The organism is Mesorhizobium sp. B3-1-6, from assembly GCF_006439555.1.
Taxonomy (GTDB): Bacteria; Pseudomonadota; Alphaproteobacteria; order Rhizobiales; family Rhizobiaceae; genus Mesorhizobium.
Genome location: NZ_VFTM01000022.1, coordinates 54,548 through 109,863, shown reverse-complemented (window position 1 = coordinate 109,863; position 55,316 = coordinate 54,548). Strand labels below are relative to the sequence as shown.

Annotated in this window: 57 protein-coding genes (2 of these 57 running past the window's edge); 26 read left to right on the top strand and 31 right to left on the bottom strand. The window is 64.7% G+C overall.

Translation table 11 applies throughout. The features are described from left to right. Positions 1–3, top strand: the final stretch of a protein-coding gene (gene ppa / locus FJ414_RS20175; RefSeq protein WP_140646100.1) for an inorganic diphosphatase. 531 nt of this gene lie to the left of the window's left edge; only the last 3 of its 534 coding nucleotides appear in the window; its start codon lies off the left edge, out of view; the stop codon is at positions 1–3. Positions 4–546: 543 nt separating this feature from the next. Here ppa and FJ414_RS20170 read toward each other — a convergent pair. The 4 genes from FJ414_RS20170 to FJ414_RS20155 are packed head-to-tail and all read right to left on the bottom strand — an operon-like array spanning position 547 to position 5,004. Further along, entirely contained in the window at positions 547–1,494 is a 948-nt protein-coding gene (locus FJ414_RS20170; RefSeq protein ID WP_140646099.1) for an ABC transporter permease, read from the bottom strand. A 3-nt stretch (positions 1,495–1,497) separates the two neighbouring features. Then, complete coding sequence (locus FJ414_RS20165; RefSeq protein WP_181181663.1) at positions 1,498–2,475, bottom strand: ABC transporter permease; 978 nt, start codon at positions 2,473–2,475, stop codon at positions 1,498–1,500. Between the two features lies 1 nt (position 2,476). Further along, positions 2,477–3,940: a sugar ABC transporter ATP-binding protein gene (locus FJ414_RS20160; protein WP_140646097.1), complete on the bottom strand. Its 1,464-nt coding sequence runs from the start codon at positions 3,938–3,940 to the stop codon at positions 2,477–2,479. 47 nt (positions 3,941–3,987) lie between these two features. Next, positions 3,988–5,004, bottom strand: coding sequence for an ABC transporter substrate-binding protein (locus FJ414_RS20155; RefSeq protein ID WP_140646096.1), 1,017 nt, complete (start codon positions 5,002–5,004; stop codon positions 3,988–3,990). A gap of 196 nt (positions 5,005–5,200) precedes the next feature. Here FJ414_RS20155 and FJ414_RS20150 point away from each other — a divergent pair, with 196 nt between their 5' ends. From FJ414_RS20150 to FJ414_RS20120, 7 genes are all read left to right on the top strand, one after another. Further along, on the top strand, positions 5,201–7,609 hold the full coding sequence (locus FJ414_RS20150) for a glucan 1,4-alpha-glucosidase (RefSeq protein WP_140646095.1): 2,409 nt from the start codon (positions 5,201–5,203) through the stop codon (positions 7,607–7,609). A gap of 55 nt (positions 7,610–7,664) precedes the next feature. Then, the gene (gene gnd, locus FJ414_RS20145; protein ID WP_140646094.1) at positions 7,665–8,672 is read left to right on the top strand and encodes a phosphogluconate dehydrogenase (NAD(+)-dependent, decarboxylating); all 1,008 of its coding nucleotides are present in this window, start codon (positions 7,665–7,667) and stop codon (positions 8,670–8,672) included. Positions 8,673–8,685: 13 nt separating this feature from the next. Then, complete coding sequence (gene zwf / locus FJ414_RS20140) at positions 8,686–10,062, top strand: glucose-6-phosphate dehydrogenase (RefSeq protein ID WP_140646093.1); 1,377 nt, start codon at positions 8,686–8,688, stop codon at positions 10,060–10,062. A 16-nt stretch (positions 10,063–10,078) separates the two neighbouring features. Next, positions 10,079–10,783, top strand: coding sequence for an ROK family protein (locus tag FJ414_RS20135; protein WP_140646092.1), 705 nt, complete (start codon positions 10,079–10,081; stop codon positions 10,781–10,783). Between the two features lie 208 nt (positions 10,784–10,991). After that, positions 10,992–11,453: a MucR family transcriptional regulator gene (locus tag FJ414_RS20130; RefSeq protein WP_140646091.1), complete on the top strand. Its 462-nt coding sequence runs from the start codon at positions 10,992–10,994 to the stop codon at positions 11,451–11,453. A 191-nt stretch (positions 11,454–11,644) separates the two neighbouring features. Then, entirely contained in the window at positions 11,645–12,745 is a 1,101-nt protein-coding gene (locus FJ414_RS20125; protein WP_140646090.1) for an aminotransferase class I/II-fold pyridoxal phosphate-dependent enzyme, read from the top strand. A gap of 158 nt (positions 12,746–12,903) precedes the next feature. Then, positions 12,904–14,142 (top strand): MFS transporter, encoded by a 1,239-nt coding sequence (locus FJ414_RS20120; protein ID WP_140646089.1) that lies wholly within the window; start codon positions 12,904–12,906, stop codon positions 14,140–14,142. A gap of 81 nt (positions 14,143–14,223) precedes the next feature. Here FJ414_RS20120 and FJ414_RS20115 read toward each other — a convergent pair whose 3' ends face one another. After that, the gene (locus tag FJ414_RS20115; protein WP_140646088.1) at positions 14,224–14,454 is read right to left on the bottom strand and encodes a hypothetical protein; all 231 of its coding nucleotides are present in this window, start codon (positions 14,452–14,454) and stop codon (positions 14,224–14,226) included. A gap of 134 nt (positions 14,455–14,588) precedes the next feature. Between FJ414_RS20115 and FJ414_RS20110 the strand changes: the two genes are divergently transcribed. Beyond that, positions 14,589–14,855: a hypothetical protein gene (locus FJ414_RS20110; RefSeq protein ID WP_140646087.1), complete on the top strand. Its 267-nt coding sequence runs from the start codon at positions 14,589–14,591 to the stop codon at positions 14,853–14,855. Between the two features lie 114 nt (positions 14,856–14,969). Here FJ414_RS20110 and FJ414_RS20105 read toward each other — a convergent pair whose 3' ends face one another. From FJ414_RS20105 to FJ414_RS20085, 5 genes are read right to left on the bottom strand one after another with little or no spacing between them, the layout of a single operon-like run. Further along, on the bottom strand, positions 14,970–16,076 hold the full coding sequence (locus tag FJ414_RS20105) for an SAM-dependent methyltransferase (RefSeq protein WP_140646086.1): 1,107 nt from the start codon (positions 16,074–16,076) through the stop codon (positions 14,970–14,972). A gap of 12 nt (positions 16,077–16,088) precedes the next feature. Further along, positions 16,089–16,667, bottom strand: coding sequence for a DUF3726 domain-containing protein (locus FJ414_RS20100; protein WP_181181662.1), 579 nt, complete (start codon positions 16,665–16,667; stop codon positions 16,089–16,091). Then, a complete protein-coding gene (locus tag FJ414_RS20095; protein WP_140646084.1) occupies positions 16,664–18,319 on the bottom strand; it encodes a hypothetical protein in 1,656 nt (551 codons plus the stop codon). Before FJ414_RS20095 ends, FJ414_RS20100 begins: the two co-directional genes overlap by 4 nt. Then, positions 18,316–19,320 carry an Ldh family oxidoreductase gene (locus tag FJ414_RS20090; protein ID WP_140646083.1) on the bottom strand — a complete coding sequence of 335 codons (1,005 nt, stop codon included), beginning with the start codon at positions 19,318–19,320 and terminating at the stop codon, positions 18,316–18,318. The genes FJ414_RS20095 and FJ414_RS20090 overlap by 4 nt, the downstream gene beginning before the upstream one ends. A gap of 15 nt (positions 19,321–19,335) precedes the next feature. Next, on the bottom strand, positions 19,336–20,244 hold the full coding sequence (locus FJ414_RS20085; RefSeq protein ID WP_140646082.1) for a LysR family transcriptional regulator: 909 nt from the start codon (positions 20,242–20,244) through the stop codon (positions 19,336–19,338). Between the two features lie 100 nt (positions 20,245–20,344). Here FJ414_RS20085 and FJ414_RS20080 point away from each other — a divergent pair, with 100 nt between their 5' ends. Beyond that, the gene (locus FJ414_RS20080) at positions 20,345–21,793 is read left to right on the top strand and encodes an aldehyde dehydrogenase family protein (RefSeq protein ID WP_140646081.1); all 1,449 of its coding nucleotides are present in this window, start codon (positions 20,345–20,347) and stop codon (positions 21,791–21,793) included. Further along, complete coding sequence (locus FJ414_RS20075) at positions 21,790–22,785, top strand: membrane dipeptidase (RefSeq protein WP_140646080.1); 996 nt, start codon at positions 21,790–21,792, stop codon at positions 22,783–22,785. The genes FJ414_RS20080 and FJ414_RS20075 overlap by 4 nt, the downstream gene beginning before the upstream one ends. 342 nt (positions 22,786–23,127) lie before the next feature. Here the strand turns inward: FJ414_RS20075 and FJ414_RS31535 are convergent, their stop codons facing one another. Beyond that, positions 23,128–23,274 (bottom strand): hypothetical protein, encoded by a 147-nt coding sequence (locus FJ414_RS31535; RefSeq protein WP_181181661.1) that lies wholly within the window; start codon positions 23,272–23,274, stop codon positions 23,128–23,130. A 41-nt stretch (positions 23,275–23,315) separates the two neighbouring features. On the opposite strand from FJ414_RS31535, the gene FJ414_RS20070 reads away from it, so the two are divergent. Together FJ414_RS20070 and FJ414_RS20065 are read left to right on the top strand one after the other, a co-directional pair. Next, positions 23,316–26,123 (top strand): N-6 DNA methylase, encoded by a 2,808-nt coding sequence (locus tag FJ414_RS20070; protein ID WP_140646079.1) that lies wholly within the window; start codon positions 23,316–23,318, stop codon positions 26,121–26,123. Between the two features lie 2 nt (positions 26,124–26,125). After that, the gene (locus tag FJ414_RS20065; protein WP_140646078.1) at positions 26,126–26,704 is read left to right on the top strand and encodes an RES family NAD+ phosphorylase; all 579 of its coding nucleotides are present in this window, start codon (positions 26,126–26,128) and stop codon (positions 26,702–26,704) included. 186 nt (positions 26,705–26,890) lie between these two features. Here FJ414_RS20065 and FJ414_RS20060 read toward each other — a convergent pair whose 3' ends face one another. From FJ414_RS20060 to hemC, 6 genes are all read right to left on the bottom strand, one after another. Next, on the bottom strand, positions 26,891–27,607 hold the full coding sequence (locus tag FJ414_RS20060) for a glutamine amidotransferase (RefSeq protein ID WP_140646077.1): 717 nt from the start codon (positions 27,605–27,607) through the stop codon (positions 26,891–26,893). 18 nt (positions 27,608–27,625) lie between these two features. Further along, complete coding sequence (locus tag FJ414_RS20055) at positions 27,626–28,105, bottom strand: TerB family tellurite resistance protein (protein ID WP_140646076.1); 480 nt, start codon at positions 28,103–28,105, stop codon at positions 27,626–27,628. 33 nt (positions 28,106–28,138) lie between these two features. Further along, positions 28,139–29,707 (bottom strand): heme biosynthesis protein HemY, encoded by a 1,569-nt coding sequence (locus FJ414_RS20050; protein ID WP_140646075.1) that lies wholly within the window; start codon positions 29,705–29,707, stop codon positions 28,139–28,141. A gap of 10 nt (positions 29,708–29,717) precedes the next feature. Then, the gene (locus tag FJ414_RS20045) at positions 29,718–31,181 is read right to left on the bottom strand and encodes a COG4223 family protein (protein ID WP_140646074.1); all 1,464 of its coding nucleotides are present in this window, start codon (positions 31,179–31,181) and stop codon (positions 29,718–29,720) included. 106 nt (positions 31,182–31,287) lie between these two features. Then, positions 31,288–32,001 carry a uroporphyrinogen-III synthase gene (locus tag FJ414_RS20040; protein ID WP_140646073.1) on the bottom strand — a complete coding sequence of 238 codons (714 nt, stop codon included), beginning with the start codon at positions 31,999–32,001 and terminating at the stop codon, positions 31,288–31,290. Between the two features lies 1 nt (position 32,002). Further along, positions 32,003–32,926, bottom strand: coding sequence for a hydroxymethylbilane synthase (hemC, locus tag FJ414_RS20035; protein ID WP_140646072.1), 924 nt, complete (start codon positions 32,924–32,926; stop codon positions 32,003–32,005). A gap of 211 nt (positions 32,927–33,137) precedes the next feature. Between hemC and tsaD the strand changes: the two genes are divergently transcribed. The 6 genes from tsaD (at position 33,138) to FJ414_RS20005 (ending at position 37,197) form a co-directional block, all read left to right on the top strand. Further along, entirely contained in the window at positions 33,138–34,226 is a 1,089-nt protein-coding gene (gene tsaD, locus FJ414_RS20030; protein ID WP_140646071.1) for a tRNA (adenosine(37)-N6)-threonylcarbamoyltransferase complex transferase subunit TsaD, read from the top strand. Continuing rightward, positions 34,223–35,239 carry an NAD(P)H-dependent glycerol-3-phosphate dehydrogenase gene (locus tag FJ414_RS20025; RefSeq protein ID WP_140646070.1) on the top strand — a complete coding sequence of 339 codons (1,017 nt, stop codon included), beginning with the start codon at positions 34,223–34,225 and terminating at the stop codon, positions 35,237–35,239. Before tsaD ends, FJ414_RS20025 begins: the two co-directional genes overlap by 4 nt. Before the next feature lie 17 nt (positions 35,240–35,256). After that, positions 35,257–35,553, top strand: a complete 297-nt coding sequence (locus FJ414_RS20020; protein ID WP_140646069.1) for a YciI-like protein — start codon at positions 35,257–35,259, stop codon at positions 35,551–35,553. A gap of 89 nt (positions 35,554–35,642) precedes the next feature. Continuing rightward, complete coding sequence (locus FJ414_RS20015; protein WP_140646068.1) at positions 35,643–36,068, top strand: EVE domain-containing protein; 426 nt, start codon at positions 35,643–35,645, stop codon at positions 36,066–36,068. Further along, positions 36,065–36,721 (top strand): methyltransferase, encoded by a 657-nt coding sequence (locus tag FJ414_RS20010; protein WP_140646067.1) that lies wholly within the window; start codon positions 36,065–36,067, stop codon positions 36,719–36,721. Before FJ414_RS20015 ends, FJ414_RS20010 begins: the two co-directional genes overlap by 4 nt. Positions 36,722–36,771: 50 nt before the next feature. Next, positions 36,772–37,197, top strand: coding sequence for a DUF1761 domain-containing protein (locus FJ414_RS20005; protein WP_140646066.1), 426 nt, complete (start codon positions 36,772–36,774; stop codon positions 37,195–37,197). A 10-nt stretch (positions 37,198–37,207) separates the two neighbouring features. On the opposite strand, the gene gcvA is transcribed toward FJ414_RS20005, so the two are convergent. Next, positions 37,208–38,128: a transcriptional regulator GcvA gene (gene gcvA, locus FJ414_RS20000; RefSeq protein ID WP_140646065.1), complete on the bottom strand. Its 921-nt coding sequence runs from the start codon at positions 38,126–38,128 to the stop codon at positions 37,208–37,210. Between the two features lie 130 nt (positions 38,129–38,258). Here gcvA and FJ414_RS19995 point away from each other — a divergent pair, with 130 nt between their 5' ends. Beyond that, positions 38,259–38,519, top strand: coding sequence for a hypothetical protein (locus tag FJ414_RS19995; RefSeq protein ID WP_140646064.1), 261 nt, complete (start codon positions 38,259–38,261; stop codon positions 38,517–38,519). A 100-nt stretch (positions 38,520–38,619) separates the two neighbouring features. On the opposite strand, the gene FJ414_RS19990 is transcribed toward FJ414_RS19995, so the two are convergent. Next, on the bottom strand, positions 38,620–39,216 hold the full coding sequence (locus tag FJ414_RS19990; protein ID WP_140646063.1) for a L,D-transpeptidase: 597 nt from the start codon (positions 39,214–39,216) through the stop codon (positions 38,620–38,622). A gap of 84 nt (positions 39,217–39,300) precedes the next feature. Between FJ414_RS19990 and FJ414_RS19985 the strand changes: the two genes are divergently transcribed. Together FJ414_RS19985 and FJ414_RS19980 are read left to right on the top strand one after the other, a co-directional pair. Continuing rightward, complete coding sequence (locus FJ414_RS19985) at positions 39,301–39,984, top strand: response regulator transcription factor (protein WP_040991447.1); 684 nt, start codon at positions 39,301–39,303, stop codon at positions 39,982–39,984. Between the two features lie 242 nt (positions 39,985–40,226). Next, positions 40,227–40,682 (top strand): cyclic nucleotide-binding domain-containing protein, encoded by a 456-nt coding sequence (locus FJ414_RS19980; RefSeq protein ID WP_140646062.1) that lies wholly within the window; start codon positions 40,227–40,229, stop codon positions 40,680–40,682. A 118-nt stretch (positions 40,683–40,800) separates the two neighbouring features. On the opposite strand, the gene xth is transcribed toward FJ414_RS19980, so the two are convergent. The 7 genes from xth to tesB all read right to left on the bottom strand — a co-directional run bounded on the left by xth (position 40,801) and on the right by tesB (position 49,052). Continuing rightward, positions 40,801–41,607 carry an exodeoxyribonuclease III gene (gene xth, locus FJ414_RS19975; protein ID WP_140646061.1) on the bottom strand — a complete coding sequence of 269 codons (807 nt, stop codon included), beginning with the start codon at positions 41,605–41,607 and terminating at the stop codon, positions 40,801–40,803. A 137-nt stretch (positions 41,608–41,744) separates the two neighbouring features. Next, positions 41,745–42,413 carry an outer membrane lipoprotein carrier protein LolA gene (locus FJ414_RS19970; RefSeq protein ID WP_140646060.1) on the bottom strand — a complete coding sequence of 223 codons (669 nt, stop codon included), beginning with the start codon at positions 42,411–42,413 and terminating at the stop codon, positions 41,745–41,747. Positions 42,414–42,791: 378 nt separating this feature from the next. After that, a complete protein-coding gene (locus tag FJ414_RS19965) occupies positions 42,792–45,467 on the bottom strand; it encodes a DNA translocase FtsK (protein ID WP_140646059.1) in 2,676 nt (891 codons plus the stop codon). Positions 45,468–45,676: 209 nt separating this feature from the next. After that, positions 45,677–45,952 (bottom strand): hypothetical protein, encoded by a 276-nt coding sequence (locus FJ414_RS19960; protein WP_140646058.1) that lies wholly within the window; start codon positions 45,950–45,952, stop codon positions 45,677–45,679. Positions 45,953–46,217: 265 nt separating this feature from the next. Then, complete coding sequence (locus FJ414_RS19955) at positions 46,218–47,507, bottom strand: ammonium transporter (RefSeq protein ID WP_281405341.1); 1,290 nt, start codon at positions 47,505–47,507, stop codon at positions 46,218–46,220. Between the two features lie 94 nt (positions 47,508–47,601). Further along, complete coding sequence (locus FJ414_RS19950) at positions 47,602–47,940, bottom strand: P-II family nitrogen regulator (protein WP_006327120.1); 339 nt, start codon at positions 47,938–47,940, stop codon at positions 47,602–47,604. A 248-nt stretch (positions 47,941–48,188) separates the two neighbouring features. Then, the gene (gene tesB, locus FJ414_RS19945; protein WP_140646056.1) at positions 48,189–49,052 is read right to left on the bottom strand and encodes an acyl-CoA thioesterase II; all 864 of its coding nucleotides are present in this window, start codon (positions 49,050–49,052) and stop codon (positions 48,189–48,191) included. A gap of 103 nt (positions 49,053–49,155) precedes the next feature. On the opposite strand from tesB, the gene FJ414_RS19940 reads away from it, so the two are divergent. After that, on the top strand, positions 49,156–50,433 hold the full coding sequence (locus FJ414_RS19940; protein WP_140646106.1) for a ubiquinone biosynthesis hydroxylase: 1,278 nt from the start codon (positions 49,156–49,158) through the stop codon (positions 50,431–50,433). Positions 50,434–50,634: 201 nt separating this feature from the next. Here FJ414_RS19940 and FJ414_RS19935 read toward each other — a convergent pair whose 3' ends face one another. The 3 genes from FJ414_RS19935 to FJ414_RS19925 all read right to left on the bottom strand — a co-directional run bounded on the left by FJ414_RS19935 (position 50,635) and on the right by FJ414_RS19925 (position 51,876). Then, positions 50,635–51,165 (bottom strand): hypothetical protein, encoded by a 531-nt coding sequence (locus FJ414_RS19935; protein ID WP_140646055.1) that lies wholly within the window; start codon positions 51,163–51,165, stop codon positions 50,635–50,637. Between the two features lie 139 nt (positions 51,166–51,304). Further along, positions 51,305–51,661 (bottom strand): YciI family protein, encoded by a 357-nt coding sequence (locus FJ414_RS19930; protein WP_140646054.1) that lies wholly within the window; start codon positions 51,659–51,661, stop codon positions 51,305–51,307. Next, positions 51,658–51,876, bottom strand: a complete 219-nt coding sequence (locus tag FJ414_RS19925; RefSeq protein ID WP_140646053.1) for a hypothetical protein — start codon at positions 51,874–51,876, stop codon at positions 51,658–51,660. Before FJ414_RS19925 ends, FJ414_RS19930 begins: the two co-directional genes overlap by 4 nt. A gap of 213 nt (positions 51,877–52,089) precedes the next feature. On the opposite strand from FJ414_RS19925, the gene FJ414_RS19920 reads away from it, so the two are divergent. Then, the gene (locus FJ414_RS19920; protein WP_140646052.1) at positions 52,090–52,515 is read left to right on the top strand and encodes an OsmC family protein; all 426 of its coding nucleotides are present in this window, start codon (positions 52,090–52,092) and stop codon (positions 52,513–52,515) included. 27 nt (positions 52,516–52,542) lie between these two features. On the opposite strand, the gene FJ414_RS19915 is transcribed toward FJ414_RS19920, so the two are convergent. Continuing rightward, a complete protein-coding gene (locus FJ414_RS19915; protein WP_140646051.1) occupies positions 52,543–53,508 on the bottom strand; it encodes an AraC family transcriptional regulator in 966 nt (321 codons plus the stop codon). 396 nt (positions 53,509–53,904) lie between these two features. Between FJ414_RS19915 and FJ414_RS19905 the strand changes: the two genes are divergently transcribed. Together FJ414_RS19905 and FJ414_RS19900 are read left to right on the top strand one after the other, a co-directional pair. Further along, positions 53,905–54,315, top strand: coding sequence for a hypothetical protein (locus tag FJ414_RS19905; protein ID WP_140646049.1), 411 nt, complete (start codon positions 53,905–53,907; stop codon positions 54,313–54,315). Next, positions 54,309–54,854, top strand: a complete 546-nt coding sequence (locus FJ414_RS19900) for a hypothetical protein (RefSeq protein WP_140646048.1) — start codon at positions 54,309–54,311, stop codon at positions 54,852–54,854. The genes FJ414_RS19905 and FJ414_RS19900 overlap by 7 nt, the downstream gene beginning before the upstream one ends. A gap of 12 nt (positions 54,855–54,866) precedes the next feature. On the opposite strand, the gene FJ414_RS19895 is transcribed toward FJ414_RS19900, so the two are convergent. Next, positions 54,867–55,316, bottom strand: partial view of a DUF480 domain-containing protein gene (locus FJ414_RS19895; protein WP_140646047.1) — the 3' portion only. Its footprint extends 183 nt past the window's final position; the window shows 450 of its 633 coding nt (coding positions 184–633); its start codon lies beyond the right edge, outside the window; the stop codon is at positions 54,867–54,869.

Sequence of the window (55,316 nt, the reverse complement as noted above, 5' to 3'; positions counted from 1 at the left end):
TAGGGCTTCAACGCAATCCCGTACGGAAGACCGTTTGCTCAGTGGCACTGCACAGGGATTTTGACCGGTCGGCTCTGTTTGCGTTGGCAGGTGGCATGCGTTGGAGATTGGCCGAAACGCCCATCGCGATCGTCATTCTAGGGCGGAGCAGGAGCGAAGCTCCGTCGCGAAGACCCTAGAATCCATGCCGTTACCTTCACCAGGGAGTACAGCGGAGCAAAATTCTGCACCGTGGCGACGCCTTGACGTCACGGAATGGATTCTATGGTCTGCGCCGCGTCGCTTCGCTCCTTGCTCCGCCATAGAATGACGAGGTTGCGGCGGCTTCAACCAATCCCCGGCGTTTGCGCTGATTTCACGGACATGAACGGAAATCTTGCGCCAAGACAAACGGCAACCTTTCAAAATCCCTGTGTCGGGGAATTAGGGCGATCCCAGGAAAAGTGAGCGGTTAGGTTCGGCGGTTTCGCCGTAGCCTTCCGTCCGGAATTGCGTCAAAACAAAGAGATAGAGCGGTTCGCCGTTTCCGTGAAACGGTGAAACGCTCTAGCGCACCGCCTTCTCGCCGCCGGCCGCCGTGATGACGCCGACGATGATCAGTCCGGTCAGGACCAGCCGCACGCCGGCGCTGACGCCGAAGGTATTGAGCATGGTGAGCAAGAGTACCAGGAACAGGCCGGCGCCCCAGACGCCCGGCACGTTGGCCTTGCCGCCGGCGACCGAGGTGCCGCCGATGACCACGACCGCGATCGAGGCCAGCAGGTATTCGTTGCCGATGTCGACATTGGCGCCGCGGAAATAACCGGCGAGCAGCGCCCCGTCGATGCCGCCCAGCGCGCCGCACAGCGTGTAGGTGAGGAAGCGGATGCGGCCGACATGGACGCCGGCGAGCCAGGCGGCGCGGATGTTCTGGCCGATCGCCAGCACGGAGCGGCCGTAGATCATGCGCTGCAGCGCAAGTGCGGCGCCGATGGTGAAGACCACCGTCAGCATCGCCAGCACCGGAATGCCCAGCACCTGCCAGTTGGTGAAGTCGGCGAAGCCCGGCGGCGGCTTGATCTGCAACCCGCGGCCATAGCTGATGTCGACGGACTGGATGATGAAGCTCGCCGACAGCGTGGCGATGATCGGCGGTATCCTCAGCGCCCAGATCAGCAGGTAGTTGATGGCGCCGATCGCGGCGCCGCAAGCAAGTGCCGCGAGCAGACCAACGACGATCATGGCATCGCTGCCGCCCATCACCTTCATCGCGACCGCGCTGGCCAGCCCGATATTGGCCGGCAGCGACAGGTCGACATTGCCGGGTCCCAGCGTGATGACGAACATCTGGCCGACGCCGACGATGACGGTGAAGACGGCAAGCGAGAGCGCCGCCGTGACCATGCCGCCGGCGCCATAGCCGCCGGTGAAGACGATGGTTGCCAGCCAGACGACCAGCGCGCCGACAAAGGACCAGATCCAGGGCTTTTCGAGCACCATACGCAGCGAGGCCATCGCTTACCTCTCCCTGCGGCTGATCAGCACCCGCGCGGCAAGCACGATGATCAGGATCGCGCCATTGGCGGCCACCTGCCAGTCGGGCGGGATGTGCATGAAGGTCAAGAGCGGTGATGCGGCCAGCGCCAGCGTCAGCGCCCCGAGCACCGCGCCGATCGGCGACACGCGCCCGCCGACGAACTCGCCGCCGCCGAGGATGACGCCGGCAATCGACAGCAGTGTGTAGCCGTTGCCGATATTGGCGTCGGCCGAGGTGGTGATGCCGATCAGCGCCATGCCGGAAAGCACGCCGAACAGGCCTGTCAGCGCGAACAGCACGACCTTGGTCTTGAGCAACGACCAGCCGGCGCGCCTCAGCGCCGCGGCGTTGCCGCCGGAACCGCGCAGGATCACGCCATAGGACGTGCGCATCAGGCCGAAATGCACGACCGCGGCGATCAGCAGCGCGGCAAGGATCGGAAACGGGATGTAGGGCGGCTTGAAGGACATGATCGAAAGCAGCCAGTCCGGCGCCTTGCCGCCCGGCTTGGGCAGGACCAGGATGGCAAGCCCCTGCCAGACGAAACTCATGCCGAGCGTGACAACGATCGACGGCAAATTGCGCAGATGGATCAGCGCGCCGAGCAAGGCATAGACGCCGATCGATCCCAGCAGAACCACGATGCCGATGAGCGGCGCATCCCTAAGCCAAGTTGCAGTCACGCAGCCGACGAAGCCGACGAACGTCCCTATGGACAGATCGAGCTCGTTGCCGGCGATGACGAACATCTGCGCGATCGTCGCCAGCGCGATCGGGATCGCCAGGTTGAGCATCAGGTTGAAGCCGAAATAGCTGATGGCGCGCGGATTGAGCCAGGCGATCGCGATCAGCACCAGCGCCAGTGACAAGGCCGGCAAGAGGCCGCGCAGCAGGCGCGCCCGGGCAGCGCTGCCGCGCGGCGAGGATTTCGGGAGCGTGCCGGGAGCGATCGCGGTCATCTCAGGCCGCATCGCCGAACGAGGACTGGATGATCTTTTCCTCCGTCAACTCGTCACGCCCAAGATTGGCGACGATGCGGCCGTTCTTGAAGACATAGACATGATCGCAATTGTCGAGCTCTTCGGTCTCGGTGGTGTACCAGAGGAAAGTGCGGCCCTTGGCGGCCTCCTCGCGCACGAGATCGTAGACTTCGAGCTTGGTGCCGATATCGACGCCGCGCATCGGGTCGTCCATCAGCACGATCTCGGCGTCGGAGCCGAGCGCGCGGGCAAACAGCGCCTTCTGCTGGTTGCCGCCCGACAGCGAGAAGATGTTGTTGTTCATGTCCGGCGTGCGGATGCCGATCTTCTTCTTCCAGAACTCGGCGAGGTCGGCCTCGCGCTGTGGCGAGATCAGCAGGCCGTTGCGCAGCCGAGCCAGCGAGCGGATGCCGATATTCTGCGCGATCGACCATTGCGAAAAGATGCCGTCCGACTGGCGGTCGCCGGCGACCAGCGCCACCGGCGCCGTCACCTCGATGCCGGCCCTGGCGCGGGAGGCGGCCGAGAATATGGCCAGGAGCAGATCCGTCTGGCCGTGCCCGGCAAGGCCGGCAAGCCCGATGATCTCGCCGGCGCGGGCGACCAGCTCCTTGCCGTCCTGCTGCCTGGCCGGGCGCGCGCGAACCCTGAGCGCGCCAGGCTCGCTCTTGCGGGCCTCGGCGGCGGCTTTGTGATGCCCTTCGGCGCCACCCATGGCGGCGACCAGCTTATCGCGATCGAAGGCATTGGCGGCATCCGCCGCGACCACCTTGCCGTCGCGCATCACCACGATGCGGTCGGCGTTCTGCAACACCTCGCCCAGCACGTGCGAGATCAGGATGCAGCTGCCGCCCTTTTCGACGAAGCGGCGCACGAATGAAAGCAATTGCCCCGCCGTATGCGCATCGAGTGAGGAGGTCGGCTCGTCGAGGATGACAAGGTGCAGCGGCTCGCGGGTCAGCGTGAAGGCGCGCGCCACCTCGACCATCTGCCGCCTGCCGATCGAAAGGTCGCCGGCAATGTCATCCGCCGAAATGCCATGGTCGGGAAAGATCTCGTCGAGCTTGGCGCGGATGAGACCGGCGGCCTTGCGCCGCCAGCCCAAACCGGCGAGCGAGGGATGGTTGATGCGGGTGTTCTCGGCAATGCTGAGATTGGGACAGAGCGACAGTTCCTGAAACACGCAGCGTATGCCGAGCTCGAGCGCTCGCGCCACCGAATAGCTCGCCTCCTGATTGCCGCGTACGGCGATCTGCCCGCCATCCGGCCGCAGCGTGCCGGCCACCATATGCATGAGCGTCGACTTGCCGGCGCCGTTATGCCCCACCAGCCCGACGCATTCGCCGGCGCCGACATGGAAGTCGACGCCGTTAAGCGCCCGGACGGCGCCGAAATGCTTTTCGGCGCCGTCCAGTCTGACGATATCTGCAATAGCCTGGAGCATCCTCAACTTTTATCCGGTTGGCGATGCGGGCGGCAACCTGCCCACCACTATTGCTTGATGTTGGCCTTGATGGCCGCGATGGCGTCTTCCTGCGTGTATTCGTGGGTGGCGACGCCGCCTTCCTTGATGTTCGGCAGCGCGGCCTCGAAATCGTCCTGGGTGAAGGCCAGATAAGGCACCAGAAGATCGTGCGGGATGTCCTTGCGGCCGTCGAGCACCTGCTGCGCCACCCAGAAGGCCAACGTCGACACGCCGGGCGCGATCGAGGCCGACCAGGTCTGGTAGCCGTCCTTTTCCTTCTGCTCCTTCCACCACTTCAGCTCGTCCTGGCGGTTGCCCATGATGATGGTCGGGCGCGGCTTGCCGGCCGCGGCGAAGGCCTGCGCGGCGCCATAGCCGTCACCGCCCTGGTCGACGATGCCGACGACATCGGGCAGCGACGGCAGGATGGTCGCCACCGCCTTCTGCGCCGTGGTCTGGTCCCAGTCGCCGGTCACCGAACCGACGATCTTGAACTCCGGATGGGCGGCGACGCCCTCGAGGATGCCGGCATGGATGGCATCGTCGATCGAGGTGCCGGCGAGACCGCGGATTTCCAGCAGATTGCCGCCCTTGGGCTGGAACTTGGCCATTTGCTCGACTTCCTGCTTGCCCATGTCCTTGAAGTCGACGACGACGCGGTAGGCGCAGGGTTCGGTGACAGTCCCGTCGAAGGAGACGACGGTGATGCCGGCATCGCAGGCCTGCTTGATGGCGCCGTTGAGCGCATCCGGCGAGGCGGCGTTGATGACGATGGCGTCATAACCCTGCAGGATCAGGTTCTGCACCTGCGCGGCTTGGGTCGGCACTTCCTTGTCGGCGGTGGTGAAGACGTCCGCCGCAGCGACGATCTTGTCGTCGACCGCCTTCTTGGTGACGATGCCGTAGCTGTCGAGCATCGCCTGGCGCCACGAATTGCCGGCATAGTTGTTGGAGAAGGCGATCTTCTTGCCGCTGGTGTCGGCAAGCGCGGTGCCCGAGGCGAGCATCGCCGCGAATGCACTCAATACGAGCAGTTTCTTCATGTCGGTTCCTCCCGAGGTTGCTGATATTGCCTGATGATCGTTACGTGCAGTCCCTGTTTTTTATCTATTGTCAGACAAATTCAGACGAACCGCAAGCTGTCAACTGCAAAGCCTTGGCGCCGTCGATCAACTTGCGGTGCGACGATTGATAAGCCGCCGCGTCATGGTCTAGGAACACGGGCAGGAGACAGATTGCATGGCAGTGACGCCGACCGTTGCTCGAGGCGCGCCCGGAATACCGGCACGCTGGACATCAAGCGCCAAAAGCGGTGTCGGCACCGCGCTTTCGGCAAAAAGCCCGCTCTGGTTCACCATCAGTCACGGCATTCTGAACGAAATCTATTATCCGCGCCTCGACAGCGCCTGCACGCGTGACCTGGGGCTGGTCGTGACTGGTCCCGGCGGCTATTTTTCCGAAGAGAAGCGCGATGCGGCCCACACCGTCGAACCTTTCGAGGACGGCGTCCCCGGCTACCGGCTGACCAACATTGCTTCCGACGGCGCTTACAAGATCGAGAAGCGCATCGTTACGGATTCGAAACGACCTGTCCTGCTGCAGGAAATGCGTTTCACCGCCCTCAAGGGCCAGGCTGCCGATTACCGCGTCTACGCGCTGCTGGCGCCGCATCTCGTCAACGCCGGCATGGGCAACACCGCCTGGATCGGCGAGCACAAGGGACAGCGCATTCTTTTCGCCACCGGACGCGGCGTCTCGCTTGCGCTCGCCTCCTCCCTGCCCTGGGGCGCCTGCTCGGCCGGCTATGTTGGCTTCTCCGACGGCTGGCAGCAGTTGCACGACAATGGCGGGCTCGATCCCTCCAGCGGGGCGGCCGAAAACGGCAATGTCGCGCTGACCGGCGAGATCGGCTTTTCGGCCGGCAAGACGGTTGCCCTGCTGGCGCTCGGCTTCGGCGCTTCGCCTGAGGAAGCCGCCGACCTTGCGCTTGCAAGCCTGCAACAGGGTTTCGAGCCGGCGGCGAAAACCTATGCCGAGAACTGGCGCAAATTCCAGGCTGGGCTGGAAAGACTCGACCGTCACGCCGCCTCCGGTCTGAACGCCTACCGCGTCAGCAGCGCGGTGCTGGCGACGCATCTCTCCCTCGCAAGGCCCGGCGCCGCGGTCGCCAGCCTGTCGATCCCCTGGGGTTTCAACAAGGGCGACGACGATCTCGGCGGCTATCACCTCGTCTGGCCGCGCGACCTGGTCGAGACGGCGGGCGGCTTCCTCGCCGCCGGCGACGGCAGGCAGGCGCTGCAGATCCTCACCTATCTGCGTTCGATCCAGCAGCCGGACGGCCATTGGCCGCAGAATTGCTGGTCCGACGGCACCGCCTATTGGCCCGGCATCCAGATGGACGAATGCGCCTTTCCGCTGCTGCTTGCCGATGCGTTGCGCCGCGCCGGCCATCTGCCGAAGTCGAGGCTCGCCGACTTCCTGACCATGATCGAGAACGCGGCCGCCTATGTCGTGCGCAACGGCCCGGTCACCGGCGAGGATCGCTGGGAAGAGGACGCCGGCTACAGCCCGTTCACGCTGGCCGTGGAAATAGCCGCATTGCTCGCAGCTGCCGACATGCTGGACGCCTCCGGTAAAAATGAGCCGGCAAACTACCTGCGCGAGATCGCCGATTGCTGGAACGACCAGATCGAGCGCTGGACCTATGTCACCGGCACCCCGGCAAGCGCCAGGGCGGGCATCGAAGGCTATTATGTCCGTATCGCCCCGCCCGACGATGGCGGCGCCGCGTCGCCGAAGGACGGCTTCGTGCCGATCAAGAACCGGCCGCCGGCCGATACCGACAGACCGGCCGAGGCCATCATCAGCCCCGATGCCCTGGCGCTGGTGCGTTTCGGGCTCAGAGCCGCTGACGATCCGCGCATCCTCAACACCGTCAAGGCGATCGACGCCGAGCTGCGCCGCGACCTGCCGCAAGGGCCGCTCTGGTACCGCTATACCGGCGACGGCTATGGCGAGCATGAGGACGGGGCACCCTTCGACGGCACCGGCCGGGGGCGGCCGTGGCCGCTGCTTGCCGGCGAGCGCGCTCATTACGAGTTGGCCGCCGGCCGCAAGGACAAGGCGGCGCAACTGCTTGAGACTTTCGAACGCTCGGCGGGCGTCGGCGGCCTTCTGCCGGAACAGGTCTGGGATCGCCCGGACATGCCGGACCGTGAATTGCGGCTGGGCGCCCCTTCCGGCAGCGCCATGCCGCTGGTCTGGGCGCATGCCGAGCACATCAAGCTTTTGCGCTCGCTGCGCGACGGCGCCGTCTTCGACCTGCCGCCGCAGGGTGTCGAGCGCTACATCAAGGGCAAGACGGTCTCGCCGATGCGAATCTGGCGCTTCAACAACAAGATCCGCTCCATTCCTGCCGGCAAGGCCCTTCGCGTCGAATTGTCGGCGCCCGGCGTCGTCCATTGGAGCAGCGACAAATGGCTGACGGTGCAGGACAGCAGGACGGCCGAAAATGCGTTCGGCATTCATCTGGTGGATTTGCCCGTTAGCCGCCTGCGGCCGGGAACCACCATCGTCTTCACTTTTTTCTGGCCCGGGGCGATGCGTTGGGAGAATGTCGACTTCAGCGTCGGCATCGACGCGTCATAAATCGACGCAACAGGGCCATAGATTTCTCCTTTCCTCAAGCAATCGGGATGAAACCATGCAGATCGGAATGATGGGACTGGGCAGGATGGGCGCCAACATGGTGCGGCGCCTGATGCGCGACGGCCATGAATGCGTCGTCTACGACATCAATTCGGCAAGCGTCGCCGGCATGGTCAAGGACGGCGCCATTGGCGCGGCCTCGCTGGAGGAATTCGTCGGCAAGCTCGCCAAGCCGCGCTGCGCCTGGCTGATGCTGCCGGCCGCGATCACCGGCAAGATCGTCGACCAGGTCGCAGCACTGATGGAGCCGGGCGACATCATCATCGACGGCGGCAATTCCTACTACCACGATGCCGTTGACCAGGCGGCGAAGCTGGCGGTGAAAGGCATCAACTTCGTCGATGTCGGCACCAGCGGCGGCGTCTGGGGCCTGGAGCGGGGTTACTGCCTGATGATCGGCGGCCCCGACGATGCGGTTAAGCATCTCGATTCGGTCTTCGCCACGCTGGCGCCAGGCGCCGATGTGGGCGCCAACCCGGCCAAGGATGCCGGCACGGCGCCCTTCGGCTATCTCCATTGCGGGCCGAGCGGCGCCGGCCACTTCGTCAAGATGGTGCATAACGGCATCGAATACGGCGTCATGGCCGCCTATGCCGAGGGCATGAACATCCTGAAGTCGGCCAATGCCGGCAAAAGGCAGCGCACCGCGGACGCCGAGACCAGCCCGCTGGAAAACCCGCAATACTACCAGTTCGACGTCGACTTGCCCGCCGTCGCCGAGGTCTGGCGGCACGGCAGCGTCATCGGCTCCTGGCTGCTCGATCTCACCGCCGGCGCGTTGAAGAGCGATCCGGCGCTCGCCCAGTTCGGCGGCCGCGTCTCCGATTCCGGCGAAGGCCGCTGGACGCTGAAGGCGGCAATCGACACCGGCGTCCCGGCGCCGGTGCTGTCCTCGGCGCTGTTCGACCGCTTCTCCTCGCAGGGCGAATCGCAATTCGCCGACAAGCTTTTGTCCGCCATGCGCTACGCCTTCGGCGGCCATATCGAAAAGCCGAAGGCGTGAGGGGAGAAACGGCATGAGCCAGGAGAGGTCCGACACGCTGGTGCTTTTCGGAGCGACCGGCGACCTTGCGCACAGGAAGATTTTCCCGGCGCTCTACCAGATGGTCGCCAAGGGGACGCTGACCGAGCCGGTGATCGGCGTCGCCTTCGAACCCTGGGAACTCCCCAAACTGGTGGACCGCGCCCGCGACGGCATCGTCACGGCGCTGGGTTCGATCGACGACAAGGTCTTCGCCAAGCTCGCCTCGCTGCTGCGCTATGTCAGCGGCGACTACCGCGACGGCGCGACCTTCGAGAAGCTGAAGACGGCGCTGGGTTCCGCGCAGCGGCCGCTGCACTACATGGCCGTCCCCCCGACCATGTTCGAAACCGTCGTGCAAGGACTGGAGCAGTCCGGCACCGCGCGCGGCGCGCGGCTGATGGTGGAAAAGCCGTTCGGCCACGATCTGCAGTCGGCGCGCTGGCTGAACCGGGTGCTGCATCTGGTGTTCGACGAACAGTCGATCTTCCGCATCGACCACTATCTCGGCAAGGAAGCGATCCAGAACCTCCTCTATTTCCGCTTCGCCAACGCCTTCCTCGAGCCGATCTGGAACCGCAACTTCGTCGAAAGCGTCCAGATCACCATGGCTGAGGATTTCGGCATCGAGGGCCGAGGCAAATTCTATGACGATGTCGGCTGCATCCGCGACGTGATCGAGAACCACCTGCTCAACATCCTGCTGCTTTTGGCCATGGAACCGCCGGTCGGCCGCTCGGCCGACGACCTGATCGACGAGAAGGTGCAGGTGCTGCGCGCCATTCGCACGCTGACTAGGGGCGATGTCGTGCGTGGCCAGTTCGACGGCTATCTGGCCGAACCGGGCGTCAGGCCCAACTCGCCGGTCGAAACCTTCGCGGCGGTGCGCTTCTTCGTCGACACATGGCGCTGGCAGGACGTGCCTTTCTTCATCCGCGCCGGCAAGAACATGCCGGTGCACGCCACCGAGGTGATCGTGCGTATGAAGCGGCCGCCGCTCGACGTCTTCGACCCGATCAAGCCGGGCGACGCCAATTATGTGCGCTTCCGCATCGACCCGCAGGTGGCGATCTCGATCGGCGCCCAGCGCAAGGTCGCCGGCGACGACATGATCGGCGAGCAGGTTGAGCTGACCGCGCTCGACGACACCAAGGGCGACATGCCGCCCTATGAGCGGCTGATCGGCGACGCCATGAACGGCAACGGCCAACTCTTCACGCGCCAGGACGCGGCCGAGCTTGCCTGGCGTATCGTCGGCCCGGTGCTTGGCGACACCACGGCGCCGGCAATCTATGCGCCCAAGACCTGGGGGCCGGCCGATGCCATGAACGGCTTCGGCCCGCCCGATGGCTGGATCAATCCGAGCAAGTAACTTCGGGGAGGACGGGATGGCGAAGACAGCAAAAACCGCCGCGGCGGGCAGCGATCCGATCGTGCTCGCCATCGATGTCGGTGGCTCGCATGTAAAAATCCTCACCAGCGCCGGCGGCGAGATGCGCCGCGTCGCGTCCGGGCCGAACCTGACCCCTGACCAGGTCGTCGCTTCGGTGAAGAAACTGGCGGAGGATCTGGACTACGACGTCATCTCGATGGGCTATCCCGGTCCCGTGCGCGACAACAAGCCCTCGCTCGACCCCTTCAATCTCGGCAAGGGCTGGAACGGCTATGATTTCACCGCCGCCTTCGGCAAGCCGGTGAAGCTCGTCAACGACGCGCTGATGCAGGCGATCGGCAGCTATGACGGCGGCCGCATGCTGTTCCTCGGCCTTGGCACGGGCCTGGGCGCCGCCATGATCATCAAGAATGTCGGGCAGCCCATGGAGCTTGCCCACCTGCCCTACAAAAAAGGCGCCAGTTTCGAGGATTATGTCGGCGAACGCGGCCTGGTAAAGCGCGGGAAGAAGAGATGGCGCAAATACGTATTCGACGTGGTCGACAGGCTTCGCGCCGCCTTGCAGCCGGACTATGTCGTGATCGGCGGCGGCAATGTCGACAAGCTCGATGAATTGCCTGAAAAATCCCGGCGCGGCGACAACACTCGCGCTTTCGCGGGTGGATTTCGACTATGGCGCGACAAGGCGCTGATCGTCTGATATTGTTACATTTCAGTATAATTGTTCAAAACACCGTGTAATGACACGACAGATCATTGCGTCGCGCAGATTTGCCGACTAGGAATTCGCGGGCCTGCGGCGCCAAGCGCCTTTCCGGATTCGCAAAACAACGCTCGCGGCGCTTTGACATTACACACCGCGAAGACCGCAGCGTTTTCGCGGCCTTGCGGCAATATGGAGGGACTACGTGGACGAGGACACCAGCACAGCCAGGGAAGTCGACCTGCTCGAGCTCACCGCTCACATCGTATCGGCTTATGTCGCGAAAAACCGCCTGCCTGCTTCGGGCCTGGGCGAACTGATCGCCAGCGTCGCCTCCTCGATCGGCGGGATAAGCCGGCCGGCGGAGCCCGCGGCGCCCCCGCCGGTTCCCGCCGTCAATCCCAGGCGCTCGGTGACGCCGGATTACATCATCTGCCTCGAGGACGGGAAGAAGTTCAAATCGCTGAAGCGCCATATCGGGGTGCATTTCGGCCTGACACCCGAAGCCTACCGCACCAAATGGGGCCTTCCCGTGGATTACCCGATGGTCGCGCCCAACTATGCGGCGTCGCGCTCGCAGCTCGCCAAGTCGATCGGCCTCGGCCGCAAGGCGGAACCGGTGCCGGCGAAGCCCGCAAAGGGCAGGAAGGCCAAGGCGACGGCCTGAAATAACGCGCCTGCACCAATGGTTTAAGCAAGCCTGCCGAGGAATCCGCCTTGGCAGGCTTCCTGCTTTTATGGCTTGGATACGGCCGGAGACCAGAGCAATTCCAGGAAAAAGCGTGAAGCGTCCGGAATTGCAAACAGGACGATCGGTTTGTCGTTTCCATGAACGATCAACCGCTGGGGGACATAGCCATGAACTACGCCAGGATGGTGATCGAGAAGGAAGCGCCGGAGGAATACGGCTACGGCCGCATCCGCTACAACCTTTCCGAAAGCTCGATCGCCGACCAGAAACTGTCCGACATCGGCCTCGCGCTGCCCGACCTCACCTTGTTCTATGGCGAGCATCGCGGCGACAAGGACTTGCGGGCGCTGATCGCCGGGCAGGACAGGGGCCTTTCTCCCGACGATGTTCTTGTGACAGCGGGTGCGGCCGGCGCGCTATTCATCATCGCCACCGCGCTGCTTTCGGCCAGCGACCATCTCGTGGTCGTGCGGCCGAACTATGCCACCAACATCGAGACACCCAAGGCGATCGGCTGCGCCATCTCCTATGTCGATCTCGATTTCGACCAGGGCTTTGCCGTCGACATCGACCGTGTGAAGGCAGAGCTGCGGCCGAACACGAAACTGATCAGCGTCACCTGCCCGCACAACCCGACCGGCACGATGATGACACGCGCCGATCTCGACGCGTTGATTACGCTCGCCGAACATCACAAGTGCCGGCTGCTGGTCGACGAGACCTATCGCGACCTCTCCTACGGCGAACGCCTGCCCGCGGCGGCCTCGCTCAGCCCAAGCGCGATCAGCGTCTGCTCGCTGTCCAAGGCGTTCGGCATTCCGGGCATCCGCATCGGCTGGCTGGTGACCCGCGATCCGGAACTGCAGGAAACCTTCCTCGCCGCCAAGGAGCAGATCGGCATCTGCGGCAGCGTCATCGACGAGGCGATCGCGCGCGCCACGCTCGAACGCCGTGACGCCTTTCTCGCCTCGCTTCTGCCCGAAATGGCCAGGCGCCGCGACATCGTCCAGGCCTGGATCGAAGGCGAACCTCTCGTCGACTGGGTGCGGCCGCAAGGTGGTGTCGTCGGCTTCCCGCGGCTCAACGTCGATGCCGGCTTCAACCTCGACAAGTTCTACACCAGGCTGCTGGAGGAGCACGGCACCTATGTCGGTCCCGGCCACTGGTTCGAGATGCCAAAACGCTTCTTCCGCCTCGGTTTCGGCTGGCCGAAGGAAGCGGAGTTGCGCGGCGGGTTGGCGGCCATCTCGGCTGCTCTAAGGCGGTAACTTCCTCGTGCAATCGGCTGAAAAGTCCAAAAGCCCTTGATCCAAACTCGATTTTGAAGCATATGCGCCGCGAACTTTATTAAGTTTCATTGGCCGGAACAGCGCCCATTCGGGAAGTGCCCCGCTGGCCAATGTTTTTCGAAACGGGGCCTACCTCCATGACCGCAGAACAAATATCGCCGGAGCAGCGCTACGCTGCTTTCCGCCACCGCCCGTTCCTCAGCTATTGGACGGCGCGCTTCCTCACCACCTTCGCCACCATGATCGTGTCGGTCGCCGTCGGCTGGCAGGTCTATGACCTGACCCGCGACCCGTTCGACCTCGGCATTGTCGGCATCGTCCAGTTCCTGCCTTCGCTGCTTCTGGTCCTGGTCACGGGCGTGGTCGCCGACCGCTTCGGCCGCCGCCTGATCATGACGCTGGCGACTCTGGTCGAGGCCGGCTGCGCCTTGGCCTTGCTGCTTCTGACATTGCGCGGCCTGACCAGCCCGCTGCCGATCTTCATCGTGCTGGTGATGTTCGGCATTGCCCGCGCCTTCTACGGCCCGGCCTCCTCCTCGCTGTTCGCCAATCTGGTGCCGCAGGAGGATTTCGCCAACGCGATCGCCTGGAACTCGTCGGCCTGGCAGACGGCGACCATCGTCGGTCCGGTCGCCGGCGGCCTGCTCTACGGCGTTTCGGCGGAAGTCGCCTACGCTACAGCCGCGGTGCTGATGCTCGCCGCGGCCGCGCTCATCTTCACCATTCCCAAGCCCGCCCAGCAGACGGCCACCGACAAGCCGACGATGCAGACGCTGTTTGCCGGCTTCGGCTATATCTGGGGCGAGAAGATCGTGCTCGGCGCGATCTCGCTCGACCTTTTCGCCGTGCTTCTGTCGGGCGCCTCGGCGCTGCTGCCGGTCTATGCGCGCGACATATTGGAGCTCGGCCCCTGGGGGCTCGGCCTGCTGCGCTCGGCGCCGGGCATCGGCGCCATCTGCGTCGCCGTCTGGCTTGCCGGCCATCCGATCCGCGACCATGCCGGCAAGATCATGCTGGGCTTCGTCGCTCTGTTCGGCGCCTTCACCGTGCTGTTCGGCGTCTCGACCATCACCTGGCTGTCGATCGTGGCGCTCGCCCTGCTCGGCGCCACCGACATGTTCAGCGTCTATATCCGCGAGACGCTGATCCAGCTCTGGACACCGGACGAGGTGCGCGGCCGCGTCAACGCCGTCAACCAGGTCTTTGTCGGCGCCTCCAACGAGGTCGGCGAATTCCGCGCCGGCACGATGGCGGCGCTGATCGGGACCGTTCCCGCGGTGGTGATCGGCGGCATCGGCGCCATCGCCGTCGCCGGCCTGTGGGCCTATCTGTTCCCGGCGCTGCGCCAGGTGCGGCATCTGAACAGCCGCAACTGACAAAGTTCTGGATCTAGGTCACTGGATCCGACACTCGGGCCAATCAGGCGCCGCCGTCGCTCAATGAGATAGGAGCAGCTTCTACTCCGAAAAGCTGACGCTAACGCCGCGCTGCCGAAAATAGGCCTGCATCAACTTGCGACCGGCGCGGTTGTTCTGCACCAACCTGGTTGGATCGAACATCGCCTGTTTTTTCCCCTCTCGCGCCAGCGCTGCCTTGAGTGCCGCGATATGGGCGTCGAGGTCGGCATTGTCCGCTCGGAGTGAGGCGTAGATGCTTTCGGTCGCCTCGGCCACGGTCAGTTCGTTCACAGGGTGTCGTCCTTTGATTGATCGGGCGGCGCATAACACAGATTCGTGGCCGCGCCGATACCATCCATTTTTGTTTCTCGCGTTTTGAGGGGATGGCTTCTATTTTGGGCAGGGCCTAACAGGAGGGTTACGTTGTGAAAATACGCACGACGACGCACAATCATCCCGGAGAACCAGGCGTCATTCTGCTGGATCAGCCATTGGCGAACATGGCCGTGGCGACCGACATTCGCGATGGCGCAACGACGCTGTTCGGAACCGTTGATCTGCAGGTGAACTATTCCGGCAAGTACGACATCAGAGTTGAATTATCACCGGACGAACTCACGCGCGTCTACCAGCTGCTCGTCAAAAATCTCCTCGGGAAAATACAGGAACTTACCGCTGAACCAGTGCCTTGAAATTCTTTAACCCCGGGGATTTCGCACAAGCACCTGATACCGAGCGGCGCGAAGTTCGGCGTGGCCTCCTTGACGTCCCACGATTGAGACCAGGCGCAAGGCCGGGGCGCACACTTATCCTTTGACGATCTCCGTCATGCAGTGGACGTAGTCCATCCGATGGCCTTCGGGGGCGCGCGCGACATCGGCTTCGTACGCGCCGTAAAGAGCGTCGACGATTGCGGAACGATCGGCCACGGGACGCGACGGGTCGAGCGCGTTGGCAAAGACGGTTTCCGACCAGGAGCGGAGCGTCGGCACATAGGCCCTGGCGAAGGTCTGCGCATTGCCATGGACCCGGAAGGCTTCGGCATAGGGGCACGGCGTCACCATGGTGAAGATGTTTTCCAGCCTCAGTCCGGCCTGCGACACCGGCGAAGCGGGATCGCGGAAGGGTGCCGCGAACTCGCCCGGCGTCTTGTAGAATTGCTGGAACGTCGCGTTGACATATTCCGTCTCGCTGATCCGCCCCGCCCGAGCCAGATCGCGCCAGTGGCGCGCGAAGCCGTCGAACATATCGACCCCGGTCGTGTGTCCGAGATAGCGCCCTTCCTCGTCGACGCAGAAATTGGCCAGCGCCAGCCTGCCGCCCGACCTGAGCTCGCGCGCCCTGGCAAGCAGGATCGTCTCCCAGTCGCGCAGCCCCTGGGCGCGAAACTGCGCGCGCTCGGCATCGGTCGCGCCGACAGCCTGGACATGGTCGGCGATCATGCAGGGCCGCTTGCTGATCCAGTGCATCGCCGTGGCGGAAAAGCCGAACGAGAGCGAATTGTCCGGCACGATCTGCCGATAGAAGCTGGTGCCGCTGCCGAAGATGTAGAGCCCGGGCGTCTCGGCCAGCGGAACCTCCGTCGAGGTGCCAAGCAGTCCCTGGCTGAGCCGGAACAGCGTCGAGAAATCATTGTGGGGCAGGTCGGTGTAGGTGATCGATATCGCCCGGTCCGGTTCCCTCTCCTGAACGGCGCCGACCAGCCGCCGCATCATGTCCATCGAGGTGCCGCCGTCGGCCGCGCCGAAATCGGCGATGGCGAATGGCTGGCCGTCGGCCAGCCGGGGCATGCCGGCGACGGCCTCGACGACGAGATCGCCGACCTTGTCGATGACGTATTTGGCGCCCACGGTGTTGGCCGAGTAATAACCCGCTCCGCGCATGGCGATCTTCTGGCCGTCGGCTGCGCTCATTTTTTTCTCCCCTTATTCGTCGTCCACCCGGCCGCCGCCGGCACCACGCACACGCGACCCTTCGCTTTCCGGCACATAGGTTCTCGCGGCGAAGGAATTGAGCGCCGCAAGCGTCCGCTCGTCGATCGCGCCGCGCCGGCCCGAGGCCGGTTGCTCGATTTCGGGGCGGCGTTCGATGACGACATCGGCGCGTGTCACCGGCCCCACGGGCCGCGCCATGCGCATGGCCGAGCGGCGCAGCATGGCGTCGAGCCAGATAGGCAGGCCGACATCGATGATCGCCAGCGGCAGCGCGCTCGCTGGAAGCGGATTGTCGAGCAGCAAAGCCGCGGTTCGGATCGGGCAAAGCGGCGTTTCGGCCGGCTTGTCCGCCTCGCCTTTCCGCCAGCGCGCCGCGCGGGCAGGGTCGGGCGCCACGAAGGACTGCGCGTTTTCGGCAAGGCTCAGCATGGCCAAGCCCCAGTTGCCGTCCTCGACGGCGATCCGGCGTGCCGCGCGGCCGATATCCTCGGCCAGTCCCCATGAAAATCCGGCGCCCCGCGCCGCCTTGGTGCTCAGCGTTTCCACCTCGTTGAGCGACAGGTCGATCACGCCGCCTCTCCTGCCGGCGCCATGGCGGCGACATCCTCGATCAGGGGCTCGCCGCTGAACAGCGCGATCCGCAGCCACCGGTCGGAGCGCGGATCGAAGCTGCGCGCGCCGAAGAAAGCGAGCTTCGCGCGCAATATGTCGACGGGCCGTAAGTCGGCGCCGATCAGATTGTCGTGGATCTCGGCATAGGGAAACCTGGCGACGATCTGGGCGCGCCGCACCGCGTGGCGCCATTCGGGCAGGCGCAGCAGGAAGTCCGCGACACTGGCCGTGGGTGGCTCCTGCGCCAGCGCGGCCGCCAGGCTGAGCGCGTCGCGCGCGGTGGCCAAAGGCTGTTCGAGCTCGGCGCCGTCCTCCTCGAAGCGTTCGCCGAGCCGGGGCTCGAGCTTCTCCGCCGAGACATACCAGAAACGCGCGTTGGCGGACGGCTCAGCGAAGTCGACCTTGGCCGCCCAGGAATAGGAGGCGAGAAGTGCCTGACGAAGCGAGGCGCAGCTCATGGTGCCGTCAATGGCATGGCCGGGCATCTCGTCGGCCTTCATCATGTCGCCGAGCTCGTCAATCAGGGCACCGTGCGGCTCGAGGATCAGCGAGACGCAGGCCTCCTGCCCCTCGAGCGAGAAATGGTCTTCGGCGAAGCGATAGAGCGCATCCCAGGGGCGGGGCTGCGCCAGAAGCCGGTCGAGGTTTTCGGCCAGCGCGTCGAGATCGGCGGCCAGCGACAAGGTCGCGGCGGCCTGGCGGTCATCGTCGCTATGCCAGCGGGCAACGCGCTGGCGCAGGTCGGCGAGCGCTTTCAAGAAAACGTCTCGTTCCGGCGCGCCGGCTTGCGGTTCGGCGCGCACCCGCGCCAGCGCGGTTTCGCGGGCCAGGAACCAGCTATGCGTCAACAACGGATGGCGCACGAGAAACGGCGCCATGCCGAGTCCCGTTGCATTGCCCACGCCGAGCGCCCGGCGCAAATCCGGCGCCAGCCTTGCCGCGCCGGCCGGATTGCAGCGATGGGCGATGTGGTCGACAAGATCGAGCGTGAAGGATCGGATCAGCCAGACCGTGAGCATTTCCGCCTTGAAGGATCCCGCAAGCTCCGGGCGCGCGGCGATCTCGTCGCGGTCAGCGATGCCGAACTTGCCATTGCCGTAAACCGCCGTGGTGCGCAGCAGATAGCCGACGCCGAGCAACTGCTCCTCGTCCGGCTGTCGTCCCTGTGCCAGTGCCGCGGCGACTTCCTCGAACAGCCGCACGCTCTTGTTGGCACGCGCCAGCACCAGTTCGCTTCTCGTGTAGCGGCCTGCCTCCTGCAGCGGCGCATTCGCTTCCAGCCGCGCGATTTCGGCGGCATCCGGCAGTCCGTCGTAAAGCACGTAGCTCGTGTCCCAGGCCTGCGCGATCACCCGGTCGGACCGCTTCTCGTCGTCGAGCGGGGTCGAGAACGCGACCAGGCTATAGGTCCTTGCCGGCGTCTCGACCGCATAGACCGCGCGCCCGAATCCCTGGTCGTCGAGATCGAACAGGTGCTTGCGCACACGCCATTTCTCCCTGGTGGCGCGGCGGATCAGCTGGCGCAGGAAGCTGAGCCGCGTCGGATGCGCGGCGCCCAGCCGCTGCAAGCGCATGACGATCTCGGGCGGGCGCAGCGCGATCGCCGTCATGCGGCGGTCCCTGCGAGCTTTTCCAAGGTGGCAAGCGTTTCCGCCGCTACCTCGATGCCCTCTTTGGTGTTCTGTTCGCGCGCGCCGAAGCGCCTTGTGCCCGGAAGCCTCGCCTCGCCGATGAAGACGCCGGCGACGGTTTCCAGATTGCCCGCGAATGCCCCGGCCGATGTCGCTTCGGGCGAGACCGCCAGGAAGAACTGGCCGGTTCCCGGCGGGCCTCCGGCCGTGCCGGAGAAGGGGCTGGCGACCAGCCCGGGATTGGCTCCCGTCAGGCACGCGGCAAAGATCTCCACCAGCAATGCAGAGCCGACGCCCTTGTAGGCGCCTGCCGGCGCCATCGTACCCTTCAACGCTTCGCCGGCATCGGTGGTCGTCTCGCCGCTTGCGTCGAAAGCCCAGCCGGGCGGGATCGGCTCGCCGGCGCGGGCCCGCTTGATGACCTCGCTCTTGGCGACGACGCTGGCGCTCTGGTCGATGACGAAGCGCGCGCCGCCGTGCCCGTCGGGAACCGCCAGCGACCAGGGGTTGGTGCCGAGGGCCGCCTTGCGGCCGCCCCAGGGCGCAATCGAGGCCGGCGCGTTGGTGAAGCCCAGACCGACCAGGCCGTCCCGGGCGATACGTTCGGTGTGATAGCCGAGCGCGCCGCAATTGTAGGAATTGCGGATAGCCAAAGCCGCCACGCCTTGCGAGCGCGCCGCCTCGATCAGCGGCGGCATGCCGGTGGCGATTGCCGCGTGCGCAAAGCCATTGCCGGCATCGACGGCGACGACCGCTGGAGCCGGCCGCGTCAGGCGCGGCTCGGCCTGCCCCAGCACCTTGCCGCAGGTCAAATGCTCGCAATAGGTCGGCAGGTACATCAGCCCATGCGACTTCAGGCCATCGCGTTCGGCTGCCGCGATGGCTGCGGCGAGCGCCTCGGCCTGCCGCTCGCTTGCGCCATGGCGCAGCAGCGCGGTGCGGGCGAGCGTCTCGATGCGGGCTTGCGTCAGGCGCGTCATCCGGTCATCCGCCAATCATGCCGCCGCATAGCCGAACTCTCCTTCGCTCGCCTGCGTCTGTAGGCGAATGCATTCGATGAACCGCAGCGACGCCGGCTGCAGGTTCCGGCCTTCCTTGGCGATCCAGCCGACGGTACGGCTCGAGCGCGGATCGGCAAGGGGAACGAAGCGCACGTCATGGCTGCTTTTCCAGCGGCAGAGCCGGGGCAGGATGGTGACGCCGAGCCCTGCCTCCACCATCGCCAAATTGGAGCTCACATTGGTCGCGGTGAGTTTCGAGCCGGCGGCAAGCGCCTCGGTCTCGGCAAGCCCTAGCGCCGTGGCCGCGCCATTGCGGATGAAGCTCTCGCCCTCGAGTTGCGACCATTTCAGCGGGCGCTTGGATTTTGCCAGCGGATGATCGTTCGGGCAGACGAAATCGAGCGGCTCGTGGAACAGCGGCTCGAAACTGAGCTGCGGCCGCCTGGTCGCGAGCACGCACAGGCCCACTTCAACCATGCCGTTTTCGACTGCGTCGACGATGGCGCTGGAATCGCTGTCGCGGACGTGGATGTCGAACCGGCTGCCCTCGGCGCGAAGCTGGGCGATGGCGCGTGGCAGCAAGGTGACGGCGACCGAAGGCACGCTGGCAACGTCGCAGCGGCCTTGCCGGTCCGCCGCATAGCTGGTCATTGCCAGGCAGGCGCGGTCGTAATGCGCGATCATGGCGCGCGCCTCGTCGAGCACGATGCGGCCGACCGGCGAAAGCGCGCCCTTGCGCTCGCTCTCGAACAATGGCGCGCCGATATCGTCTTCCAGTTGCTTCAAGGTCATCGACACGGCCGACGGGGTACGGCCGATCTGATCGGCGGCGGCGCGCACGCCGCCGGTCTCGCAGACCGCGACGAAGCTGCGCATGCCGGCCAGGCTGATGGTTCTGGTCACCGTTAAGCTTGCCTGAACATTTGTGCCAAAAATTGAGCTTGATTGAAGTTCACAGCATTGGTTAGGTCGTTGTCAACCGAATTGATGCAGGTCGAACACGATGCTGAACGGTCAGAACTTCGTTGCAGGCGAATGGCGCGACGGCGCCGACTGGGTCGAGGACGTCAATCCCTCCGACGTGACCGACATCGTCGGGCGCTTTGCCCAGGCGCGGCCGTCCGATGTCCATGACGCCGTGGCGGCGGCGCAAAGCGCGCAACGGGAATGGGCCGCGGCCGGGCTCGAAGCGAGAGCCGCCGTTCTCGACGCCATCGGACGCGAGTTGATGGCGCGCTCGAAGGAGCTTGGCGAACTGCTTTCGCGCGAGGAGGGCAAGACCCTTCCCGAGGGTGTCGGCGAGGTCTATCGCGCCGGCCAGTTCTTCACCTATTTCGCTGCTGAAGCCCTGCGCAATCTAGGTTCCTCGGCCGATTCCGTCAGGGCCGGCGTCGACGTTCTGATCGAGCGCGAACCGCTCGGCGTCGTCGCGATCGTATCGCCGTGGAATTTCCCCATCGCCACCGCGTCCTGGAAGATCGCGCCGGCGCTTGCCTTCGGCAATGCCGTGGTCTGGAAGCCGGCCAGCATCACCCCAGCCAGCGCCTGGGCGCTGACCGAGATCATCAGCCGGCAGGCAGTCCCGAAAGGCCTGTTCAATCTTGTGATGGGTTCGGGATCGACGATCGGCCGCGAGCTTGCCGCCAATGCCGACATACAAGGGTTGAGCTTCACCGGCTCCGGTGCCGTCGGTTCCGGCGTCGCGGCATTGGCCGCCGCGCGCTTCGTGAAGCTGCAGCTCGAAATGGGGTCGAAGAATCCGTTCGTGGTGATGGACGATGCCGACCTCGACCGCGCCGCCGGCCTAGCCGTGAACGGCGCCTTTGGCGGCACCGGACAAAAATGCACGGCGGCGTCCCGCCTGATCGTCCATCGGCCGATCCACGACGCCTTCGTCGACAAGCTGCTGGTGAAAACCAAGGCTCTGAAGGTCGGCCATGCGCTTGCGGCCGGCGTCCAGATGGGGCCGGTCGTCAGCGCCGAGCAGCTCTCGGCCAATCTTGACTATGTGACCCTCGGCATAAGCGAAGGAGCGGAGCTTGCAACCGGCGGCGAGGCGCTCGATCTCGCGCATCGCGGCTACTACATGGCGCCCGCCGTGTTCCTCAACGGCCGCTCGCGCATGCGCATCAACCAGGAGGAGATGTTCGCGCCGATAACCTGCGTCATTGCCGCCGACGATCTCGACGAGGCAATCCTGCTGGCCAACGACACGCCTTACGGGCTGACGGCCGGCATCGCCACGCGCTCGCTGGCGCGCGCGACGAAATTTCGCCACGCCTCGCGCTCGGGCTGCGTCATGGTCAACCTGGCTACCGCCGGCACCGACTACCACGTGCCGTTCGGCGGCGTTCGCGCTTCGAGCTACGGCCCGCGCGAGCAGGGCCGCGCCGCGGTCGAGTTCTACACGCAGATCAAGACATCCTACATCCACGCGGGCGTGGCCGAATGACCAGCGACGCGCCGCAAGTACTCATCGACGGGCTGCAATACTGCAACTGGTCGCGCGAAATTTTCAAGGAGATGCGCCGGGGCGGGCTGACCGCGGTCCACGCCACGGTCGGCTATCACGAAGGTTTTCGCGAGACCGTGCGCCATCTCGTCGATTGGCGCACTTGGCTTCGCGACAATGCAGACCTGATCCTTCTGGCGCGCGATGCCGGCGACATCGAGCGGGCGCGGGCCACGAACCGCACGGCGATCTTGCTTGGCCTGCAGAATCCGATGCCGATCGAGGACGACATCGGCCTGATCGAAATGCTCTTCGATCTCGGCATCCGCTTCATGCAGCTCACCTACAACAACCAGTCGCTGCTCGGCTGTGGCTGGATGGAGAAGGAGGATAGCGGCGTGACGCGGATGGGGCGGGAGGCCATCGCCGAGATGAACCGGCTCGGCATGATCATCGATCTGTCGCACGCGGGCGAGCGGACCGCGCTGGAAACGATCGCGCTCTCGGAGCGGCCGGTGGTCATCAGCCACGCCAATCCGCGCTGGCTGCGCGACAGCAACCGCAATGTCTCCAGGGCCGTATTGCAGGCATTGCGCGCAAAGGAGGGGCTGCTCGGCCTTTCGCTCTATCCGCTGCACCTCCCGAACGGCTCGGACACCACGCTGGAGCAGTTCGGAAAGATGGCTGCCGAAGCGGCCGGGATCATGGGGGCGGATCATCTCGGCATCGGCTCGGATCTCTGCCAGGACCAGCCCGACAGCGTCGTGCGCTGGATGCGCGAGGGCCGCTGGACCCGCGAGACCCAGGCGACCGCGAGCTTTCCGGGTCAGCCATCCTGGTTCAGATCGAACCTCGATTTTGCGAAGCTGTCGGAAGGTCTTCTCCAGGCCGGATTCGGTGAGGCCGAAACCGCGCTGGTTCTCGGCGGCGCCTGGCACCGCTTCCTCAAGGCCAGCCTGCGCGGCCGGGATTACGTCGTTCGTCGGGCATAGGAATCTTGATTTGTTCTCCCTACTCACCTATGCTAAACACTCCATGGTGTTGGCCGCCAACACCATGGAGTGTTGTTTATCATGCTTTTCACCACTGGGCAGTTGCGCTCGGCCTTTAGTCTTAGCAAGCAGCAATGGCGAAGCTATCGTGAGGCGCTGAGGCCCTTGGCTAAAGACCACGGCCGATCAGGCTGCTTTTCGGCAGCCGATTTGTTGGCGACCAGCGTGGTGCATAGGATCAATACATCGCTGTCAGTGCCATTGCCCGCGTTCGGAGTTATAGCAACGCCATTGTTTGATCTATGCGCTGCACATCCTTGGCTGCAGCTAGAACGATCGAGCCTAGCGATCGATTTCGAGTCCCGCCGAGTCGAGCTTGTAGATCATGAACGCCATATCACTGCCGCAGCCGTCGCCTTGCTCGTCGAGTTGTCGCCGCTTGTCGTTGAGCTTCGCGAACGGCTCCTCGCCGGCATTCCTGATCCACAACGTGATCTCGCCTTCCCGCCGATGATCGCTAGGTCACGCCGATGAATTTGATCGACATTATCGAACGTGAGTCCGTCAAGCTCGGCTATCGCGACGAGACCTTGCGGCGGAACTATGCGTTCAGCAACATTTGGGGTGAGGGCGATACGACCTGTTCCGTACCGCTCGCCGCGTTTACGCAGACTCCGCCTTCTTACCGCTCCGCCGCTTTTGCAGTGATCGAGGCAACGCCTGAGGCGGCGTCCGAAGTTATCCACGGATATCGCGCTTTAGGTGCTCCAGTGTTCTTGGCGATTGAGCCTGAGCAGATTTCAGCCTGGCAAGTCTACGCCAACAAACCTCCGCACAAGTTCGCCGAATTTGAGTTTGATGCGATCCCGCATTTCTTTGCTGGAAGACGCGAAAGTTGGGCACCCGACCGCATACATCGTGCCAAATCCATTGGCCATATCGAACCCAAGGCGCAGCTAGACTTCGTCGACTTGGGTCTGATGCCGGCAATCGCCGGCGAAATTCATGTAAAGCTCGACCGGCTGATCCGTGAGGCTGTCGCCGACACGCGTGAATTCAATGGCGACGATGCTATCCGCATCTTCTTCCGCGGCGTATTCCGCCTGCTCGCCGCGAAGATTCTAATGGACCGCCAGCACGTACGCGCCAAAAATTGGAACGCTGATGACGTCCGATCGGTGCTCAACGCGATGGATGACTTCTACGATCTCGGCAATGTGTCGCAGGCGTGGCCGCCATCGGCGATCGCCGCACTCGCACCAGTGTGGGCGATATTCCGCTCGGGATTTAACGTTGCCAATATTTCTGCTGATGACCTTGCCTACGTCTATGAATCTACGCTTGTCACCGATAAGGCGCGGGCGGAGTTTGGCACGCATAGCACGCCGCGGCATGTCGCCGATTATATCGTCGGCCGACTAAGGTTATGGGAATTCGGCATAACGCCTCCCCGGGTGGTCGAGCCATTTACCGGCGCGGGTGTATTTCTTGGATCCGCACTCCGCTTCATGCGCGATTCGCTGCCCGCCGATTGGCATGACAAGCGGCGCCATGATCTTCTGGTTAAGCATATCGGCGGCGCTGAGATTGACCCGTTTGCGGCCGAGGTAGCCAAGCTGTCGCTGATTCTGGCTGACTATCCCAATGCGAACGGCTGGAAGATCGATGAGGCCGATCTATTCAAAGTAGATGTGCTTCGTAAGTGTCTCGACGGCGCGCGCGTAGTGCTTTGCAACCCTCCTTTCGAAGCGTTTACCAAGGAAGAAGCGCAGGCTTATCCCGAAGCAGTCAAGATCAGCCGATCGAAGGCGGTTTATGCACTCGAGATGACGTTGCGCGCCGAACCCGACATGCTTGGGTTCGTGCTACCCAACACGGTGCTAGTCGATCGGCGATATCAGAGCCAACGCGTCGCGCTCGAACGGCTGTATCGCGAGGTCGAACTTGTGGCGCTACCCGATGGCATCTTCAATGTGTCGCAGGCAAACAGCGCACTGGTGATTGCCCGTAAGGCGTTGACCAGAAGCGATCAGATTGTCCGCTCCGCGGTGGTCTTCGACGGTGATAAGAAGGCATTTGCGGCAACGGGTCTGCCGTCGCTGGAACGGGAGCGCTCTCAACCACTGGCGGACACGCCATCTGGTAAACTGTGGGTTTATCCTTCGCAAGAGTTGTGGGACCGCTTCCACAACCTACCGAAGCTCGGATCGGTAGTAAAAGGAAGCTGGGGTCTCAGGTGGCATTCTGGACAGCGAGCACGGACCAGCGACTTGCCCGGCTTAGATCGGGAACTAGGCTATCAAGACAGCACGAGTGTTCACCAATATCTGCTCGAAAACGCCCGATGGATGGATGTACGACCCGCCCAAATACTAGCTGGTGGCAATCTGGCTTGGGACGAACCCAAAATCCTATGCAACGCGACACGCCTCAGCCGCGGCTATTGGCGGCTGGCGGCAGCGGTCGACCGCCTAGGGCGCCGCGCGACCCAACAGTTCTTGGGTCTGTGGCCGCGGACGGGCGTCAAGGTCGATCTCGATGCTCTGGCCGCAGTCATCAATGGACCGGTGATCAATGCCTTCCTGACAGAGCATTCATTCGACAAGAGGTTTCGGATCGGTAAGCTTGAGGAGGCACCGATCCCGGCCAAATTGCCATCTAAGCTGGGCGAACTGAGTAGGGCCTACGCCGCGGACGCGGCACGCGGTTCCGATCCGGAGAAGCTCGCCGACAAACTCGCGGCAATCGACGCACTGGTTCTTGATGCCTACGGCCTTGTTGGCGCGGATCGGGCGGCGCTGCTGTCGCGGATGGGCGATGATCGTCCAGTGATTGGCAGAACGTCACGCAGGCGACGAATAAAGCATGAGCGTGATGGTCATGACCATACGCTGGGCTTGTTCACATCCGAAAACATCGAACATGACGAGGGAGAGGGGCTAGGTCCGATCGTCTCACGCGCCATCGGCGAGCACAGACTGGAAGAAGCTACCGTTTCCATTCCTTTAAGTGAATGGGCAGGCGAGGTGTTTGATGCCGCAACCCTCGAAGGAAGGTTAGCGCTATCGCCAAACGAACTGGAGCGCTGGGTAGCGGAGGGAATGGTTATCGTCCTGAGAGGCAACTTGGGTGACCTTGTATATCCTTTGGAGCAGTTCACAAAGGGCAAACCGACACCAGGCATGCGCTCGGTCGTCGAGAGTGTGGGCAAACCGAATGTGGCCTGGCTTTGGTTGCGGACGCCTCGGCCAGCGACCGATGAACCGGCTCCGATAGCATTGCTGAAGGCAGGCGCTATTGATCGTGTCCTGGACTTGGCTAAGCGCGACTTCGGCTGACCATGATCGTGGGGGAAGGACTGCTCGCAAGCCAGACCAAGACTTTCGAGTTTTCGAGTTATGTCCGAATAATCCCGTCATTCTTTCAAGCGACGCCGCTCGGGTATGCGGCAGGAGTTTCACGGTTCGGCGGTACCAAGAAGAATTTTGCGGTTTTGTATGCCGCCCGTAATCTTGCGACTGCGCTCGCCGAGACGGTTGTGCGTGATCGATATGAGAGTATCGAAGACCGGCGCCTCTTCATTTCGGAACTCGCCGATCGCTCTGCGGTGCAGCTCGACACGATCCAGCCCCTGCGAGTAGTGGACTTGCGCAAGGGTGGCTGTCTCAAGCTTGGCGTGTCGACCGATATCGCCGGGGCCAAATGCTTCAATGAAGCGCAGCAGTTCGCGGATCTCGTCTATAAGGACGCGACGATCGACGGCATACTCTATGCCTCCCGGCTTGCCGGCGAGAACTGCATCGCAGTATTCGATCGCGCAATCACCTCACATCTCGCAGAGAGGTGTATCGCACCGCTTACTCAGCTGGGCCAGATTGGCACCGCGTTGAAAAAGTTAAACGTCAAATTGGTTCGATAGTCGGCCAGCAGTGGTGGGCGAAAAGGGACGAGAGACATACCCTCCAAGTTACTTCTAAGGAAAATAGTTCTCTGTTGAAGCAGAGTTTTTGTCCGTCAACTAGTCGTTGCACCCTCCCCGGCGTGCTCGCTCTTGGGCATAGTATCTTAGGATAAGGGTCCGCCATCCAGCGCAATCAGTTTTACTTTATCCCACGGCCGGCCGGCCAAAAATCAACGCCAAAAACTCGCCCAGCCAGCGCTTGAGGTGCATGTCCCAGATCAGCCTGCCGCCGAGATGGTCGCGGCCGGGCTGCGCGCCGGGCAATTCGAAGCGATGCGCGCCGCGCACCACCCAGCGCTGCATCATCACCCGAGTCAGCTCGCCGTGGAACTGTATGCCCCAGGCATTCTCGCCATAGCGGAAGGCCTGGTTGGGATAGGTCTCCGCCGTCGCCAGCAGCGTCGCTTCCTTCGGCAGCGAAAAGCCTTCGCGGTGGAACTGGTAGACCATCTCCGGCCAGTGCAGCAGTTTCTTGCCGGCGTCGGTCGCCTTCAGCGGATACCAGCCGATCTCGACCAGGCCCTCGCCATGGCCCTCGACCTTGCCGCCGAGATGGTTGGCGAGCATCTGCGCGCCGAGGCAGATGCCGAGGAACGGCCGGTTCTCCTTGAGCGGGATTTGCAGCCAGTCCGTCTCGCGGCGGACGAACTCGTCCTCGTCATTGGCGCTCATCGGCCCGCCGAACACCACAGCGCCGGCATGATCGTCCAGCGTGCAGGGCAGCCCATCGCCGAGCGGCGGCCTGCGGATGTCGAGATCGAAGCCTTCTTCCAGGAGCATGTGGCCGACGCGGCCGGGGCTCGAATTCTCCTGATGCAGCACGATCAGGATTCTTGGTCTCGGCCTCGGTCTTGATGGCATGGAAGGCGAAGGGTCCTGTTATTCGTCGCTCGATTTGCCCCGCGCGCCGGGCGCCTCGGCCGCCGCTTTTTGGCGCGCCTCGATGCGGTCATGGCGCTCGACGCCGATCAGCTCGGCGACCCGCCAGACCGTGTTGTCCTCGAGCTCGTGCAGCTCGCCGTCGGCATAGACGATTTCCCACATCAGGCCGATGAAGGCCTTGCGCGCCTCGGCGTCGAGATCGCGCTTGAGCACGCTGGTGAAGGCGTAGAGGTCGATCGCCTCATTGTCGGCGCGCTCGCCGGCCGCGGCCAGCGCGTCGAGCTCCTCGCCGCTCACCGAATAGGTCTCGGCCAGGATCTCCTTGAAGCGCTCCCATTCAACGTCCTGGCGCACGCCGTCGGCGTTCATCACATGGTAGAGCAGCGCCGAGGCCGCGACGCGCGGATCGTCGGCGCTCGGCCTGGCATGGCCGGTAGCCGGCAGATCTCTCAGGAAGGACAACACACGCTCGAACATCGACATCTTTTCCCTACCCGCCAAAGCCCGGCCTCAAAACAAACGAAACCGGCGCGGCGATTTTTCCGCTTCTTCTTCCGGCGCGACACCTGGATCGTCCGGCAAAGGCGGTAATTGCGAACCCCGTCCGGTAGTTTCAGCTTCGCTGACGGCTTCCGCAACGGCCGCGTCCCTCTCGCCGCCATTCGCCGGCACCGGCTTCTCGGCGGGCGCGTCGGCAACAATATCGATTGCCTTTTCAGCGGGTGCGGCGGGCGGCGCGGCGGTGATCGCCGGCACGGCAACATCCGCGTCGCTGTCGATCAGCTGGCCAAGCCGCTCCATCGGCGCGCGCCAGGTGAAGGCATCGAGCTTGCCGGTGACCGGCGACACCGGCGCCCAGCGCTCGGAGATGACGCCGTCCGCCACCCAGGCCGGATCGCGCGGCGCGCGCACGGCCTTCGACAGCAGTTGCCGCACCTTGCCCTGGTCGCCGGTCTCGGCTTCCTCGATATCGGCGAGCAGCAGATAGGCGCCCTCGCGGCGATCCATGCGGATCGCGGCCTCCGCCTCGCGCCGCGCGGTGGCGAAATCCTGCGCGTCGAGCGCCGCCCGCGCCACGGTCATGGACGACTCGGCGTGATTCTTCTTCAATTCCTGCAGTTTCTTCGCCCGGTTGAGGCGGTCGAGCACGGCATCGCCCGGCCTGGCATGGGTGTAGAGCTCGGCGATATCCGGATGCGGCTCGGCCTTCCACGCGGCCTCCAGTATCTTGGAGCCCTTGCGCACGTCGTTTTGCCGGATAACCAGATCGGCGGCGATCACCGCCGCCGGCGCGAAATCCGGCGCCAGCTTGTTGGCTTCGAGCGCCGCGGTGCGGGCCGCGTTCGGATCGCTGTCGACCAGCGCCTGCGCCTTGGCGGTGAGCAGCACGGCGCGGCGGCGGTTGGCCGCGTCGCGCTCGATCTGCCTTGTCGATTTCTGCGCCTCGACCAGCTTCAGCGCGCCGTCCCAGTCGCCGCGTTCGGTCAGCTCCTCGAGCGTCGATTCCGCCGCCCAGGCAAGCTGCGGCGCAACCGCCGCCGCACGGCCGGCATAGTGGCGCGCGGCATTGCGGTCGCCGAGGCGTTCGGCCTCGAGATAGAGCCCCCGCAGGCCGAGCAGCCGCATCTCGGGATCGTCGAGCATACGCTCGAATTTTTCCCGCGCGCCTTTATGGTCGCCTTCGAGCAGCGAGGCCTGGGCGTCGAGCAGATTGATCAGCGGCTCCTGATCGGAGTTGATCAGCTTCACCGCCTCCTTGGTCTTCTTGCGCGCCAGCGCGCCGTCGCCGGCGCCGGCGGCGATCATGCCCGTCGACAGCGCCTGGTAGCCGCGGTCGCGGCGGCGCACCCGGAAATAGCGCGAGATCGTGTAGGGGCTGTTCCACAGCGACTTGATCAGCCACCAGACGATCATCACCGCGGCGACCACGGCGACGATCGCCACCGCCGCCACCATCAGCGTGATCTGGTACTGGTAGCCGTTGAAGGTGACGATCATGTCGCCTGGGCGATCGGCCAGCCAGGCGAAGCCCAGTCCCAGCGCGAAGACGACGGCGAGGAAGACGAGAAGGCGGATCATCTTGTCGTCCTCACGCCTTCGTCGCGCCGGCAATCAACGCTTCGAGCTGCTTTTCGACCTCCAGCCGCGCCTTCAGTTTGCCGGCAAAATCGGCGCCGGCCGCTTTCGCTGCGTCGGGCAGCGTATCGTATTCGCCGAGCGCCTTGGCGTAGTCGCCCTGGTTGACCGCCACTTCCATGCGGGCCACGGTTTCCGGCGCCCCCTTGCCTTCGATAGTCCCCACCGGCCGTATCTTGACCAGCGATTCCGCGCTCGACACCAGGCTCTGGAAGAAGCCGGCATTCTGGTCGACCGGTGTCGCCGCCTCGACCATGGCATTGGCGGCCGCATCGGCCTCCGACGCGATGGTGGCGCGGGTCGGCACGCCCTTTTCGGCATAGGAGCGCAGCGCCGCGAGCTCCGGCGCATCCGGCGCGATCGCCGCGAAGGTGTCGAGCTCGGTCGCGAATGGCGCGCCGCGATCGAGCGCCGACTTCAGCGCCGAGGCCGCGATCGCCAGCGCGATCTTGGGCTGCGAGGCCTGCGCCTCGACCTTGCCGGAAAGCTGCGACACCGACTGTTCCAGCGCCGCGACCCGGCCGTCCTCGGCCTTGGCCGCGTCGCCGGTCGATTTCACCAGCGCGTCGAGCCCGGCGATCTTCTCGTTGAGCGGCCCGAGATCGACGGGTGCCACGCTGCCGTTCTTCTGCAGGCCGGCGACGATCGTCTCGATCTGGCCGACCTTGTCGCCGAGCGCCTTGAGCGCGGCGCCGTCGCCGCTCTGTCCGGCCGAGGATTTCAGCGCCGCCACATCGGCCTTGACCTGGTCGAGCGCCGATGAAAGGCCGTCGACCTTGGCCGACGCACCCGTGTCGCCGCTTTCCTTCAGCGCCGTGATCTCGCTCTTCAGCGAAGCGATCTCGCCATTGACGCCATCGAGGGATCCGCCGCCCGAGCCTGGCGCGCCAAGCATGCCGACCGCCTGCAGCAGGCCGGCGCCGGCAAGCGCGATCACGCCGCCGATGACGCCCGCGGCGATGGCGTTGACGCCGGTTTTGCGCGAAGGCTGCGGCACGCGATCCTCGCTCCGTGTCTCGCTTGGCTTCGCTGTGGAGGCGCCGGCGCCGGACGCGGAGGCGTCCTCAAAATTATACTCGAAGCCCTTGGACTGGCTCTTCGACGCATCGGAACCGCCGGGGTACGGCGCCTCCGGCTCGTCCTTGCCGGCCTCGGACCTGTCGGCGGCCGCCTGCGCGGCGTCGCTATGCTCCCACGGCTCGATATCGGCCTGCTCGGCATGGATCGGCTCTTCCGGCGCCTCCGGCTGCGAAGCGGCGGCGGCCTCTTGCGCCTTCGCCTCGTCGGTCTGCGCGGCCTCGGCCTCGGCCTTGGCGGCATCCTCGTCGGTGATTCGCGAGACGGCGCCGGGCTCGAGTTCGATGGTCACCGGCTCGCGCCGGGTCTTCGAATGTCGCATCTTCGGCGTCTTGACCATGCTTGGGCTCCGCAAAATGGCTTGAGGATGGATCAATGGGTCCAGAGCGTCAGGATGCTCTAGCACATCACCAAGCGGTGAAAAGGGGGCGGTGTGATGACGCGGCTCAGCCGGGCAGCGACAAAAGCGCCAGCAGCGCATCTTCCTCGGGCTTGGATGCGATGCGGATCGGTTGACGGACGATCCCCTGCAGCGGCTCGGCGACACGCGCCGAAAGCGCTAAAAATTCTGTTTTTCCAAAGAGATGCTGCAGGGCTGGCCGCGTTGCCAGGTCGACCAGCGCGGCACTGGCCTTGGCCGAATAGAGTAGCGCCGCCTCGACCGGATGGCGCGACAGGCGAGCGACCACGTCGGCATCGCCATAGTCGATCCCTGTCGTGTCGTAGGTCTCGATCGCCTGGACATGCACGCTCGCCGCCGCCAGCCGCTGCTCGAATACCGGGAAGCGGACGCGGCCGCACAGATAAACGATTGCCTTGCCGGCAAGGCCGCCGGCGATGGCGTCGGCCAGCGCTTCGGCGTCACCCGGACCTTCCGTGACGGAGAGGAACCCCACTGCGCGGCAGGCTTCGGCCGTCCTTTTGCCAACCGCGTGGCAAGGCAGGCTCGCAAGCGCCGAGATCAGCGCCCCGGGCGCATGCCGCACCGCATTGGCGCTGGTGACGACGACCGCGACGGCATCGCCGCCGATGGTCGCCTCGGCCGGCAATGTCCTCGTCTCGGTCAATGGCAGCAGGATCGGCAGGAATCCCAAGGTTTCGAGGCGTCGTGCCGTGCGCGACGCGCCAGGCTCCGGCCTCGTCACCAGGACGCGGACCATGTCAGGCCCAGCCGTCGAAGAATTTAGCACCGGCCCTGGCGCGAACCGTCCGCGCGGCGTCCAGGCCGATCTCCGCCGCGTCCGCGGCCTCGCCTTCCAGCCGGACCTCGTGCGATTCCGTGCCGTCGGGCGAGATGATCAGCCCGGCGAAGGACAATTTCTCGCCCAAGACCGTCGCGTGGCCGGCGATCGGCGTGCGGCACGAGCCGTCGAGCGCGGCGAGGAAGGCGCGCTCGCAGGACAGCGCCTGGCCGGTCGGCACGTGATGGATCGCCGCCAGCATTCTCTCGACGTCGCGGTCGCCGATGCGGGTTTCGATGCCGATCGCGCCTTGCCCCGGCGCCGGCGGGAAAGCCTCCAGCGGCATCAGGTCGGTGACGACATGTTCGAGCCCGAGCCGCTTCAGCCCGGCATAGGCCAGGATGGTGCCCTCGGCGACGCCTTCGTCCAGCTTGCGCAGCCGCGTCTGCACATTGCCGCGGAAGATCACCACCTCGAAATCCGGCCGCATGCGGCGAAGCAGCGCCTGGCGGCGAAGCGACGACGATCCGACGATCGCGCCATGCGGCAGGTCGGCGATCCGTTTCACCTTCTTGCCGATGAAGGCGTCGCGGGCGTCCTCGCGCGGCAGGAAGGTGACAAGCTCCAATCCGTCGGGCAGCACCGTCGGCATGTCCTTCGACGAATGCACGGCGATGTCGATGCGGCCGTCAAGCAGCGCTTCCTCGATTTCCTTGGTGAACAGGCCCTTGCCGCCGGCCTCCGACAGCGGCCGATCCTGGATGCGGTCGCCGCTGGTCGAGATCGGCATTACTTCGAATGCCTGCTCGGGCAGCCCATGCGCCTGCATCAGCCGCGCCCGCGTCTCATGCGCCTGGGCGAGCGCCAGCGGGCTTCCGCGTGTTCCGATTTTCAAAGTTTGCATGGCGCGCGGTCCGTGATAACCCCCGAGTGAACTCGAGGTCTGCCGAGATTCAAGGTCAGGCCGAGCCGAAAACGGTGGGTTTCGAGAATCGGAGCGGAGCGTACTTTTGGGTACGTGAGCACCGGAAGCGCAGAAACCCGCCATTTGCAGGCCGGCATCACCTGAATATCGACAGACCTCCGACGACACAATCTTTGTGGACAGCGACCAATTGATCCGCGTTCTGGGCATTGAGACGAGTTGCGACGAGACAGCGGCCAGTGTGGTGGCGCTGGACGGCGGCTCCGCGCCCGAAATCCTGTCCAACATCGTGCTCAGCCAGATCGAGGAGCACGCGGCCTTCGGCGGCGTCGTGCCCGAGATTGCCGCGCGCGCCCATGTCGAGGCGCTGGACGGCATCATCGAGGCAGCACTTGCCGACTCGTCGGTCTCGCTCGACGAGGTCGACGCGATTGCCGCGACGGCGGGGCCGGGTCTGGTCGGTGGGCTGATCGTCGGCTTGATGACCGCCAAGGCGATCGCCGCAGCCGCCAACAAGCCGCTGATCGCCATCAACCACCTCGAAGGCCACGCGCTGACGGCGCGGCTGACCGACGGTCTCGACTTCCCCTACCTTCTCCTGCTCGTCTCCGGCGGCCACACCCAGATCGTCGCGGTGCGCGGCGTCGGCGATTACCAGCGCTGGGCGACGACCATCGACGATGCGCTCGGCGAAGCGTTCGACAAGACGGCCAAGATGCTCGGGCTGCCCTATCCCGGCGGGCCGAATGTTGAGAAGGCCGCGGCCAGCGGCGATGCGGGCCGCTTCGCCTTCCCACGCCCGATGAAGGGCTCGGCGCAGCCGGATTTCTCCTTCTCGGGCCTGAAGACGGCGGTGCGCCAGGCGGCGACCGCTATCGCGCCGCTGAGCGACCAGGACGTCGCCGATATCTGCGCCTCTTTCCAGGCGGCTGTGGCCGACGCATTGGGCGACCGCGTGGCGCGCGCGCTTGCCCGCTTCCGCCAGGAATTCCCCGGCCAGGCAAAGCCGGCGCTGGTCGTCGCCGGCGGCGTCGCCGCCAACCGCACCATCAAGGCAACGCTTGAAGCGCTTTGTTCGCAAGCCGGCTTCGCCTTCGTCGCGCCGCCGCAAAAGCTCTGCACCGACAATGCGGCGATGATCGCCTGGGCCGGCATCGAGCGGCTGCGCGCCGGCATCGCCGACGAAAACACCGCCGATTTCGTACCGCGTTCGCGCTGGCCGCTGGACAGCGTTTCCATGCCCCTGGTCGGCTCGGGCCGACGCGGGGCCAAGGCATGACAGCGAAGAGAACGAGCGGCAAGCAATCAGGCAGCTGGCGCGTTGCGGTGCTGGGCGGCGGCGCCTGGGGCACGGCGCTGGCGCTGGCCATGCTGCGCGCCGGCCATGACGTCCGGCTCTATGCGCGCGACGCCGAAACCGTGGCCGCCGTCGCCCGCGGCGAGAACCCGCGCTACCTGCCCGGCATCCGGATCGCGCCGGGCATCGCCGCCACCAGCAATATGGCCGGGGCGCTTGACGGCGCCGACTGCGTGCTCGCCGTGACGCCGGCGCAGTCGCTGCGCGCGGTCCTGGCCGATGCGCGCAACCACGTCCCCGCAGGCGTGCCGCTGGTGCTTTGCGCCAAGGGCATCGAGCGCGACACCGGCGCGCTGCTGTCGGCGATCGTCGCTGAAAGCCTGCCGGGCAATCCGGTCGCGGCACTGTCCGGCCCGAGCTTCGCCAGCGATGTCGCGCGCGGCCTGCCGACGGCAGTCGTGGTTGCCGCTCGCGAGCGCGATCTTGCAGCGGAGCTCGCCGCGCGCTTCTCGGCGGAGAACCTGCGCTGCTATTCCAGCGACGACCTGATCGGCGTCGAGATCGGCGGCGCGCTGAAGAACGTCTTTGCCATTGCCGCCGGCGCCGTCACCGGCGCCGGGCTTGGGGCCAGCGCCCAGGCCGCCATGGTGACGCGTGGCTTCGTCGAATTGCGCCGCATCGGTGCCGCCTTCGGCGCCAGGCCCGAGACGCTGATGGGGCTTTCCGGCCTCGGCGACCTGTTGCTCACCTGTTCGTCATCGCAGTCGCGCAACTTCGCCTATGGCCTGGCGCTGGGCCAGGACAACCCGCTTGCCGGCCTGCCGCTGGCCGAAGGCGTGCCGACGGCGGGCATTGCCGCCCGAATCGCCGCCGAGCGCGGCATCGAGGCCCCGATCATCTCCGCCGTCGCCGCCATCCTCGACGGCAAGGTGACCATTGGCCAGGCGGTGACCGCGCTGATGACACGCCCGCTCAAGACCGAAACCGACATCTGAACCATCGGAGTTGAAAAATGCTGTTTGCGTTGATTTGCAAGGACAAGCCCGGCAGCCTGCAGCTGCGCGTCGACACGCGGCCGGCGCATGCGGCTTTCCTGGAAGGCCTGATCAGCGAAGGCAAGCTTGCCTTTGCCGGTCCCTTCCTCGACGCCGACGGCAAGCCGGACGGCAGCCTGGTGATGATCGATGCGCCGGACATGGCTGGGGCCCAAGCGCTCGCCGCCGCCGACCCCTACGCCAAGGCCGGCCTGTTCGAAAGCGTCCACATCCGTCCGTGGAACTGGGTCTTCCAGAAGCCTGCCGACGCGTGATCGTTTCGCGGCTCTCGTCGCGGCGACGGCGAGAGAGTAAGCATAGACGGGAACGCCATGCGTGGCGGCAAAGCGATGGGACAAGAAATATGAACTACTGGCTGTTCAAGTCCGAACCTTCGGTCTTTTCCTTCGATGCGCTGAAGGCCAAGGGCAAGGCCGGCACGCAGTGGGACGGCGTGCGCAACTACGCCGCCCGCAACAACATGAAGGCGATGCAGATCGGCGATCTCGGCTTCTTCTATCATTCCAATGAGGGGCTCGACATCGTCGGCATCGCCGAGGTCTGCGCGCTGGCCCATCCCGACACCACGACCGACGATCCGCGCTGGGAATGCGTCGACATCCGCGCTTACAAGGACGTGCCGAAGCCGGTGACGCTGGAACAGGTCAAGGCCAATCCCAAGCTCGCCGAGATGGCGCTGGTTCGGCTCGGCCGGCTTTCCGTTCAGCCGGTGACGCCGGCCGAATGGAAAGAGGTCTGCCGCATGGCCGAGCTCAACCCGGCGCCGTGACGAAGCTCACGCCGAAGAGCGCGAGAAAATTCATCCTCGACAACACGGCGCTGATGGCGCCGCCGCATGTGCCGGAAGTGTTTTTGCATCTCGCCGACAAGGCGCATGATCTGTGGCTGCGCACCGAGGAGGAGCTGGCCGAGATCGGCCTGCCGCCGCCTTTCTGGGCCTTTGCCTGGGCCGGCGGCCAGGGTCTCGCCCGCTATGTGCTCGACAATCCCGGAACGGTGCGCGGCAAACGGGTGCTCGACTTCGCTTCCGGTTCCGGCCTCGTCGCCATCGCGGCGATGAAAGCCGGCGCGGCAAAGGTGATCGCCGCCGACATCGATCCGTTTTGCGAGACGGCGATCGCGCTCAACCTCGAAGCCAACGCCGTCGAAGCGCAATTCCTCGGTACGAATTGTGTCGGCTCCGACGATGGCTGGGACGTCGTGCTTGCCGGCGACGTCTTCTACGACAAGGCTTTCGCCGACAGCTTGCTGCCCTGGTTCGCGCGCCTGCGGGCGCGCGGCACCGATATCCTCATCGGCGATCCGGGTCGCGCCTATCTCCCCAGGATCGGGTTGGAATCACTGGCCGTTTACCAAGTTCCTGTGACGCGCGTGCTGGAGGACGCCGAGGTCAAGCGCACGACTGTCTGGCGCCTTGCTTGACGGAATGGCCGAACAAGCGTTCCATCGCCTATCGACTTGGAGGGGAAAGCATGGATTTTTCGGTCGTGAACTGGCTGGCGGTGATCGCCGCCGCTGTCGTGGCATGGTTGTTCGGCGCCGCCTGGTACATGGGCTTGAGCAAGCCCTGGCTGAAGGCGGCCAAGCTCGACCCCGCGACCATGAAACGCTCGGCCGTTCCCTTCATCGTCAGCTTCGTCGCCGAGCTCATCATGGCGCTTGTCCTGACACTGGTGGTGGGCGCGATAACCGGCGGCGAACCCAACCCGATCGCGGGGCTGCTGTTCGGCTTCGTGCTCTGGCTCGGCTTCATCGCCACCACGCTCACCGTCAACCACCGCTACGAGGGCTTCGGCTGGGCCCTGACACTGATCGATGCCGGCCACTGGCTGGGCGTGATGTTGATCATCGGCGCCGTCATCGGCTGGTTCGGCGCGCCCGCCGCCCCCGCGGGCTGACCATAATAGTCTATGTCGGCGTCCTCGCCGCTTCCTCGGTAAGCCATTCGCGGAAGGCGGCGATGCGCGCGTCGTCCTTCGCGGCCTCGGGGTAGACCAGGAAATAGGCGAAGTCCGGCGCGACCTTGATGCCGAGCTCGAAAGGGCGCACCAGCCGCCCTTGCGAAAGGTCGTTTGCCACCATGGCGAAATCGGCCAGCGCCACCGCGTTGCCGTCGAGCGCCGCCTGCGTGGCATCCGTCGAGGACCTGAACACCAGCGTGCGGCTGTCGTCGAAATCGTCGACGCCGGCCGCCTGCATCCACATGCGCCAGTTCGGCCATGTCACCCCCTGCCGCGACCATTCGATATGCGCAAGCGTATGGTTGAAGAGATCGCGCGGCTCCTTCAGCGGCGGACCAGAAGCAAGGAGTGCCGGGCTGCACACCGGGATGATGATATTTTCGAACAGCCGGTGCGCGGTGAGCCCCGGATATCTGCCGGTGCCGAAGCGGATGCCGACATCGACGTCGTCAAGGTCGAAATCCCGTACATCGTAGGTGATGTCGAAACGCAGCTCGACGCCCGGCTTCTGCTTGCGGAAATCGTCGACCCGCCGCATCAGCCATTTCGTCGCGAATTGGGCGTCGAGCGTCACCTTCAGCAGCGCCGTGCCGCGCGTCATCTTGCGGGCGCGGCTGACGGCGCGGTTGAGCAGGTCGAGCGCATCGACCGAGGCCTCCAGAAGCACGTTGCCTGCCTCGGTCAGCCGGATGGTGCGGCTGGTGCGCGTGAACAGCACCAGATCGAGCTGATCCTCGATTTCCTTGATCTGGTGGCTGACCGCCGCCGGGGTCAGGCCGAGCTCGTCGGCGGCGCGGGTGAAGTTGAGATGCCTGGCGGCCGCTTCGAACGTCCGCAGCGCACGCGTTCCGGGCAGCAGCTTGGACATGAGATCTCCAAATAAAACTTGATGATCGAAAAAGAACTACTCGTTTCTCGTTTGTTTTTCAATCCGGCATGATGGCTTCATCGAAACACTATCAAACCGGATTTGATATCCGGAGAACACGGATAGAGCCATGTCTGAGATCGCCCTGAAGTCCTGCACCTCCCTGGAACGCCCCTCCGGCCTCACCCTTTGGCTGCGTTCGGCACGCGATTGGCTGCGCCAGGCCCGGGTCGCCGCCCGGCTGCCGCACGAGTCGGTCGAAGACCTCTCCAGCAGCCAGTTGCGCGACATCGGCGCCGGGCGCCGGGATGTGGCAAAGGCGATGGACCGGGAGCTTCGTGAAATCGGCCTGCTCGGCACGGGCTGGCAGAAACCGGGAAAGAGGCAGTAGGGATAGGCAGTAGGCAATAGAAAGAGAGCCCTACTGCCTACTGCCTACTGCCTACTGCCTACTGCCTACTGCCTACTGCCTACTGCCTACTGCCTACTGCCTATCTAACTACCCGCACCACCGTCCTGTCCGACAGCAACGGAAGCAGCCTCGCCATGGTCCGCGCCGTCACAGCCACGCAGCCTTGCGTCGGCGTGAAGCCGGGCCGGGCCAGATGGAAGAAGATCGCGCTGCCGCGGCCGCGCCGGCGTGGCGCGATGTTCCAGTCGAGCACCAGGCAGACATCGTAGAGCCGGTCGTCGCGCCGCATCCGCTCATGGCTCGCGCCATAGGGGATCTTCACCGGCCGGTTGTAATTGCGGTCGTCCGGCACCTCGCACCAGCCGAGATCCGGACCGATCGGCGCCATCGGCAGCCTCGTCCTGCGCCCGCCCGCGAAATGATCGCCCCGAAAATAGCCTGACAGGATGCGCATCGACGCCAACGGCGTCGCGCCGTCCCCTTCATGCTTGTTGGCGGTGATGCCGCCGCGCCCCAAAGCGCAGGGAAACACCGTTTTGCCGGCCTGCAGGAACCCCTGCGCCGGATTGCCGGGCCGTGCGCGCACGACCAAAACACGCAAGGCTTTCGGCAAAAATGCGGCCGCCTCATTGCGCGCGCGTTTTTTCTTGTATGATTGTCTCACGGAACAAATCACTGTGATCGGCTGTTGCGCCGGTGAGCTTCCGCATAAATGGGGGGAGGTCAACTGAATATTCTTTTTAAAACAACGGATTGATCCATGACATCACGCACCATCCTGATCGTCGATGATGACGACGACCTGCGCGCCACCCTGGTCGAGCAACTGGCGCTCTACGAAGAATTCGACGTCCAGCAGGAATCGACCGCCGCAAAAGGCGTTGCCGCGGCGCGCGGCGGCGTCGTCGACCTGCTCATCATGGATGTTGGCCTGCCCGACATGGATGGCCGCGAGGCGGTGAAAATCCTGCGCAAGGGCGGCTACAAGGCGCCGATCATCATGCTGACTGGCCATGACACCGATTCCGACACGATTCTGGGTCTCGAGGCCGGCGCCAACGATTATGTGACCAAGCCTTTCCGCTTCGCCGTGCTGTTAGCCCGCATCCGCGCCCAGCTTCGCCAGCATGAGCAGAGCGAGGACGCGACCTTCTCCGTCGGCCCCTATACGTTCAAGCCCAGCCAGAAGCTGCTGATCGATCCGCGCGGCGCCAAGGTGCGGCTGACCGAGAAGGAAGCCTCGATCATCAAGTATCTCTACCGCGCCGACCAGAAAGTGGTGACGCGCGACGTCCTGTTGGAAGAGGTCTGGGGCTACAATTCCGGCGTCACCACGCACACGCTGGAGACCCATGTCTACCGGTTGCGCCAGAAGATCGAGCGCGATCCTTCCAATGCCGAAATTCTTGTGACAGAAAGCGGCGGCTACAAGCTGGTTCCTTAAACATTCATGATCTAGAGCAATTCCAGGAAAAGTGTGAGGCGGTTTTCCGTCCGGAATTGCGCCGAAACAAACGGAATGAGCGGTCGGGGCGGGACCGCTCGGGTGCGATCCTGGTGCTGGAGGGTGATGGATCGGCTCGTTGCACGCATCGCACGATGCACGGTGGAGCGTTTCTCGCGCGCCCAGGAGGGCGCGCCGCTCCAAAGGAGGGATTGGACTGACCGCTCGGGGACACAGCTAGGATGGCGCTGGATGACGACATCCAAATCCTGTCCAGCGTGAAGCTTTTCCAGGGCTTCACGCAGGAACAGCTGCGCCTGCTCGCCTTCGGCGCCGAGACCACCGTGCTCCAGGCCGATCATAAGCTCTACCGCGAGGACGACGTCGCCGACTCTGCCTACATTGTGGTCAGCGGCTTGATCGCACTCTATCGGGAGCTGGGCGGTGAACGCGTCCCGATCGGTACGGCAGGCCCGGGCACCATGCTGAGCGAACTGGCGCTGATCGCCGACACCAACCGGCTGACCAGCGCCTCCGCTGCGGTCGATTCGGAAGTGATCCGGCTGAGCCGCAAGATGTTCCGCCGCATCCTGGAGGAGTATCCGGACCTCGCCGTGCAACTGCACGCGCGCATCCTGGAGGAATTCCAGCAGATGATCGCCCGCATCGAGGAATTGGCGCCGCGGTTTACGGGTTAGCGGTAGGCGTCGGCCAGAGAGCGCCTTCGTCATTCTAGGGTCTGCGCGCGTCGCTTCGCTCCTTGCTCCGCCCTAGAATGACGACCGCAAAGGCAGGCGCCCCTCCCGCCGTCCCACGCTAATCCAGATCGAACCGTGCAATAACCGGCACATGATCGGACGGCTTCTCCCAGCCGCGCGCCGCCTGCAGGATCTCGTAGCCGGTGAAGCTCGGCACCAGATTGGCTGACGACCACACGTGATCGAGCCTGCGCCCCCTGTTGGAGGCTTCCCAGTCCTTCGCGCGGTAGCTCCACCAGGTGTAGAGTTTCTGCTCGGCGGGCACGTTGAGCCGCATCAGGTCAACCCAACCGCCGGCCTCGCGCATCGCCTCGAAATTTGTCGTCTCGACCGGCGTATGGCTGACGACGTTGAGCAATTGCTTGTGCGACCAGACGTCATGCTCCTGCGGCGCGATGTTCAGGTCGCCGACCAGGATCGACGCGGATAGCTCGTCCTGGCTCGCCGGCATGGCGTTCATCTCATGGACGAAATCGAGCTTGTGCCTGAATTTGCGGTTGATCTCCGGGTCCGGCTCGTCGCCGCCGGCCGGCACGTAGAAATTGTGCACCAGCACCGACTTGCCGCCCGCCTGCACCCTGACCGACAGATGCCGGCTGTCGTCGATCTCGCAGAACCGCCGCTTTTCGACCAGCTCGATAGGACGGCGGGCAACGGTAGCGACGCCGTGATAGCCTTTCTGGCCGTGGAACAGGATGTGCTCGTAGCCCGCCTTGCGGAAGGCTTTTTCCGGGAACAGCTCGTCGGGAACCTTGGTCTCCTGCAAGCACAGCACGTCGGGCGCGTGCTCTTTCAGGAGCCGCTCGACGATCGGCATGCGCAGGCGCACGGAGTTAATGTTCCAGGTGGCGATGGTGAAGGGCATGCGGCGGAGTCCAGGACGGCGAAAGTCGCCGCACTAGTGCCAGCCAAGCGCGACAAAAACAAGCTAAGCGACAACGGCCGGGTCAGCGCTGCCCCTCTTTGCTCTGCGGGGCATCTCTCCTCGTAAACGGGGAGAACTTATCTGGTTTTCGTATTCAGCTCGCGGTTCGCGGTATAGTCGATGGCAAACGTGTCCGGCGGGAAGCTGACGCCTTCCTTGGTGTTGAAGATCATCACCGTGGTGTCCTTGCCTTGAGCATCGGTGATCGTCCACTGGCGCAGATCATAGGTCTTCGGGTCGAACATCATGGTGATCATCGCATTGCCGAAGACCGACTTGTCGGAAAGCTTGATGGTGGTCAGGTCGTCCTCTTCCTTGATGGCCTTGACGCGCCCGCCGGAGAGATCGATCCGGTCGTCGAGCAGCAGCTTCAGCGGCGTCTTCGACAGCGGATAGAGGTCGGAGGTGTTGAGCTTCTTGTTGAGGATCACCACCGACTTGCCGTCGGAGATGACGCGGAAGTTCGAGGATCCGTCATAGTTGAAGCGGATCTTGCCCGGGCGTTCGAGGAAAAACTTGCCGCCGGTCTGCTCGCCTTTCGGGCCGAACTGGACGAACTCGCCGCTCATCGACTTCACCGAGGAGAAATGGTCGGCGATCTTCTGCGCCGCCGGCGGCACGGCGGCCTGCGCCGCGGCCACGAGCTGGTAGCCCGGCACGAGGTTGAGAGCGGCGGCTCCGCCAAGCATCAGGCCGAGGCCGAGGACCTGGCGGCGGGTGATGGCGAATTCTGTCTGGGTCTTCATGCCGGTCGCTTCCTGTGATTCGTGTCGTCGCAGTTTCTGGACTCCCACTAGGGCTTAAGTTTGGCGGGTGCGCGACAGGTCCGTCGGATATGCGCGGGCGACAGCCCATCGCACAAACGCACAAGGTGATTTCAAGTTGCTTGCTGACCCGTTTCGGCGTCTCGCCGGGCCAGGGTTTGTCGAGATTCAGGTCAGGCCGAGACGAAAATGGTGACTTCCGAGAACCGGCCTACGCCGACCGTAGCCTTCATAGAGCGGAGACACTTATGAGAGCTTCGGCCGGCGAAGGCCGGAGCGGAGCGTACTTTTCGTACGTGAGCACCGGAAGCGCAGGAAGCCGCCATTTGCAGGCCGGCCTCACCTGAATCTCGACAAACCCTAGAACTTGTCCTCTTCGGTTGGCACCAGTATTTCGCGTTTGCCGGCATGGTTGGCCGCGCCGACAATGCCTTCCTTCTCCATCTTCTCGATGATCGAGGCGGCGCGGTTGTAGCCGATGCCGAGCCTGCGCTGGATGTAGCTGGTCGAGGCCTTGCCGTCGCGCAGCACCACCGCCACGGCCTGGTCGTAAGGATCGTCGGAATCCTCGAAATTGCCGCCGCCACCGCCGCCGGAGCCGCCCTTGCCCGACGGACCGTCCTCGTCGTCTTCCTCGTCATCCTCGGTGATGGCGTCGAGATATTCCGGCACGCCCTGCAGCTTCAGATGCCCGACGACCTTCTCGACCTCGTCGTCCGACACGAACGGGCCGTGCACGCGCTGGATGCGGCCGCCGCCGGCCATGTAGAGCATGTCGCCCATGCCGAGCAGCTGCTCGGCGCCCTGCTCGCCAAGGATAGTGCGGCTGTCGATCTTCGACGTCACCTGGAAGGATATGCGGGTCGGGAAATTGGCCTTGATGGTGCCGGTGATGACGTCGACGGACGGGCGCTGTGTCGCCATGATGACATGGATGCCGGCCGCGCGCGCCATCTGCGCCAGGCGCTGCACCGCGCCCTCGATATCCTTGCCGGCCACCATCATCAGGTCGGCCATCTCGTCGATGATGACCACGATATAGGGCATCGGCTCGAGATCGAGATCCTCGGTCTCGTAGATCGCCTCGCCGGTCTGGCGGTCGAAGCCGGTCTGCACCGTGCGCGAGATCTTTTCGCCCTTCTTCTCGGCCTGTTGGACGCGCGCGTTGAAGCCGTCGATGTTGCGCACGCCGACCTTGGACATCTTGCGATAGCGGTCCTCCATCTCGCGCACCGTCCATTTCAGCGCGACGACCGCCTTCTTGGGATCGGTGACGACCGGCGTAAGCAGATGCGGGATGCCGTCATAGACCGAGAGTTCGAGCATCTTCGGGTCGATCATGATCAGCCGGCATTCCTGCGGCGTCAGCCTGTAGAGCAGCGAAAGGATCATGGTGTTGATGGCGACCGACTTGCCGGAGCCGGTGGTGCCGGCGACCAGCACGTGCGGCATCTTGGCGATGTCGACGATGACCGCCTCGCCATTGATGGTCTTGCCCAGCGCCAGCGCGAGCTTCGCCTTGGTCGTTTCGAAATCGCGGCTGGCCATGATCTCTCTGAGATAGACCGTCTCGCGCTTGGCGTTGGGCAGCTCGATGCCGATGGCGTTGCGGCCGGGCACGACGGCGACGCGGCAGGCGATCGCGCTCATCGAGCGGGCGATATCGTCGGAAAGGCCGATGACGCGCGAGGACTTGATACCGGGCGCCGGCTCCAGTTCGTAGAGCGTGACGACGGGACCGGGGCGGACATGGATGATCTCGCCCTTGACGCCGAAATCCTCCAGCACGCCTTCGAGCAGGCGCGCGTTCTGCTCCAGCGCGTCCTTCGACAGGCTTGGATCCTTGGCGACGTTCTTCGGCTCGGACAGGAAATGCAGCGACGGCATCTCGAACGTATCAGAACCGATCAGCGAGGTCTGCGCCTCGCGCTGGACGCGCGCGCCCGGCACCGGTCGCGCCGCCGCCGCGGCGACGCGGGTGGCGGCATCGGAGCGGAAATTCTGCACCTTGGCGCCTGCGCCGCGCCGCTGGGCGGGCACTTCGTCGTCGAAATCGTCGAGGTAGACGTCTTCGTCCTGTTCGTCGTCGAAGATATCCTGGTCGGCCGGATCGACTGAAACGCTTCGGTCATTGACCATGGCGGCGAAGAATTCCGGCTCGACGCGGGCGCGGCCGCCGGGGCTCATGCGGGCTTCGGCGAACTCGGCCGATTCGACCCGCTCGGCGGCGCGCCGCCAGGCGCTGGCCTTGGGCTCCATCGGCGGTTCGAATTCGTCGCGCTCCCGCCTGCGGCGCTCGGCGCGGCGATGCAGGAAGGCGCGGAACGACAGCCACCAATGGGTGATGGCGCCGAGCGCCAGTATTCCTTCGTCGCCCTCGTCCTCATCCTCGTCGAACAGCATCTCGTCCTGCTCGCGCGGATCGGGCCGGGCGGCGCGCTCCATGACGGCAAAGCCGTTCTTGCGCGCGATCAGCGCCGAGCCATAGGCGAACAGCCACAACATCGGCGCTGCGAGGATGACCGCTATGATGCTGGCGAACAGGCCTTTCGGATAACCGCCGACCGCGATGCCCGGGATTTTCAGCACCATGTCGCCGAACACGCCGCCGAGCCCGGTCGGCAGCGGCCAGGTGTTTGGCGGCGTCACGCAGCCGGCGATGGCCGCGGCAGTGAGCGCAAAGCCGAACCACGCGAAGCCGCGCTTCGGCAATTTGTCGACGCCGCGCGCGGAAAACAGAAGGAAGCCCCAGATCACCGCCGGCACCAGCCCGGCGACGGCGGCAAGGCCGAAGAACTGCATGGCGAGGTCGGAGAACACCGCGCCGGCATAGCCCATGGCGTTGGTGACGACATTGCTGGTGGCGTGCGAGAAGCTCGGATCGGCGACGTTCCATGTGGCCAAGGCCGCGATGCCGAAGGCGGTGAACAGGAACAGCCCGGCGCCGACCAGCCGCCCGACCTGGCGCCGCGCGAATGCCTGGATGCCGTGCCCCGTATCGGTCAGCGCGAGCGGTGCTGAGGCGCCTGAACGCATGCTCTTCCCCGTGATCGTTGCCTGGCCGGGCGCATGGCGCATTCCGGCAGATTCGAACGCCAGACTATCGGGGGGAAGGTTAAGGCCGCATTAACCATGGCCCTTTACCGGGCCTCGGCTCGAACAAAGATGGCAGGCCTCGCGGCCCGCCACCCTGTGCCGTGAAACGACGAAGCGATCGGGCCCTAACGGACCCGACCTGCCGCAAATCACCTGTTGCCGGCGTAGGTTACCAGATTGCCGCAGAACTCGGCGTGAGGCTTGCTCATCGCCGCGTCCTGGCATTCCTTCATCATCATGTCCTGCTTGTCCTTGGGCATCGCCGCCCAGGCTGCTTTGAAGTCGGCCTCGGACTTCATCGTCTTCATGCTGGAATCGGTGAAGAACGGGGCCATGTTGGCCGGCTCATCGAGAGCACCGGCAAGTGCAACGCCGCTGATCATCGAAAGAGCCATTGCTCCCAGGAAGATGTTCTTGAAGTTCATCGGTTGGTTCCTTCCCTCTTGTTTGGCAGGCGCCTGGATGACGCTCCGCTTTCCCATTACGGAATCTGGAGGGTCGATGTTTCACATGGGCTCGATCAAGTGAATGTGATCGAAGCTTCGCCCGGCAGGCGTCGAACAAAAAAGAGGCCCGGAAGGTTGTTCCGGGCCTCAAGGCGTGAGCCCCTTTTGGGAGCGTCACGACGGGATCTTGGGAGGAATTCGGGCCGGCGGGAGGAGGATCCGCCGGCCCCTGACGAAGACGGCCTTACGGCACCACTTCGCCGTGCTGGGTGACGTCGAGGCCTTCCACCTCTTCCTGGGTCGACGGACGCAGGCCGACCAGGGCCTTGACGATGTAGAGGATCACGAAGGTGGCGATCGCCGTCCACAGGATGGTGAAGACGATGCCGTAGAGCTGCTTGCCCACCGAAGCGTCCTTGCCAAGGGCGTTGATGGCCGGATCGGCCAGCGCGCCGGTGAGCAGGGCGCCGACGATACCGCCGATGCCATGCACGCCGAAGGCATCGAGCGAGTCGTCATAGCCGAGCGCATGCTTGAGCTTGACCGCCGAGAGGTAGCAGACCACGCCGGCGATGATGCCGACGATGAAGGCGCCGGTCGGGTTGACGAAGCCGGAAGCCGGCGTCACCGCGACGAGGCCGGCGACGGCGCCCGAGATGATGCCGAGAACCGAAGGCTTCTTGGCGACGATCCATTCGGCGAACATCCAGGCCAGCGCCGCGGCGGCGGTGGCGACCTGCGTGTTCATCATGGCGGCACCCGCGAGGCCGTCTGCGGCGAGTTCCGAACCGGCGTTGAAGCCGAACCAGCCGACCCACAGCAGCGAGGCGCCGATGACGGAATAGACCAGGTTGTGCGGCGCCATGTTGGTGGTGCCGTAGCCTTCGCGCTTTCCAAGAACCAGCGCGCAGACCAGGCCCGCGACACCGGCGTTGATATGGACGACCGTGCCGCCGGCGAAGTCGAGCACGCCGGCCGCGCCAAGGAAGCCGCCGCCCCACACCCAGTGCGCGATCGGCGCATAGACGAAGACCAGCCACAAGCCCATGAAGATTAGCAGCGCGGAGAATTTCATACGCTCGGCGAAGGCGCCGGCGATCAGCGCCGGCGTGATGATGGCGAAGGTCATCTGGAACATCGAGAAGACGAACTCGGGGATGTTCGAGACACCCGGCAGCCAAAGCGTCGAGACGGTGATGCCATGGTGGAAGAACCGCGAGAAGCCGCCGATATAAGCATTCAAGCTGGCGGATTCATTGGTCGTGAAGGCCAGCGAATAGCCGAACATGAACCACAGCACGGTCACCAGGCAGGTGATGGCGAAGCTCTGCATGATGGTGGCGAGCACGTTCTTCTTACGCACCATGCCGCCGTAGAACAGCGCCAGGCCCGGGATGGTCATCATCAGCACCAGCGCCGTCGAGGTGAGCATCCAGGCGGTGTTGCCGGTGTCGAGCGCCGGTGCCGGCGCGGCGGGCGCCGCGGCGGTGGCTGCCGGGGCGGCTTCCTGCGCGATGGCGGCGACGGTGCTCATGGCCACGAGCGCGAGCGAAGCGGCCGCGCGTCCCGTCGTCTTCAAGGTGGAAGGAATATTCATTGAACTCTCCGTTGGAATGGATGGTCGCCGCTTAGAGCGCGTCGGTGTCTGTTTCGCCGGTGCGGATGCGTACCGCCTGGTCGATGCCGAAGACGAAGATCTTGCCGTCGCCGATCTGACCGGTCTTGGCGGCCGCGGTGATGGCTTCGACGGCCTTGTCGACCATGTCGGCGCCGACGGCGACCTCGATCTTGATCTTGGGCAGGAAGCTGACCGCGTATTCCGCGCCGCGATAGATTTCCGTATGCCCCTTCTGACGCCCGTAGCCTTTGACCTCGGTGACGGTCAGGCCCTGGATGCCGACGGCGGTGAGCGCTTCGCGCACCTCGTCGAGCTTGAACGGCTTGATGATTGCCATCACGATTTTCATAAGGTTTCACCCTTTGCTGTTGCGGTCCCCCGCGTTTGCACACCTTCACCGATCCCGAGGAGAGCCGGAGAGTGTCCCATAGGATTCAAGCTCCGTGCCAGTTGCCGAAGCAGGGTGTTAACCTGTTGTAAACAAACAGAATGGGCGGCCGGTGCACATCATTCGCGCACAGGCATGGCGGAGCCATTGCCTATAAAATAGGCATAAAATCAAAAAAGCGCGTTTAGCAGGCAGACTTTGAAGTCGGCTCAGCGTTTGAGCCGGATGAGGCCTTCCTGGGCGACCGAGGCGATCAGTGTTCCATCCCGCGCGAACAGCGAGCCGCGGGTGAAGCCGCGCGACCCTTGGGTCGACGGACTGTCCTGGTTGTAGAGGATCCAGTCGTCCAGCGAATGGCTGCGGTGGAACCACATGGCGTGGTCGAGGCTGGCGGCCTGGATGTCGCGGTCGAAGATGGCGCGGCCATGCGCGAAGGTCGAGGTGTCGAGCAGCGTCATGTCGGAGAGGTAGGCGAGCACGGCCGCCTGCGTCGCGCGGTTTTCCGGCACCGGGCCGGTGGTGCGGATCCAGATGTTCTGCTGCGGCTCCAGCTTCTCGCGGCTCGTGTAGTGCTTCAGCATCACCGGCTTCATCTCGATCGGCCGGTCGCGCTCCCAGTAGCGCCTGATGCCTTCCGGAACCGCCTCGCCGAACTTGCCGAGCAGCTCGCGCTGGGTGAGCAGCGTGTCGGGCGCCGGCACGTCGCGCGGCATCGGCAGCTGGTGCTCGAGCCCGACCTCGTCCTGCTGGAAGGAAGCCTCCAGCGAGAAGATCGCCTGGCCATGCTGGATCGCAACGACCCGGCGCGTGGTGAAGGAGCCGCCGTCGCGGATGCGGTCGACCTCGTAGACGATCGGCAGCTTGGTGTCGCCCGGCCGCATGAAATAACCGTGCAGCGAATGCACGTGACGCTCCGGCTCGACGGTGCGCTGCGCGGCGACCAGCGCCTGGGCGATGGTCTGGCCGCCGAACACGCGCTGCCAGTCGACCTTGGGGCTGCGACCACGATACAGATTGTGTTCGAGCTGTTCGAGGTCGAGAATGTCGAGAAGCTCGTCCATGGCCGCTGTCATGTTTGAAATCCTTCGAGGATGTGCCATGGCCGGTTTCGGACAGGACGTGCGGGCAGTCAAGGCCGCAGACCGCAGCCGACCGAAGCCGCGAAAGGATGATGCCATGGTCGACCGCAAGCCGAATGCAGCAGACACCAATGGAAAGCGCGAAGCGCCGCTCGACGTGCTCATCGCCGGCGCAGGCTATGTCGGCCTCACGGCGGCCGTGTCGCTGAAGCAGGCGCGGCCGGGCCTCGCCATCGCCATCGTCGATGCCGCCCCCGCCGGCGTCTGGCAGAAAGACGGCCGCGCCTCGGCCATTGCCGCGGCCGCCAGCCGCATGCTGCAACTGCTCGGCGTCTGGGAAGAGATCGCGCCGGAAGCGCAGGCGATCACTGAAATGATCATCACCGATTCGCGCGCCGCCGACCCGGTGCGTCCGGTGTTCCTGACCTTCGACGGCGAGGTGGCGCCCGGCGAGCCTTTCGCCCACATGGTCGCCAACCGCGACCTGAACGGCGCGCTGCGCCGCCGCGCCGAAAAGCTCGGCATCGACATCATCGAAGGCATGGCGGTCAGCGCCTTCGATGTGAACGGCGCCGGCATCACTGTGCACCTGGCCGACGGCGCGACGCTGAAGGCGCGGCTGCTGATCGCCGCAGACGGCGTCAACTCCAGGCTGCGCGACATGGCCGGCATCAAGACCGTCAAATGGGAATACGGCCAGTCCGGCATCGTCTGCACGGTGGCGCATGAGCGTCCGCACAATGGCCGCGCCGAGGAGCATTTCCTGCCGGCCGGCCCGTTCGCGACGCTGCCGCTGAAGCCGGACAAGGATGGCACCAACCGCTCGTCGATCGTCTGGGTCGAGCGCACGCAAGATGCCAAGGCGCTGGTCGACGGCGACGAGTTCGTCTTCGAGCACGATCTGGAGCAGCGCTTCGGCCTGAAGCTCGGCGAGATCCGAGTCGCCGACAAGCCGCGCGCCTGGCCGCTCGGCCTGACGCTCGCCCGCGCCTTTGTCGCGCCGCGCTTCGCGCTGGCCGGCGACGCCGCGCACGGCATCCACCCGATCGCCGGCCAGGGCCTCAATCTGGGTTTCAAGGATGTCGCGGCGCTCGCCGAAGTCGTGGTCGAGGCCGACCGGCTCGGCCAGGATATCGGCGCGCTCGACGTGCTCGAGCGCTACCAGCAATGGCGCCGCTTCGACACGCTGCAGATGGGCGTCACCACCGACGTTTTGAATCGGCTGTTCTCCAACGACCTCGGCCCGCTGCGCGCCGTACGCGATCTCGGCCTCGGGCTGGTCGAGCGCATGCCGAGGCTGAAAGAATTCTTCATCCGCCAGGCTTCGGGGCTGTCCGGCGAAACCCCACGACTGTTGAAGGGCGAGGCGATCTGAGCGTTTGCCGATTGGCCTAGGCCTTCGACATAGAATGACGAGGCGGGAGGCGTTTCGGCCAATCGTGAAGGCAGGCGATCCGGCCGCCGCAGCTTCGGCTTAATGCATGTCGCGCAAAAGTGACCTCGGTTTTGCGACAACGACATGCATCAAGCAACGACCTAAAGCGCGTCGCCTGAATCCGCTTCAGCGCGACGCGCTTTAGTTCACTTCGAAGCCCAGCTTCTGCCGCAACCTCAGCATCCGCTGGTCGGCGATCTTGAGGCTCTGCCCGCCGCCCTGCGCGACCCGGTCCAGCATCCTGAGCAGATCGTCCCGCTCATGCGGATCGAGGCGTTCGCGCAGGAACGGCGCCAGCTTGTCGATGACGAGCGTCGTGTCGTCGATCTGAGAAGCCGCCCATTTGGCGTAGACGACCGCCTCGTCGGTCTTCTTCGCATTCTCGGCGATCCGCGCGATCACCTCGCGGATGACCGCCTCGCGCTGCGGCAGGACCGGGCCGTGCTCCGAGACGATCGCGGTGATCAGCGTCGCCGCCGCCACCACCGGATCGTCGATCGCCGTCAGCGGCGAGAGCGCGGCCTGGTTGCGCAATTTGTTGCGGCGGATGTTGCCCTGGACGCGTCCGACGACATCGGCGACCTCGCGCGCGGCGTCGCTCATATATTTCAGCCGGTACCACCAGATGGCGGCCGCTCCGAGCAGGCCGAGGATGGCGATCAGGAAAGGCATGCCGAATTCCCCCGAAATCGCGGCGACAATAAGAGAAGCGCGGCCCTGCTTCAACACGCAACGGTTGCGACAGGTGAAGAAACGCTGAAGATATGATCGCGCAAGGGACAGCGCCAACCGCGCCGGATCCATACCAGGCTTATGACCCCGGTATGTCGTAGATCGCCCTGACCTCGACGGTGCCGAACTCGGCCAGCGGAACGCGGTCGGCGATCGCCAGCGCTTCGTCGAGATCCGCCGCCTCGACCATGAGGAAACCCAGCAGCTGCTCCTTGGTTTCGGCGAAGGGGCCGTCGGTCACCAGCCGTTTGCCTTGGCGCCGCCTGAGCGACTTCGACATCTTCACCGGTTGCAGCGCCTGCGCGACGATCAGCTTACCTTGCCGGTCGAGCTCCCTGTCATAGGCGAGCGAATCGGCATCGAGCTTGGCCGATTCCCGCGGGGTAAGCGCGAAGAGGTCCTTTTCCTCGCCATAGACCAGCAGGACATATTTCATTTCGAGCTTCCTTTCGTTGATGATTTATAGGAGGCGACGGTGTCGGTCTTGCTTGCCGTCGCCGCATGGTCGAGCAGGCACGCCGCGACGCCGATGATGGCGATGGCCGCCGCCAGCCGGCCGAAGCCGGGCGCCGGCGGATCCAGCCAGAACTCTTCGAGTCGCCGGCCTTTTCGCCCCGGCCGTCCCCAAATCGCAAGAAACAGATTGTCCATCCTAACCTCCATCGGCCGCGAATGGCCGCCCGCAGGACGGTCGGGCAGACGGGAAGTCGACATTTTTGCACGCGCTTTTTTGGAGAATTTCGAAGCGCGTCGCGCGACCTCAATCATACCAGGCCATGGATGGTCTTCCGGCCCGCTCGCGCTATAGTCACAGGGAACGCCGGCGCCTGCCGGCGAGAACCCCGACAGACCAGGAGGAATTTCATGGACCGCACCGCAAACGCCGTCTGGAAAGGCAATCTGAAAGAGGGCAAGGGCACGCTCGACACCCAGAGCGGCACCTTGAAGGGCACGCCCTATTCGTTCAAGGCGCGTTTCGAGGACGAGAGCGGCAAGTCCGGCACCAATCCGGAAGAGCTGATCGCCGCCGCCCATGCCGGCTGCTACGCCATGCAGCTTTCGCATTTTTTGGCCGAGAACGGCACCCCGGCCACCGAGCTCGACGCCAAGGCGGTGGTGACGCTGGTGCCCGGCACCGGCATCACCGGCAGCGCCATCACCCTGGTCGGCAAGGTGCCGGGCATCGACGCGGCGAAATTCAAGGAGCTGGCCGAGAAGGCCAAGGCCGAATGCCCGGTGTCGAAGGCGCTAGGCGCGATCAAGGTGTCGTTGGACGCGAAATTGGGGTGAGACGGGAAACGGCGTCGCCCTCGGCAGTCAACCCTTGAGAGCGGCGGCACGGACATCCGACGGCGTCGCGTCATAGCGGCGCCGGAACGCCCGGTTGAAATAGGAGAGGTCGTTGAAGCCGGCCTCGAACGCGATCGCGGTGATGCTGCGCCCGGCGTTGCGCGGGTCGGAGAGCATGCGATGCGCGTGCAGCAGCCGCTGGCGCAGCATGAACTCCGACAAAGACGTGCCGTCGCTTTCGAACAACTTGCGCACATAGCGCGTGGAAAGCCGGTGGCGCCTGGCGACATCCTCGGCCGAAAGGTCGCCGCCTCTGGCGATGATGTCTGCCTTGATGGCACGCAGCCGCGCCACTCGTACGCCGCGCCCGCGCGCGATTTCCACCGCGTCCCTCGTCCCGCCGATGGCAAGCGCCGCCAGATCGAAGATATGCGTTGCCGCCACATGCAGCTCTTCCGGGCTGAGCCCGTCGCCCGCATCCTGGACCGAATGGACATAGTCGATCAGCAGCCGCATCGCTCCGGTGCCGGTCGGTAGCGGCCGCATCAGCGCGATCGCGGGATCGCCGATCAGCGGCGAAAGCTGTTTGAGGGAAAAGCTCATATTGACGAAGCGGATGCCGCCCGGCTGGATGACGTTGAGGCCGACTTCTTCACCGCTCATCATCAGCGCGTGGCCGCCGCCGACCGGCTCCTCACGGCCGCGATGCTTCATCACGCTTGCGCCGTCCAGTGCCGCGAGCAGGACAAGATCGTCGCTGTCGATCAGCGTCGTCGAATGATAGACCCGGAATGCCGAGCAGGTGCCCGTAGCGATGCCCAGCCCCGGCAGCGCGCGCACCCGCATATCGACATGCGTCGGGTCGAGCGGATCGAGATCGACCTTCAGCACCGTGCGGCCATAGACCTCGCGCATGACCTCGACACGATCCCGCTCCGGGACCATGTCCGTGACCAGCCTGAACGAAGCCGACGGCCCCCTTGCCGCAGTCATCGGCACCCCCTGCCTCTGACGGATGGCCCGCGGGACCATCGCCAATTTTGGAGCCCGGTTCCCGCTGTGGACGAACCGGCTCCAGAGGCGCGCTGATATGCGCCGAGGTTCCCGAAACGTCAATACAGGGCCGTTTTGGCCGCTTTAAGGGCCGCCTCGTCCAAGCTGCCCCTCGCCGGCCTCGCCTAGTTTGCGGCGCGCTTCGGCAAAGCCGGCAGCGCATTCGGAAACGATCGAAGGGGGTTCGATGTATCACCTGCAACTGTTCAAGACGCTGTCTCATTTGTCGTCAGCCGGCTTCAATCCTCGCGTCTACCTTTTGTCTCTCGCGCTCGGCAAAGGCGCAGCCGACCATCGCGACCTGAAACTGCCGCCTCGCCTTGGCGAGCGCCGGCCATGACCGCGAGACCTGTCTTTCCGATATCGTCGCTTGTCGGCCTTTTCGTTCTCGCCGGCTGCACAAGCCCTCAGGGGGCCGGCCTTGCGATGGGCGCGGTCGGCGCCATGGCCGGCGGCGGGTTGAACCCGCTTTCGGCGGCGATCGGCCTCGGCACCATGGCGGCCGCCGATTCCGCGGCCGCGTCGCAGGCGGGTGTCATCACACCGCAGGAGCAGGCCAAATATGCCGGCATGTCCTGCGCGGAATTGCGTCAACTGACGGCAAACTATGCGGCGGCTCAAGGCGCGCGCCCAGCGGCAAAGAAATATGGCGGCATGGCGCCTGCCGGCAAGATGGCCATCGCCAACCAGGTCATCTCCACCCGGCTCACCTATCTGAAACAGCTTGTGGCGAGCAAAGGATGCTGACCGGCCTTTCGCGTTTGGGGCGGGCGAGGCTTGTTGGCCTGGCTGCGCTGGCGGGATCGTTGGCCTTGGCAGCCACCGACGGCTTCGGCCAGGGAAGCGGGCCGGCGACCCGCTCGCATCGCGGCCCGATACCGGTGGCGCTCGTAGGCCAGTGGAGTTTTGCGGCCGCAACCGGCCAGTATTGCGACCCGCTCGGCGATTGCGCGCCGGGAAGCGGCGGCAGCATCACCTTCACATTCGGCGTCGGCGGTCGTGCCGAATACAGCCTGTTTCAGTCCTCACTGGTCGAAGGCTGCGGTCAGGTTCAGTCGCTGAGGTCTATGACCGGCACGGCAAGAGTGGACGGTTCCACGCTGGTGCTTACGCCGAGATCGGGAACCTACAAATCGTTCAATGGCTGCCGGCCGGACCTCACCGGAAACTGGAAACTTGGCGCTGAAGACCTGAAGCCGGTTTCGTTCAGCTGGCAATTGGACGAAGGGGAACTGCAGCTCGTCGACCCTACGGGCGAGGCCAGCGGCATCTACAACAGGAGGTGATACGCCGGGTTGTTATCCGGCGCCCAGCGCGTCGATCTTCGTGCGCAATGCCGCGACCTCTTCCTCGAGCGCCTTCACGCGCGCTTCGAGATCGCTATCCGAAGCTGACGCTGCCGCCTGCCAGGGCGCCGCCATCGCTGCCGCTTCCGCCGGCCCGCTCAGCAGATGAACATAGCGCTCCTCGCGCTGCCCGGGCGCGCGTTCGAGCAATTGGATCAGCGGCGGCCGGCGGCCGATCATCAGGTCGAGATTGTCGCGCAACTCCTCGATCGAGGCAAAGCGCGCCATGCGCTCCGAGCGCGCCAGCAATTCATGCGCGGTCTGCGCGCCGCGCAGCAGCAGGAGGCCGATCACCGCGATCTGCGGCGTGGTCAGCGAAAAGCGCTGCGCCATCAGATGCTCGTAGCGCTCGACCCGCGAGGCGAAGGCCTGGCGCACCAGCCCTTTCTGCTCGAGCGTGCT

Bases quoted from the DNA above. Each gene is read 5' to 3' on its own strand.
- FJ414_RS20050 (WP_140646075.1), bottom strand. From the start codon at position 29,707: ATGATCCGCCTTCTCGTCTTCCTCGCCGTCGTCTTCGCGCTGGGACTG.
- FJ414_RS20020 (WP_140646069.1), top strand. From the start codon at position 35,257: ATGCTGTTTGCGTTGATTTGCAAGGACAAGCCCGGCAGCCTGCAGCTG.
- FJ414_RS20155 (WP_140646096.1), bottom strand. From the start codon at position 5,004: ATGAAGAAACTGCTCGTATTGAGTGCATTCGCGGCGATGCTCGCCTCG.
- FJ414_RS20015 (WP_140646068.1), top strand. From the start codon at position 35,643: ATGAACTACTGGCTGTTCAAGTCCGAACCTTCGGTCTTTTCCTTCGAT.
- hemC (WP_140646072.1), bottom strand. From the start codon at position 32,926: ATGCAAACTTTGAAAATCGGAACACGCGGAAGCCCGCTGGCGCTCGCC.
- FJ414_RS20025 (WP_140646070.1), top strand. From the start codon at position 34,223: ATGACAGCGAAGAGAACGAGCGGCAAGCAATCAGGCAGCTGGCGCGTT.
- FJ414_RS20095 (WP_140646084.1), bottom strand. From the start codon at position 18,319: ATGACGGCGATCGCGCTGCGCCCGCCCGAGATCGTCATGCGCTTGCAG.
- zwf (WP_140646093.1), top strand. From the start codon at position 8,686: ATGAGCCAGGAGAGGTCCGACACGCTGGTGCTTTTCGGAGCGACCGGC.
- FJ414_RS20135 (WP_140646092.1), top strand. From the start codon at position 10,079: ATGGCGAAGACAGCAAAAACCGCCGCGGCGGGCAGCGATCCGATCGTG.
- FJ414_RS20080 (WP_140646081.1), top strand. From the start codon at position 20,345: ATGCTGAACGGTCAGAACTTCGTTGCAGGCGAATGGCGCGACGGCGCC.
- FJ414_RS19985 (WP_040991447.1), top strand. From the start codon at position 39,301: ATGACATCACGCACCATCCTGATCGTCGATGATGACGACGACCTGCGC.
- FJ414_RS19970 (WP_140646060.1), bottom strand. From the start codon at position 42,413: ATGAAGACCCAGACAGAATTCGCCATCACCCGCCGCCAGGTCCTCGGC.
- FJ414_RS19960 (WP_140646058.1), bottom strand. From the start codon at position 45,952: ATGAACTTCAAGAACATCTTCCTGGGAGCAATGGCTCTTTCGATGATC.
- FJ414_RS19995 (WP_140646064.1), top strand. From the start codon at position 38,259: ATGTCTGAGATCGCCCTGAAGTCCTGCACCTCCCTGGAACGCCCCTCC.
- FJ414_RS19900 (WP_140646048.1), top strand. From the start codon at position 54,309: ATGCTGACCGGCCTTTCGCGTTTGGGGCGGGCGAGGCTTGTTGGCCTG.
- xth (WP_140646061.1), bottom strand. From the start codon at position 41,607: ATGCCCTTCACCATCGCCACCTGGAACATTAACTCCGTGCGCCTGCGC.
- FJ414_RS20065 (WP_140646078.1), top strand. From the start codon at position 26,126: ATGATCGTGGGGGAAGGACTGCTCGCAAGCCAGACCAAGACTTTCGAG.
- FJ414_RS19955 (WP_281405341.1), bottom strand. From the start codon at position 47,507: ATGAGCACCGTCGCCGCCATCGCGCAGGAAGCCGCCCCGGCAGCCACC.
- FJ414_RS20055 (WP_140646076.1), bottom strand. From the start codon at position 28,105: ATGTTCGAGCGTGTGTTGTCCTTCCTGAGAGATCTGCCGGCTACCGGC.
- tesB (WP_140646056.1), bottom strand. From the start codon at position 49,052: ATGACAGCGGCCATGGACGAGCTTCTCGACATTCTCGACCTCGAACAG.
- FJ414_RS20090 (WP_140646083.1), bottom strand. From the start codon at position 19,320: ATGACGCGCCTGACGCAAGCCCGCATCGAGACGCTCGCCCGCACCGCG.
- FJ414_RS20165 (WP_181181663.1), bottom strand. From the start codon at position 2,475: ATGACCGCGATCGCTCCCGGCACGCTCCCGAAATCCTCGCCGCGCGGC.
- FJ414_RS19925 (WP_140646053.1), bottom strand. From the start codon at position 51,876: ATGGACAATCTGTTTCTTGCGATTTGGGGACGGCCGGGGCGAAAAGGC.
- FJ414_RS20040 (WP_140646073.1), bottom strand. From the start codon at position 32,001: ATGGTCCGCGTCCTGGTGACGAGGCCGGAGCCTGGCGCGTCGCGCACG.
- FJ414_RS19915 (WP_140646051.1), bottom strand. From the start codon at position 53,508: ATGACTGCGGCAAGGGGGCCGTCGGCTTCGTTCAGGCTGGTCACGGAC.
- FJ414_RS20105 (WP_140646086.1), bottom strand. From the start codon at position 16,076: ATGAGCGCAGCCGACGGCCAGAAGATCGCCATGCGCGGAGCGGGTTAT.
- FJ414_RS20005 (WP_140646066.1), top strand. From the start codon at position 36,772: ATGGATTTTTCGGTCGTGAACTGGCTGGCGGTGATCGCCGCCGCTGTC.
- FJ414_RS19930 (WP_140646054.1), bottom strand. From the start codon at position 51,661: ATGAAATATGTCCTGCTGGTCTATGGCGAGGAAAAGGACCTCTTCGCG.
- FJ414_RS19920 (WP_140646052.1), top strand. From the start codon at position 52,090: ATGGACCGCACCGCAAACGCCGTCTGGAAAGGCAATCTGAAAGAGGGC.
- FJ414_RS20045 (WP_140646074.1), bottom strand. From the start codon at position 31,181: ATGGTCAAGACGCCGAAGATGCGACATTCGAAGACCCGGCGCGAGCCG.
- FJ414_RS20160 (WP_140646097.1), bottom strand. From the start codon at position 3,940: ATGCTCCAGGCTATTGCAGATATCGTCAGACTGGACGGCGCCGAAAAG.
- FJ414_RS19950 (WP_006327120.1), bottom strand. From the start codon at position 47,940: ATGAAAATCGTGATGGCAATCATCAAGCCGTTCAAGCTCGACGAGGTG.
- FJ414_RS19935 (WP_140646055.1), bottom strand. From the start codon at position 51,165: ATGCCTTTCCTGATCGCCATCCTCGGCCTGCTCGGAGCGGCCGCCATC.
- FJ414_RS20150 (WP_140646095.1), top strand. From the start codon at position 5,201: ATGGCAGTGACGCCGACCGTTGCTCGAGGCGCGCCCGGAATACCGGCA.
- FJ414_RS19905 (WP_140646049.1), top strand. From the start codon at position 53,905: ATGACCGCGAGACCTGTCTTTCCGATATCGTCGCTTGTCGGCCTTTTC.
- FJ414_RS20125 (WP_140646090.1), top strand. From the start codon at position 11,645: ATGAACTACGCCAGGATGGTGATCGAGAAGGAAGCGCCGGAGGAATAC.
- FJ414_RS20120 (WP_140646089.1), top strand. From the start codon at position 12,904: ATGACCGCAGAACAAATATCGCCGGAGCAGCGCTACGCTGCTTTCCGC.
- FJ414_RS19940 (WP_140646106.1), top strand. From the start codon at position 49,156: ATGGTCGACCGCAAGCCGAATGCAGCAGACACCAATGGAAAGCGCGAA.
- FJ414_RS20075 (WP_140646080.1), top strand. From the start codon at position 21,790: ATGACCAGCGACGCGCCGCAAGTACTCATCGACGGGCTGCAATACTGC.
- gnd (WP_140646094.1), top strand. From the start codon at position 7,665: ATGCAGATCGGAATGATGGGACTGGGCAGGATGGGCGCCAACATGGTG.
- FJ414_RS20070 (WP_140646079.1), top strand. From the start codon at position 23,316: ATGAATTTGATCGACATTATCGAACGTGAGTCCGTCAAGCTCGGCTAT.
- FJ414_RS19965 (WP_140646059.1), bottom strand. From the start codon at position 45,467: ATGCGTTCAGGCGCCTCAGCACCGCTCGCGCTGACCGATACGGGGCAC.
- gcvA (WP_140646065.1), bottom strand. From the start codon at position 38,128: ATGTCCAAGCTGCTGCCCGGAACGCGTGCGCTGCGGACGTTCGAAGCG.
- FJ414_RS20170 (WP_140646099.1), bottom strand. From the start codon at position 1,494: ATGGCCTCGCTGCGTATGGTGCTCGAAAAGCCCTGGATCTGGTCCTTT.
- FJ414_RS20060 (WP_140646077.1), bottom strand. From the start codon at position 27,607: ATGCCATCAAGACCGAGGCCGAGACCAAGAATCCTGATCGTGCTGCAT.
- FJ414_RS19980 (WP_140646062.1), top strand. From the start codon at position 40,227: ATGGCGCTGGATGACGACATCCAAATCCTGTCCAGCGTGAAGCTTTTC.